General features: G+C 44.5%; 51 protein-coding genes (1 of these 51 running past the window's edge). 34 read left to right on the top strand and 17 right to left on the bottom strand.

Annotation, left to right across the window (positions count from 1 at the left end; all coding sequences use genetic code 11):
- Positions 1–29: 29 nt before the first annotated feature.
- On the bottom strand, positions 30–674 hold the full coding sequence (gene pyrE, locus HF888_RS16270; protein ID WP_007016818.1) for an orotate phosphoribosyltransferase: 645 nt from the start codon (positions 672–674) through the stop codon (positions 30–32).
- 237 nt (positions 675–911) lie between these two features.
- On the opposite strand from pyrE, the gene HF888_RS16265 reads away from it, so the two are divergent.
- Positions 912–1,682 carry an exodeoxyribonuclease III gene (locus tag HF888_RS16265; protein ID WP_007016819.1) on the top strand — a complete coding sequence of 257 codons (771 nt, stop codon included), beginning with the start codon at positions 912–914 and terminating at the stop codon, positions 1,680–1,682.
- Between the two features lie 28 nt (positions 1,683–1,710).
- On the opposite strand, the gene HF888_RS16260 is transcribed toward HF888_RS16265, so the two are convergent.
- Entirely contained in the window at positions 1,711–2,349 is a 639-nt protein-coding gene (locus tag HF888_RS16260) for a TetR/AcrR family transcriptional regulator C-terminal domain-containing protein (RefSeq protein WP_007016820.1), read from the bottom strand.
- Positions 2,350–2,477: 128 nt separating this feature from the next.
- Here HF888_RS16260 and HF888_RS16255 point away from each other — a divergent pair, with 128 nt between their 5' ends.
- Positions 2,478–3,464 carry an NAD(P)-dependent alcohol dehydrogenase gene (locus HF888_RS16255; RefSeq protein ID WP_007016821.1) on the top strand — a complete coding sequence of 329 codons (987 nt, stop codon included), beginning with the start codon at positions 2,478–2,480 and terminating at the stop codon, positions 3,462–3,464.
- A gap of 304 nt (positions 3,465–3,768) precedes the next feature.
- On the opposite strand, the gene HF888_RS16250 is transcribed toward HF888_RS16255, so the two are convergent.
- The 4 genes from HF888_RS16250 to HF888_RS16235 all read right to left on the bottom strand — a co-directional run bounded on the left by HF888_RS16250 (position 3,769) and on the right by HF888_RS16235 (position 9,121).
- Positions 3,769–5,151, bottom strand: coding sequence for an aspartate ammonia-lyase (locus HF888_RS16250; protein ID WP_007016822.1), 1,383 nt, complete (start codon positions 5,149–5,151; stop codon positions 3,769–3,771).
- A 93-nt stretch (positions 5,152–5,244) separates the two neighbouring features.
- Positions 5,245–6,588, bottom strand: a complete 1,344-nt coding sequence (gene astB / locus HF888_RS16245) for an N-succinylarginine dihydrolase (protein WP_007016823.1) — start codon at positions 6,586–6,588, stop codon at positions 5,245–5,247.
- Positions 6,585–8,060 carry a succinylglutamate-semialdehyde dehydrogenase gene (gene astD, locus HF888_RS16240; RefSeq protein ID WP_007016824.1) on the bottom strand — a complete coding sequence of 492 codons (1,476 nt, stop codon included), beginning with the start codon at positions 8,058–8,060 and terminating at the stop codon, positions 6,585–6,587. The genes astB and astD overlap by 4 nt, the downstream gene beginning before the upstream one ends.
- Before the next feature lie 32 nt (positions 8,061–8,092).
- Complete coding sequence (locus HF888_RS16235; RefSeq protein ID WP_007016825.1) at positions 8,093–9,121, bottom strand: arginine N-succinyltransferase; 1,029 nt, start codon at positions 9,119–9,121, stop codon at positions 8,093–8,095.
- Positions 9,122–9,622: 501 nt separating this feature from the next.
- Here HF888_RS16235 and HF888_RS16230 point away from each other — a divergent pair.
- The 7 genes from HF888_RS16230 to HF888_RS16200 all read left to right on the top strand — a co-directional run bounded on the left by HF888_RS16230 (position 9,623) and on the right by HF888_RS16200 (position 20,250).
- Positions 9,623–10,990: an aminotransferase family protein gene (locus tag HF888_RS16230; protein ID WP_007016826.1), complete on the top strand. Its 1,368-nt coding sequence runs from the start codon at positions 9,623–9,625 to the stop codon at positions 10,988–10,990.
- A 643-nt stretch (positions 10,991–11,633) separates the two neighbouring features.
- Positions 11,634–14,651, top strand: a complete 3,018-nt coding sequence (locus HF888_RS16225) for a TonB-dependent receptor domain-containing protein (RefSeq protein WP_007016827.1) — start codon at positions 11,634–11,636, stop codon at positions 14,649–14,651.
- 62 nt (positions 14,652–14,713) lie between these two features.
- Positions 14,714–16,234, top strand: a complete 1,521-nt coding sequence (gene yfcC, locus HF888_RS16220) for a putative basic amino acid antiporter YfcC (RefSeq protein WP_007016828.1) — start codon at positions 14,714–14,716, stop codon at positions 16,232–16,234.
- 6 nt (positions 16,235–16,240) lie between these two features.
- A complete protein-coding gene (iadA, locus tag HF888_RS16215; RefSeq protein WP_168367082.1) occupies positions 16,241–17,413 on the top strand; it encodes a beta-aspartyl-peptidase in 1,173 nt (390 codons plus the stop codon).
- 65 nt (positions 17,414–17,478) lie between these two features.
- Positions 17,479–18,708, top strand: coding sequence for a cyanophycinase (locus HF888_RS16210; protein ID WP_007016830.1), 1,230 nt, complete (start codon positions 17,479–17,481; stop codon positions 18,706–18,708).
- 9 nt (positions 18,709–18,717) lie between these two features.
- Positions 18,718–19,218: an Lrp/AsnC family transcriptional regulator gene (locus tag HF888_RS16205; RefSeq protein ID WP_007016831.1), complete on the top strand. Its 501-nt coding sequence runs from the start codon at positions 18,718–18,720 to the stop codon at positions 19,216–19,218.
- Positions 19,219–19,260: 42 nt separating this feature from the next.
- Entirely contained in the window at positions 19,261–20,250 is a 990-nt protein-coding gene (locus HF888_RS16200) for a cyanophycinase (protein WP_007016832.1), read from the top strand.
- A 51-nt stretch (positions 20,251–20,301) separates the two neighbouring features.
- Here the strand turns inward: HF888_RS16200 and HF888_RS16195 are convergent, their stop codons facing one another.
- Positions 20,302–20,775 (bottom strand): Lrp/AsnC ligand binding domain-containing protein, encoded by a 474-nt coding sequence (locus tag HF888_RS16195; protein WP_007016833.1) that lies wholly within the window; start codon positions 20,773–20,775, stop codon positions 20,302–20,304.
- Positions 20,776–20,929: 154 nt separating this feature from the next.
- On the opposite strand from HF888_RS16195, the gene ald reads away from it, so the two are divergent.
- Positions 20,930–22,069, top strand: coding sequence for an alanine dehydrogenase (ald, locus tag HF888_RS16190; RefSeq protein WP_007016834.1), 1,140 nt, complete (start codon positions 20,930–20,932; stop codon positions 22,067–22,069).
- Positions 22,070–22,279: 210 nt separating this feature from the next.
- Here the strand turns inward: ald and HF888_RS16185 are convergent, their stop codons facing one another.
- Together HF888_RS16185 and HF888_RS16180 are read right to left on the bottom strand one after the other, a co-directional pair.
- A complete protein-coding gene (locus tag HF888_RS16185) occupies positions 22,280–23,785 on the bottom strand; it encodes a YifB family Mg chelatase-like AAA ATPase (protein ID WP_007016835.1) in 1,506 nt (501 codons plus the stop codon).
- A 109-nt stretch (positions 23,786–23,894) separates the two neighbouring features.
- On the bottom strand, positions 23,895–24,128 hold the full coding sequence (locus HF888_RS16180; RefSeq protein WP_168367081.1) for an accessory factor UbiK family protein: 234 nt from the start codon (positions 24,126–24,128) through the stop codon (positions 23,895–23,897).
- A gap of 277 nt (positions 24,129–24,405) precedes the next feature.
- Here HF888_RS16180 and glnK (HF888_RS16175) point away from each other — a divergent pair, with 277 nt between their 5' ends.
- The 17 genes from glnK (HF888_RS16175) to HF888_RS16095 all read left to right on the top strand — a co-directional run bounded on the left by glnK (HF888_RS16175) (position 24,406) and on the right by HF888_RS16095 (position 39,756).
- Entirely contained in the window at positions 24,406–24,744 is a 339-nt protein-coding gene (gene glnK, locus HF888_RS16175) for a P-II family nitrogen regulator (RefSeq protein WP_168367080.1), read from the top strand.
- Positions 24,745–25,044: 300 nt separating this feature from the next.
- On the top strand, positions 25,045–26,331 hold the full coding sequence (urtA, locus tag HF888_RS16170; RefSeq protein ID WP_007016660.1) for an urea ABC transporter substrate-binding protein: 1,287 nt from the start codon (positions 25,045–25,047) through the stop codon (positions 26,329–26,331).
- 107 nt (positions 26,332–26,438) lie between these two features.
- The gene (urtB, locus tag HF888_RS16165) at positions 26,439–28,064 is read left to right on the top strand and encodes an urea ABC transporter permease subunit UrtB (protein WP_007016661.1); all 1,626 of its coding nucleotides are present in this window, start codon (positions 26,439–26,441) and stop codon (positions 28,062–28,064) included.
- A 3-nt stretch (positions 28,065–28,067) separates the two neighbouring features.
- Entirely contained in the window at positions 28,068–29,273 is a 1,206-nt protein-coding gene (gene urtC, locus HF888_RS16160; RefSeq protein WP_007016662.1) for an urea ABC transporter permease subunit UrtC, read from the top strand.
- The gene (gene urtD, locus HF888_RS16155) at positions 29,270–30,034 is read left to right on the top strand and encodes an urea ABC transporter ATP-binding protein UrtD (protein ID WP_007016663.1); all 765 of its coding nucleotides are present in this window, start codon (positions 29,270–29,272) and stop codon (positions 30,032–30,034) included. The genes urtC and urtD overlap by 4 nt, the downstream gene beginning before the upstream one ends.
- Positions 30,035–30,103: 69 nt before the next feature.
- Positions 30,104–30,802, top strand: a complete 699-nt coding sequence (gene urtE / locus HF888_RS16150; protein WP_007016664.1) for an urea ABC transporter ATP-binding subunit UrtE — start codon at positions 30,104–30,106, stop codon at positions 30,800–30,802.
- 215 nt (positions 30,803–31,017) lie between these two features.
- Positions 31,018–31,881 carry an urease accessory protein UreD gene (locus HF888_RS16145; RefSeq protein ID WP_040297463.1) on the top strand — a complete coding sequence of 288 codons (864 nt, stop codon included), beginning with the start codon at positions 31,018–31,020 and terminating at the stop codon, positions 31,879–31,881.
- 18 nt (positions 31,882–31,899) lie between these two features.
- A complete protein-coding gene (gene ureA, locus HF888_RS16140; protein ID WP_007016666.1) occupies positions 31,900–32,202 on the top strand; it encodes an urease subunit gamma in 303 nt (100 codons plus the stop codon).
- A gap of 19 nt (positions 32,203–32,221) precedes the next feature.
- Entirely contained in the window at positions 32,222–32,527 is a 306-nt protein-coding gene (locus HF888_RS16135) for an urease subunit beta (RefSeq protein WP_007016667.1), read from the top strand.
- A complete protein-coding gene (gene ureC / locus HF888_RS16130) occupies positions 32,527–34,242 on the top strand; it encodes an urease subunit alpha (RefSeq protein ID WP_007016668.1) in 1,716 nt (571 codons plus the stop codon). The genes HF888_RS16135 and ureC overlap by 1 nt, the downstream gene beginning before the upstream one ends.
- An 11-nt stretch (positions 34,243–34,253) precedes the next feature.
- Entirely contained in the window at positions 34,254–34,712 is a 459-nt protein-coding gene (gene ureE, locus HF888_RS16125) for an urease accessory protein UreE (RefSeq protein WP_007016669.1), read from the top strand.
- Positions 34,666–35,379 carry an urease accessory protein UreF gene (locus HF888_RS16120; protein ID WP_210436499.1) on the top strand — a complete coding sequence of 238 codons (714 nt, stop codon included), beginning with the start codon at positions 34,666–34,668 and terminating at the stop codon, positions 35,377–35,379. The genes ureE and HF888_RS16120 overlap by 47 nt, the downstream gene beginning before the upstream one ends.
- A gap of 200 nt (positions 35,380–35,579) precedes the next feature.
- Positions 35,580–36,281, top strand: coding sequence for an urease accessory protein UreG (gene ureG / locus HF888_RS16115; protein WP_007016671.1), 702 nt, complete (start codon positions 35,580–35,582; stop codon positions 36,279–36,281).
- A gap of 10 nt (positions 36,282–36,291) precedes the next feature.
- Positions 36,292–36,846, top strand: a complete 555-nt coding sequence (locus tag HF888_RS16110; protein ID WP_007016672.1) for a HupE/UreJ family protein — start codon at positions 36,292–36,294, stop codon at positions 36,844–36,846.
- A 449-nt stretch (positions 36,847–37,295) separates the two neighbouring features.
- Entirely contained in the window at positions 37,296–37,982 is a 687-nt protein-coding gene (locus HF888_RS16105) for a TorF family putative porin (RefSeq protein WP_007016673.1), read from the top strand.
- A gap of 72 nt (positions 37,983–38,054) precedes the next feature.
- A complete protein-coding gene (gene glnK / locus HF888_RS16100; RefSeq protein ID WP_007016674.1) occupies positions 38,055–38,393 on the top strand; it encodes a P-II family nitrogen regulator in 339 nt (112 codons plus the stop codon).
- Positions 38,394–38,493: 100 nt separating this feature from the next.
- Entirely contained in the window at positions 38,494–39,756 is a 1,263-nt protein-coding gene (locus HF888_RS16095; RefSeq protein WP_007016675.1) for an ammonium transporter, read from the top strand.
- A 225-nt stretch (positions 39,757–39,981) separates the two neighbouring features.
- Here HF888_RS16095 and HF888_RS16090 read toward each other — a convergent pair whose 3' ends face one another.
- A complete protein-coding gene (locus HF888_RS16090) occupies positions 39,982–40,872 on the bottom strand; it encodes a haloalkane dehalogenase (protein ID WP_040297458.1) in 891 nt (296 codons plus the stop codon).
- A gap of 247 nt (positions 40,873–41,119) precedes the next feature.
- On the opposite strand from HF888_RS16090, the gene HF888_RS16085 reads away from it, so the two are divergent.
- The 3 genes from HF888_RS16085 (at position 41,120) to HF888_RS16075 (ending at position 43,146) form a co-directional block, all read left to right on the top strand.
- The gene (locus HF888_RS16085) at positions 41,120–41,740 is read left to right on the top strand and encodes a TorF family putative porin (protein ID WP_007016677.1); all 621 of its coding nucleotides are present in this window, start codon (positions 41,120–41,122) and stop codon (positions 41,738–41,740) included.
- A gap of 279 nt (positions 41,741–42,019) precedes the next feature.
- Entirely contained in the window at positions 42,020–42,271 is a 252-nt protein-coding gene (locus HF888_RS16080; protein WP_007016678.1) for a hypothetical protein, read from the top strand.
- A 203-nt stretch (positions 42,272–42,474) separates the two neighbouring features.
- Complete coding sequence (locus tag HF888_RS16075) at positions 42,475–43,146, top strand: DUF3047 domain-containing protein (protein ID WP_007016679.1); 672 nt, start codon at positions 42,475–42,477, stop codon at positions 43,144–43,146.
- Positions 43,147–43,266: 120 nt separating this feature from the next.
- Here HF888_RS16075 and HF888_RS16070 read toward each other — a convergent pair whose 3' ends face one another.
- From HF888_RS16070 to gshB, 7 genes are all read right to left on the bottom strand, one after another.
- On the bottom strand, positions 43,267–44,550 hold the full coding sequence (locus HF888_RS16070; protein ID WP_007016680.1) for an amidohydrolase family protein: 1,284 nt from the start codon (positions 44,548–44,550) through the stop codon (positions 43,267–43,269).
- Between the two features lie 2 nt (positions 44,551–44,552).
- Complete coding sequence (locus HF888_RS16065; protein ID WP_007016681.1) at positions 44,553–45,536, bottom strand: aspartate carbamoyltransferase catalytic subunit; 984 nt, start codon at positions 45,534–45,536, stop codon at positions 44,553–44,555.
- Complete coding sequence (gene pyrR / locus HF888_RS16060) at positions 45,533–46,054, bottom strand: bifunctional pyr operon transcriptional regulator/uracil phosphoribosyltransferase PyrR (RefSeq protein ID WP_007016682.1); 522 nt, start codon at positions 46,052–46,054, stop codon at positions 45,533–45,535. The genes HF888_RS16065 and pyrR overlap by 4 nt, the downstream gene beginning before the upstream one ends.
- Positions 46,055–46,081: 27 nt before the next feature.
- Entirely contained in the window at positions 46,082–46,546 is a 465-nt protein-coding gene (gene ruvX, locus HF888_RS16055; protein ID WP_007016683.1) for a Holliday junction resolvase RuvX, read from the bottom strand.
- Positions 46,539–47,096, bottom strand: a complete 558-nt coding sequence (locus HF888_RS16050; protein WP_007016684.1) for a YqgE/AlgH family protein — start codon at positions 47,094–47,096, stop codon at positions 46,539–46,541. The genes ruvX and HF888_RS16050 overlap by 8 nt, the downstream gene beginning before the upstream one ends.
- Positions 47,097–47,125: 29 nt before the next feature.
- On the bottom strand, positions 47,126–48,001 hold the full coding sequence (locus tag HF888_RS16045; protein WP_007016685.1) for an energy transducer TonB: 876 nt from the start codon (positions 47,999–48,001) through the stop codon (positions 47,126–47,128).
- A gap of 101 nt (positions 48,002–48,102) precedes the next feature.
- On the bottom strand, positions 48,103–49,053 hold the full coding sequence (gene gshB, locus HF888_RS16040) for a glutathione synthase (RefSeq protein ID WP_007016686.1): 951 nt from the start codon (positions 49,051–49,053) through the stop codon (positions 48,103–48,105).
- Positions 49,054–49,255: 202 nt separating this feature from the next.
- On the opposite strand from gshB, the gene pilG reads away from it, so the two are divergent.
- From pilG to HF888_RS16020, 4 genes are all read left to right on the top strand, one after another.
- Entirely contained in the window at positions 49,256–49,636 is a 381-nt protein-coding gene (gene pilG / locus HF888_RS16035; RefSeq protein ID WP_007016687.1) for a twitching motility response regulator PilG, read from the top strand.
- 60 nt (positions 49,637–49,696) lie between these two features.
- On the top strand, positions 49,697–50,065 hold the full coding sequence (gene pilH, locus HF888_RS16030) for a twitching motility response regulator PilH (protein ID WP_007016688.1): 369 nt from the start codon (positions 49,697–49,699) through the stop codon (positions 50,063–50,065).
- A gap of 11 nt (positions 50,066–50,076) precedes the next feature.
- On the top strand, positions 50,077–50,604 hold the full coding sequence (locus HF888_RS16025; protein ID WP_007016689.1) for a chemotaxis protein CheW: 528 nt from the start codon (positions 50,077–50,079) through the stop codon (positions 50,602–50,604).
- A gap of 153 nt (positions 50,605–50,757) precedes the next feature.
- Positions 50,758–52,768 carry the 5' portion of a methyl-accepting chemotaxis protein gene (locus HF888_RS16020; protein WP_007016690.1) on the top strand. The gene runs 23 nt beyond the window's last position, so 2,011 of the gene's 2,034 nt are visible here — the first part of the coding sequence; the start codon lies at positions 50,758–50,760; its stop codon lies off the right edge, out of view.

The raw sequence follows: 52,768 nt of genomic DNA, 5'->3' as shown, positions 1-52,768 counted from the left end.
CCAAGCGGCTTTTTTAATGGATTGATTAACTAAACACCGTATTGATCACGGTAAGCTTGAATCGCTGGCAAGTGCTGTTGGAATTCTTCTTTTTGACTCACGTATTCAATGATTTGCTCGAGCTTTACAATGCTAATCACGGGAATATCGTAGTCTTTTGCCACTTCTTGCGTAGCGCTGAGTTCGCCTTTGCCGCGCTCTTGGCGATCAATAGCGATGATCACGCCCGCCGGTTTCGCATTTGGTTGGGCGTTCATGAGATCGATACTTTCACGGATCGCCGTGCCGGCAGTCATGACATCGTCAATGATAAGGATGTTACCCTCTAATGGCGCACCTACTAAGCTGCCGCCTTCACCATGGTATTTCTTTTCTTTGCGGTTAAAGGTGTAAGGCGTGTCGCGGTTGAATTCTTGAGAGAGGGCCATGGCGGTGGTGGCGGCTAAAGGAATACCTTTATAGGCTGGGCCAAATAAAACATCCATTTCAAGACCCGCGTCGACGATGGCATTGGCATAGCTTTTTGCCAATTGCGCCATGGCTTTACCACTATTGAATAGGCCGGCATTGAAGAAATACGGGCTTTTGCGTCCGCTTTTCAATTCAAATTCGCCGAATTTCAGTACACCCTGTTCAATGGCGAATTCGATAAAGGCCTTTTGGTAATCTTGCATGGTCAACACCCTTTAGATAAAACTTGCCAATTTTTAGCATTGGGACACAATTGGCGCGGATAAACTCGGGTATTTTACCTGCTCATACTATAATTCTCATCACCTACGCTAATAAAGCTAATAAAATCACGCGGGTTTGGCAGAATCCTGAGATCACCAGTTGAAAATCTTTGTTTTAGAGCTGTCCCTCGACAAAAAACTGAGTATCATTGCCGCCTCGCAACATAGGGACCCTGTATGAAGGTTATAAATGTACATGTAGACGGACTTGAAGCCGCCGTTAAAGACGGCTTTTACGACTGGATTGCCCAGCACGACGCCGATATTGTATGCGTACAGAACCTCAAGGCGAAAGAATACCAACTCAGTGATGATGTGCTGTATCCAGAAGGCTACAACGCTTACTTCATAGATGCCGAGCCAGATAACTATGCTGGTGTGGCGGTCATCACTAAAGCCATGCCTAAAGCCATTATGATCGGTATGGCATTTGAAGCCTGTGATCGCTATGGCCGCTATATTCAAGCAGATTTTGATGAAGTGTCCGTAGGTTCGGTGATGTTCCCTATCGAAGACGAACACAATAGCCTTGAAGACAAGTTTGCGTTCCAGCAACAATTTATCGAGCACCTACAAAAAACCAAACGTAAACGCCGTGAATTTATTTTTGCAGGCTTCTTTGGTGTTGCTCATAAGAGCATTGATCTAAGTGATTGGAAGGCCCATCAAGGAGAATCCGGTTTCTTGCCCGAAGAGCAAGCATTTATGGATCAGGTGACTGGGCCGTTGGAATTCGTTGATGCGTTCCGTGAAGCCAACTTTGGTGAAAACCAATTTACTTGGTATGCAGATGAAGAAAGCGCACGCCGTAATCAGAATGGTTGGCGTTTGGACTACCAAATTTGTACGCCCAATCTACGTCAATATGTGGTGGATGCCAAGATTGACCGAGAGCGTTTATGGGGTGGTCAACACGCGGCTACCATCATCGAATACGAATTCGATTAATCCCATCAATTACTCATCACGTCTTTTATTAACGCTGGCTTTCTTGCCAGCGTGTTTGTATCCCATCTAAAACCAGTTTAAATCCCCATTCAAATTCGTTAATTCCCGAGTGGCGTTGCTCCATGACTTCAACGGTCATTTGATGCAAATACGGCAAGCGTTCCTTGGGAATCATATGCACATAGTCCTTTGCGCTTTGCGCATACTCTTCTGGTGCAAAGGGAAAGTTAATGGCTTGCTGTGTATAGCCGTAAATAAAACTGTCCATGGTATTCCACGCATGATCGGCGGTGGCATAGTCGAAACCAGCGTCCACTAGCGCCCCTATTGTATTGTTCACATAAAGTAGGCGTTCATCGCCTGTATTGATACGGCTGACTAAGGGGTGGGCAGCCCATGGATGATTCATAAGCACATCATGGGCTAACTGACCGCGCTGCATCATAGAGTCATACCAGTTGCCTTGATCTTGCCAATGCATCTTAGCCACAACCGCCTCCACCAAGGCATCCACTAAAGCTTCTTTGTTTTGAATATGGTTATACAGCGACATGGCTTTTACGTTCAAAGCATCAGCCAGCTTGCGCATGGATAGCTGATCTAAGCCGTGCTGGTCGGCAAGCTTCAACGCCTTATCCACAATCTTTTGTTTTGTTAATCCTGCCATGACTGGTTCTTTGGTTGAAAAATATACAAAAACTACTTGACGCACTTACAGTGTAAGTTTAACTTACACTGTAAGTCAATCTTCAAAATATTGTTGAATCAGTAGTGTATCTGCACGAGGAGGGGTTTATGAAAGCCGTGATGTGCCCAAAATACGGGGATGCAAGCGTGTTATGTATTGCTGACGTACCTTTGCCTGAAGTTGGTCCACAGCAAATCCGAGTTAAAGTGGTGGCCAGTAGTGTTACCAAAGCCGATACCATGATGCGTCAAGGCACACCTTGGTATGCACGCTTGGCTCTTGGCCTTCGTCGCCCTAAGCATGGGATTACTGGCACGGGCTTTTCAGGTGTAGTGGAAGCTTTGGGCGCGGACGTTAGCAATGTGAACATTGGTGATGTGAAAGTCGGCGATGAAGTATTCGGCGAATCTGGCTTAACCTTTTCCACCAATGCTGAGTACGTCATTGTCGAGCAAGATGCCGTCATTCTGAAAAAGCCAAGCTTCTTATCCCATGAAGAAGCGTGCGTGATGTGTGACGGCCCTCTGACCAGTTTTAATTTCTTGCACAACATTGCAAAGCTAAAACCCAGCCAGCGAATTTTAATTAACGGTGCTTCTGGCAGCTTAGGCAGTGCTGCCGTGCAACTGGCTAAAGCCCATGGCGCTTATGTGATTGCCGTGTGCAGTCAAAGCAATCACGCATGGATGTATGAGTTAGGTGCGGATGAATGCGTGGATTATCGGCAACAAGATCTTGCTTTACTTAATCAGCAAGTGGATGTGATTTACGATACGGTGGGTAACTTAAAGTTTAAGCAAATGCAATCGGTGTTGGCTGACAAAGGGTTATTCATGAGCCCGGTGCTTTCCATGAACTTGCTCTGGCATATGATGCGAACACGATCGTCACAGTCAAAAAGAGCGGCGTTTAGTGCAACTGGAATGATCAGTCCAAGTCAGTTGAAGAAGGACTTAAAAACACTTCTTTCAATCTATGAAGAAAAGACTTTGCAAAACTATATTGATTGTCGCTTTGACTTAAAAGATGCAAGCAAAGCTCATGACTACGTTGATAGCAATCGTAAGAAAGGAAGTGTGGTTCTGCTCAATTAAAAAAGCCCATGTTTGGATCGCAAACATGGGCAAAGCACTTAACGGGAAACTATTAAGCTAAAAGTATTGGAATACTTCTCGCCTTTTGGGCACCACCTAATAATTTCACAACGAATAAATCGTGGGCATTAACACAATTTATCCAATGACTTCTGGTACACAACAAACCAGAAGCGTGAACTCCTTATTCAACCCAACGCGACTACACTCTGCTGATAGGTTGTGTAAAAAGTCCAACACAATAGATCAATATGCGGGAGGTAACTTCAACTCTGGACCTTGCAACCAATAGTTAAAATAACGCTTATTGACCCATCGCGCTTTGCAGCAAAGCATCAACCTGCTCTGCTGGCAAAAGCTGTTTCTCAATCACTAATTTTTTAATGGACTTACCTTCTGCGACGGCTTCTTGAGCAAGTGCCGATGTGACTTCATAACCTAGAATCGGGTTTAATGCGGTTACGATACCTACTGATTTATCCAAATATTCTTCGCATTTCTCACGGTTAGCCGTGATACCTTGAATGCACTTTTCACGTAAAATGCGAGAACCACGGGTAAGCATGCCTAAAGATAAAAAGAGGCAGTTGGCAATAACTGGTTCAAATGCGTTTAGCTGCATTTGTCCGCCTTCAGATGCCATGGAAACAGTAACGTCTTTACCGATAACGTCATAAGCAATTTGATTCATGACTTCAGGAATAACGGGATTCACTTTGCCAGGCATGATGGATGAACCTGGCTGCATTTTAGGTAAGTTGATTTCACCTAAGCCGCATAATGGTCCTGAACTTAACAAACGCAAATCATTGCAAATTTTACTGATCTTGGTGGCATAGCGTTTTAAGGTACCGCTTAATTGAACAAAGTCGCCAGTATCCCAGGTGGCTTCAATTAGGTTTTCCGCTGATCGCACTTGTACACCACTTACTTCACGTAAATGCTCTATCACTTTTGTGCTATAACCTTTAGGCGTATTGATGCCAGTACCGATAGCCGTGGCGCCTAAGTTGGTGTCGAGTAAAAGATGCGCTGTATGTTTTATTTGAACAATGTCTTCTGCAATAGCCGTAGCAAAAGCACCAAATTCCATGCCCAACGTCATAGGCACCGCATCTTGCAACTGGGTGCGACCGATTTTATAAACGTCTTTAAACGCTTCTGCTTTTACACCAAATGCATCAACTAATTCTTCTAGTGCTGAGATTAAATCTTGGGACTTATTATAAAGAGCCAAGCGAAGTGCAGATGGATAAACGTCATTAGTCGATTGAGAGGCATTAACATCATTGTTTGGGTGTAGATGCTGATAGTGACCCTTGCTATAACCCATGATTTCAAGCGCACGGTTGGCGATGACTTCATTGGCGTTCATATTGGCAGAAGTACCTGCACCACCTTGAATGACATCAACAACGAACTCTTGATGGTGCTTACCCGCAATAATTTCATCGCATGCAGCGACGATGGCATCGGTTTTTTCTTTAGGAAGCACCCCAAGATCGCAGTTGGTTAAGGCGCAAGCTTTTTTCACCATGGCCAAAGCAATCACCATTTCCGGATCAATACTGAGTGGAATATCTGTGATCGAAAAATTTTCTACGGCTCTTTGAGTTTGAATACCGTAATAATGATGACTGCCAATCTGTTTTGTACCTAATGAATCGCTTTCAGTGCGTACGTCCATCTCTTTTACTCTCAGGTGCGTTGACTAGACTTTTGGCCTAGTCAACTGTATGTTCACGCTTATAACGATCCCATACTGTTAATGTTATTATTTTTAAGAGCGCTGAAAATCGTAAAATGGTGCAATGCCCATCACTTCCGTCAATGCATTTAATGCTTGCTGACATTCAGTAATGAAGGCGGGATCAAATAGATCTTCAGGGTTTAATTCTTCGCGGTAGTGTTTTTCAACAACGGATTTTAGAGCGTCGATTTTGGCATCATCCAATAGGAAAGCCGGATTCACTTTCGCAATCTCTTCTTCGCTTAGGGCGACACGTAAACGCAAGCAAGCAGGACCACCACCGTTGCTCATGCTCTGGCGAACATCAACAAACTCAACATGGCGGATCGGTTGAGATGTATCTTGAGCCAACTCTTCGAGATAGCGACGCACGTTGTCATTATCGCGACATTCTGTTGGAGCCACTATGCGCAATTCGTTCATGCTACCATCTGGGCTTGCCAATAATTGGCTATTGAAAAGATAGCTAGTAATGGCATCGTCTAGGCTGACTTTCTCGCGCGGTACTTCAATGGCGGTAAAGCCTTCAACCAGTTTGTCGAGTTTGGCAAACGCAGCTTCTTGAGATGGTACTTCGTATGCGTCTTGGTGATAGAACAATACAGGGCCATTACCTACAGCCACAACATCGTTGTGGAAAGCACCGGCATTAATCGCTACGGCACTTTGCTGAAGATAAACGGCACGTTCACCCGGTAGCGTATGCTGGCGCGCAATGCTGGCGCTGGCATCCAATGTTTGGCGTGCAGGGAAACGCAGTTCATTTAAGTCGGTATTGTCATCACGACCATAAACAAATAAGCCCACACCTTGAGACTCATAGTCTTTGCAAAGACGTGTATGGTTGGCAGCACCTTCGTCTGCAAAACGCGTGATAGACGGTAGTGCAGCGTGAACAGTGAATGCATCCTTGTCGTTAAAGATAGCTTCTAAGCAACGTTGAGTTTGCTTATGTTCAATGGCGCGGTGACTGGTCGTTAGCAAGTTCGCGGGCGTAAAATGCACTTTGCCATCGGCACTATCATTGGATGGTGTGACCGTGGCGGCGTTGGCTGCCCACATGCTTGAAGCACTATAAACCATGGATAGTAAATGCGGTGCTTGCTCTGACACAGCCTTTAATATTTGTGCATCATCGCCTTCAAAACCAATCTCACGAAGCACAGACAAGTCAGGTCGTTCTTGCGGCAGCATGAAGCCCTGTTTGTATCCCAATTTTAAAAGCGTACGCATCTTCTCTAAGCCTTGAAGCGCAGCTTGCTTAGGACTAGACGTATTTTTAGCATTGCGGCTGGATGCTAAATTCCCGAAGGCGAGCCCTGAGTAATTATGATTGGGCCCAATTAAGCCGTCGAAATTGACTTCAAAACTCATTTACGTACTCCTCGGGGTAAATCTGTTGGTAATTCTTCGGTGGCAGTACCGCGCATCAACGATTGTGGCCATGCGCAATAGTCTGCTGCATAAAGTGCACTTGCACGGTGGTTACCACTCAACCCAACACCACCAAACGGTAATTCACTAGAAGCCCCTGCAGTGGGTTGGTTTATACTGACCACACCTGCACGAATGGTGTTCAAGAATTGGTTTTGTTGCGTTGCATCATCGCTGATTAATCCGGCACTTAAACCATACTGAGTATCGTTGGCTAACTTCATTGCCATTGAAAAATCGTTTACGCGATAAACTTGCAATAACGGACCAAACCATTCCTCGTCTGGAACATCTTTAGCGTCAGTCATATCGAGAATGGCTGGTGTGAGTAGATTGCTCGTTTCATCTAGCGCGGTCATCTCCAGTAGAGCTTTACCGCCTTTCGCAATCAGATCTTGCTGTGCTTTTAACAGGGCTTGTTTCGTATTTGCGTTGATAACAGGACCCATGAATGGTTCTGGATCGGCATCAGGGTGATCGGCAATCAGTTGAGCAGCTTTTTCTTTAAGCGCAATTAAAAGCTTATCGGTATTAGAACCTTCAATAACAATTAAGCGACGGGCACAGGTACAGCGTTGACCGGCACTTAAGAAAGCACTTTGTAGAATGACGTTTACCGTGTTGTTCACATTGATATTGTCATTAACAATGAGTGGGTTATTGCCACCCATTTCAAGTGCAAGTAATACTTCCGGTTTGCCCGCAAATTGTTTGTGTAAAATTTTTCCTGTGGTGCTAGAGCCAGTAAACAAAAGACCATCGATTTCTGCTTGACCTAGTGCAACACCGACTTCTTTTGCGCCTTGTACTAAATTGATAACGCCTTTTGGCAGTCCAGCTTCTTGCCAAATTTTGATGGATTCTTCTGCGGTTTTAGGTGTTTCTTCACTTGGCTTAAATACGATGGTATTGCCAGCCAATAATGCTGGAACAATATGACCGTTAGGTAAATGACCTGGGAAGTTATAAGGACCATAGACTGCCATTACACCATGGGGGCGGTGTGTGAGATGTAAATTTTTATTGTCGCCAGTGTAGGCATTACCAGTGGATGCGCGTGTATCTTGAGCGGTGATACTAATGGCGACTTTGTTTGCCATAGCGGTCACTTCGGTAAGGGCTTCCCATGTGGGTTTACCGGTTTCGTCACTGATGGTTCGCGCTAATTCAGTTTGGTTTTCTTTTAATAGCGTTGCAAAACGTTGCGTAATTTCAACACGTTTCTCGCGACCTAATAAAGCCCACTCAGTTTGTGCTTGTTTGGCTGCAGCAACCGCCTGCTTAACTTGCTCAATACTGGCACCTTGCTTTTTCCAAACAACGTCGTTGCTTATAGGATTCAGTGAAGTAAATTCAATGCCCTCACCGGTTTGCCATTGGCCATTTATATAAATACTGTTCATGCCACTCATAAGAATGTCTCCTCCCCGTTATTCACAACACATTAGTGAAAACGGGATTTCGAAAATTTAGGTACGTAACGCAATAGAGCGCCTGCGTTTACGTCGAGTGCTTTCAAATGTTCTGCTGCAAGCTTCACTTGCCCAGCGCCTGTGCGTATCATTGGTTGATGAATTACACGGAAGTGTTTGAGCGAACTGGTTGCGATCATAGTTGGACTAGTTAGCATGTGCTCGTCACTAACTGCGGCTAAACCCTGGTCCATCTTTCTAATGGTTTGTAACTGGTCAATGCGCCCACGTAGTATTGGACCAGCATCAAAAATATCGACGACTTTGTCGTAAGTGAAACCCTCCTCTTCGAGTAATTCCATAGCACGACGCCCCGCATCCATGGGTTGACCAATCACGTCTTGCGCTTCTTGCGGGAGTAACTTGGTATAGATGGGATGCTTAGGCATTAATTCGGTTATGAATTGGTTATTGCTTACGCCGCATAACGTATCGGCTTCGTCAAAGTCCATTTCGAAAAAGTGTCGGCCCAAGGCGTCCCAAAAAGGACTACGTCCGGTTTCATCTGACCAACCGCGTAATTCAGCGATCACATAGGGCGCAAAACGCTCAGGGAATTGACCCATGAGTAAGTAACGAGATTTCGCTAACCAATGGCCGTTGCCACGGTATTCGGGATCGAGGAACAAGGTGCCAACTTCGGAGCAATCTGTGTAATCGTTACTTAGCTGTAACATTTCGCTGCGCACTTGGCGATTTAAAGTATGGCTGTAGTGATTTTGACTAATTAAGCGATAGGCATAAAACGCTTGGCGGGTTCCTGTGCGAGCATAAACACCTGAAGTTCCGACCACTTTCTTTCGGTCGAGGTCTTCCATCACTAACCAAAAAAAATCATCGTCATCTGGCTCGCTACGTTTGAAGCTATCAATGGATTTTTGAATTTTTTCTGAGAGCGTATCCGGATCTTCTGGTAAAGAGGTCATGCCTTTACCAGCCTTCACTGCAAGCTCTAATAAGTCTTGCAGGTCGTCTGCTTGTACGGGGCGAATGATTAACATATCTGCGTCCCTTATCGTTATAAATTTTCGTACTCGGCGAAGGCAAACGGTATCAGACGTTTTGCGCAGAGACTTTGCAACAGTATGCGCATTGACGTTAATGCGAACGGTCGAGTACGAAAAATCGGTTTAATTCAACAGTACCGGTGCCATCAGTTGAAGCAGGCATACTACTTACTTCTAAATCGGTGCTGTACTTACAAGTCTGGCTCATTTTCCAGATTTTTAACCGCAGTAGATTTTGAACTTATCTTAATTTAAAGGATTTTATGCTGGCCAAGCATGTACACCCTAATATTAGTAAATATTGGGCCTAAGGGTTATTGAGTGCCATACTAAATCCTAGACGATTACGATCTTAAGGATTTAATTCTTGTGATAATTCATACAATGAATAGATCGAAAAAGCTCGAAATACCCTGCGGATTATTCCAAGTAATCTGATTACAAAGCGATGTTAGGTGTATTTGGAGAGACAATTCACTAATTGGGACGACAACTATGAACGATACCCCAAAAAGTTTGGCGCAAGAAGATAGCCAATACGTATTACATCCTGCGTCATCCATTACTGCGTTATTGGATCAGGGCCCACAGATGATTGTCAGCGCCAAAGGTAGCACCATCACTGATGCGGACGGTAATGAATTATTAGACGCCGTTGGTGGGCTTTGGTGTGTTAATGCTGGCTATGGGCGTCCGGAACTGGCACAAGTCGTCAAAGAAGCCACTGAGCAACTTGCTTACTATCATACGTTTAGTAATGCTTCGAATCCTTGGCAGGTGCAGCTCGCAAAGAAATTGCTGCAATTAGCGCCAAGCAACCTTGGTAAAGTGTATTTCGGTTCCGGCGGCAGTGATGCTAATGATACTTTGGTGAAAATCGCATGGCATTACCATTCATTGCGCGGCAAGTCGACAAAGACGAAGGTGATAGCGCGTGAGCAAGCCTATCATGGTACCTCTATTTCTACAGCAAGTTTGACCGGTTTGGGTGGTTTCCATAAAGAATACCCGCTACCACTGGATTTTGTATTGCACACCGATTGCCCGCACTTTTATACACGCGGTCTTGAGGGCGAAACAGAGCAGCAATTCTGTGATCGCCTAATTGATAATGTAGCTAAGCTTATTGAAAAAGAAGGTGCAGACAATATTGCCGCGTTCTTTGCTGAGCCGATTCATGCCGCTGGCGGTATCATCGAGCCACCTGCTGGCTACTACCCAAAACTCAAAACGCTTTTAAAACAACACGATATCTTGCTTGTAGCTGATGAAGTAGTGTGTGGTTATGGTCGTTTGGGAACCTGGTTTGGTAGCGACCAGTTGGATATTGAGCCGGATATGCTAAGTACGGCTAAAGGTTTGACCAGTGGTTATTTCCCCATGTCGGCAGCGTTTATAACCGATGAAATTTTTGATGTATTGAAAGAAGGCTCTGCCAAGATTGGTGCCTTTAGTCATGGTTATACCTATTCTGGCCACCCTGTTGGTTGTGCCGTTGCTTTAGCCAACTTAAACATTATTGAAAATGAAGGTTTAGTGGAACGAGCGAAAGAGAACGGAGCTTATTTGCATGCTCGTTTGCTTGAAGAATTGGGTGATCATAAAAATGTTGGCGAGATCCGGGGTCGTGGCTTGTTGGCGGGTGTCCAGTTGGTGAAGGATAAAGTTAACAAAGAATTGCCAGATCCGGCGGATAAATGGCCTGCCAAAGTTACTGCGATGATGCGCAAAAACGGAGTGATTGTTCGCCCATTACCTAGCGTAGGTACCCTAGCTATTTCACCACCATTAGTGATAACACGCGACGAAATTGACCGATTAGTCAGTGAAATCAAGGCTGCAATCGACGCCGAAATTGCCTGATTTTCATTGGACAGGTGTTCAATTTTTATATTAATTAGATATATAAAACCCAGCTAAGCGCATAAAAAAGTTAGCTGGGTTTTTTAATATGGAGCCGAATAAAATCCAGAAAACATGGGGTATTAAGGCACATATCCTAGATAAAATTCAGTAAATTGAAACAATCAACCTCGTGCAGAAAAATATAACAAGCAAGCACAAGCCTAATTGACTTAAAAATAGGCCTGAATTAAATTGGCTCGCGATAAAAATTTTTTACATTTCATAAAGCAGCTTGATATGCATTTAACGCAACCACAAGACTGCTCTACCAACTATCAGTTGAGTGAGTGGTTCGACGAATAAAACACCCTACCAGTTTCGCGTAACTGGAAGGGTGGTCGTTGTCTGCTATCCCAAAACAGATCTCACCATCAACGCATTACAAGCGTATTAAACTAAACTCAGGATAAATGGATTTACCGCAAAAATATTTGTGAGTGATTCTTTTTGCCTGAGGTCGTGCCTGTTTGATACGAATGATATCGAGTGCACTCCAGTTGCGTCCAACTCTTGGCAGTTTGCCTGCCAGTACAAACCCAAAACAAAAAATAAAGAAATGGGCCCTTGTTAAACAAGACGCACTTATAAACAGGAGAGAGCAATGAAGATACAACGTAAGCCGTTGAGTCTAGCGATTAAAGTCGCACTCGGTATGGCAGCCGTATCACTACCCTTCTCGGGTTATGCTGAAGAAACAGAGTCAGATGATTCTGTTGTATTAGAAGAAGTAGTCGCTACAGGTTCCCACATCAAAGGTTTGGATTTACAAGGTTCTGTACAAGCGATTCAACTGGATAGAAAAGATATTGAAGAATCTGGGGCAAGTTCATTAGTTGAGTTGTTGCAGAGCCTTTCAGTGACAGGCGGTGGCTCAGGTACTTTCAGCACGACTAATGCGGGCACAGATTCGGGCTCGACACCCGTTGGTTCATCAGCAGTTTCATTGCGTGGATTAGGTACATCGTCCACGCTTACATTAATAAATGGTCGTCGAGCCACTGTAAGTTCTTTTGCCAGTGGTAGTGAATCATTTGTTGATGCTAACGCTATTCCTTTGGCGGCGATTGAACGTGTTGAAATTTTACCAGGTGGTGCTTCAGCTACATACGGAGCCGATGCTGTTGCTGGTGTGGTTAATTACATCCTAAGGGATGATTACGAAGGTTCAGAAATCTCAGTCAAGTATTCTGATACTACGGCCTCGAGCGATGAAGCGAACTACAACGTTAATTTCTTATGGGGTAAGAACACAGAAAACACCAATACAACCTTTATGGTTGATTATTACAAGAAGAATGCATTCTCGTATAACGATCGCAACTATTTGATTGAAGCAGATCCATGGGGGTCATCACGTTCTCCTTTTGTTGATGCTTGGTTTGTTGGTGATTACGGAAATCAAGGCACGGATGAAAACTGCTCCGATGTTCTTGATACAGAGTTTGGTCCCGAGTGTCGTGACAATCCAAACCGTTATCTGAATGTTGATGATGAGTTTGAATCGTTAAGCTCAGTGTTAAAGTTCAACATGTTTTTTGGTGACACGAAGTGGTTCAATGAACTTATGTTCTCGACCAACGAATCTCAAGGTCGGTCTACCCCGTCGACTTGGAAATTGCACACTGCTATAGATAACCCGGGTCTGCAGGAAGATCCAGATCTAATAGCATCAATTCTCGAAGCAAATAAATCATCGCTAGATGCGGATAACAGTGCAGGATTCACCGATGGACTAATTTCGGGTCTTGATAGTCCCGGCGGTATTGATGCGGCAATCGCTGAACTAGATAGTTTCTCTGATGGTTTTATGCGCATTAATGGACGTTTTCCAGATGCCCGAGAATATTCAGTCGAGTCAGATACGATGCGTTTTGTATCTGGGTTGGAAGGGGCATTCGATAAATGGGATTGGGAAACCGCGCTTACTTATGGGCGCAATGAAAACACCCAGGAAGCATCTCAAGGCTATTATGTTCGAGAATTATTGCAGCACGGCTTATTAGGTACATTGTGTTCTGACGGAACAATTCTTGAGGGTAGCGACGGTAGAATCGTAGATATCGGTGATGGCGATACAATAAATATCGATGATGAACCGCCTCTATCGGTTGGCGGACAGTATATTGATACTTCCGTTACTTGTGAAAATTCAGGTCATGGCGAAACCGTTTGGTATAATCCTTTCAATGGCCAAACTGATCCGAACAATGACTTCTTCAAAACCCCTGCCAAACGCTCTGGTGAATCAGAAATCACAGCGTGGGATGCAACTATTTCAACTGCTGACTTATTTGTTCTACCTGCTGGTCCAGTGGCAGCTGCATTTGGTATCGAGGTTCGTAACGAATCTGTTAAAGATACTCCAGCTGGCATTACCATAGCTAACGAAAAAACCAACGACCCCGTTTGGAATTTTGCTGGTACAAGCGCGGACTATGAACGCGACTCACAATCTGCTTATTTCGAGTTGGTTGCGCCGGTTATTCAAGGTATGGAGCTGACGTTCGCTGGTCGTTATGACAATTACAGTGACTTCGGCGATGACTTTAACCCAATGGTTCGTCTTCGCTATCAGCCAATTGACGAGCTAACCTTCCGTGGTAATTGGTCAACCTCTTTCCGTGCCCCTTCTCTTGCACAAGCAGGTCAGGGTACCCGTTTAACCTCTCATAAGTTTAGTTGTGAAAACCTACCAGCAGATTTGCAGCATCCAGAAGCAGGATTTACTGCGGCGAATCTTTGTGACGGCGTTGGTGCAGAGGACGCGGACGACTTTGAAACAGATTCTATGTTTACAGAGGAGCTAGGTTCTTCGGAGTTAGAACCTGAGACAGCTGAAACCATGGGTTTCGGTGTGTTGTTTAACCCAACCTATGACACTGAAATCTCACTTGATTGGTGGCGCATCGATTACGATAACCTTGTATCTAGCTTCACAACAAATGTAGAACAGTCATACATCGAACAGGCTCTGCGTGAAGGTAATTATGTAACAGGTTCTGGCCTGTCAGATTTAGAATCAGGTACGCCTGGTGTACTTATTGATGAAACAACGGGTCAAATTATTGATACACACTTCCAGCTTTTCAATACGGGTTTCCAGAATGTTGAAGGTGTAGACCTTAGCGTTACACAATACTTCGATACCATGTACGGTAGCTTTAAGTTAATGGCTGATGCTTCCTATTTGATCGAATTCGAAGAGAAAGTATGTGAAACATGTCCAGTGGATCAACTGGCTGGTGAGTTTAGTTATCCAGAGTTGAAAGCGAACCTGGGAGCTCGTTGGACCTATAATGCTTACCGTGTCGGCTTATTCGCAAATTATGTTTCTGGCTACGAAGAGGATGGACTAGATGATCGCTTCGGTGGCCCAACAGAAGGTGAGCTAGCTGATATTGGTCTTGATGTTGCCAATCTCGATGATGTTTCTGAGTGGTGGACTTGGGATGCAAGCTTTGGCTACGAAGTTAGTCGCGCTGGCTACGTGTCTGTGAACGTAAGCAACTTGATGGATGCAAAACCACCCCGTACTTATAGCAACTATGATGGTGTAGATTTCTTCAATCATGATGCATATGGACGTACATTTAGCGTTCGTTATACACACGAATTTTAAACGCCATGTTCATTCCCGCCTCTGATGAGGCGGTATCCATTGCACAGTAGTTAGAGGCAAACATGTCCAGTATTCAAGAACAGGATTCGGTAGAAGAATCGAAACAGGTTACGCCTGCTTCAAAGATGCCGGATACCTACTTAATTCTATTTTTCGTCGCTCTATTTGCGTTTGCGTTGACTTATATCGTTACGCCAGGTTCGTTCGAAACTGTTGAGCAGGTTTCAAGCGACGGTAAAGTACGACAAGTCATCGATCCCGATTCTTTTTCTTATGCAGACGAAAAAGAAGCCGGACTACCGTTATTTGCGGCAGGTGGTGAAATGGGTTTTCTCAATTTACCGTTTGAAGGCATGGTATCCGGGAGTAAATGGGGCGCGTCTATTGGTGTGTTTGCCTTTATTCTGATTACCGGTGGTGCCTTTGGCATTATTATGTCAACCGGCGCCATTCACCGCGGCTTAATGCGTTTAATTGCAAAAAGTCAAAAGCTGGAAATTTTAGCGGTGCCAGTACTCTTTTTTGCTTTCTCTCTAGGTGGTGCTGTGTTTGGCATGGGAGAGGAAGTCATTCCTTTTGTATTAATCATTGTCCCCGTCTTTTTGGCCATGGGTTATGACAGTATTACTGCGCTTGTGGTGAGCTATGTTGCGACACAAATCGGGTTTGCATGTTCTTGGATGAACCCGTTTTCAGTCAGTGTGGCGCAAGGTATTGCGGGCCTGCCTTTACTTTCGGGTTCAGGTTTTAGAATGGCATTGTGGGTTGTGTTTACTTTGCTTGGTGCCACCTTTGCAACCATTTATGCCCTGCGTATCAAGCGTAACCCCGAACGGTCATTGACCTTTGCACAGGATCAATCAAACCGGCCGGAGAAAGTGAATCTTGGTGAAGAAGCAAAGCACTTAGGTTTAGGTGATTGGTTCATTTTATTGGTATTGACCGCAGGCATTGGTTGGATGATCTGGGGTGTAACAACACAGGGTTATTACTTACCAGAAATTGCTAGCCAATTTTTCACCATGGGTTTGGCGGCGGCTATCGTTGGCATTATTTTTCGCTTAGATGGCATGACCGCCAACAGTGCTATTGAAGCGTTTCGCCATGGTGCAGGACAACTATTACCCGCTGCGTTAGTCGTGGCGTTTGCAAAAGGTATCGTACTTGTTTTGGGTGGCGACGGCGCTGAAACACCAAGCGTACTTAACACCATTTTGAATAGTGCATCGCAAGCGTTAGCGGGTTTGCCCGAAACCTTGGCCGCCAGTTGTATGTTTTTATTCCAAAGTATTTTTAATTTCTTTGTGACGTCTGGTAGTGGCCAGGCAGCGTTGACAATGCCAATTATGGCACCGCTATCTGATCTTTTAGGTGTTAGCCGACAAGTCGCTGTACTGGCATTTCAATTAGGTGATGGCCTAACCAATATTTTGGTGCCAACGTCCGCTGCACTAATGGGATGTTTGGGGGCAGCGAAAGTTGACTGGGGCACTTGGATTCGATTCATCGCCAAGCCAATGTTAGTTGTTTTTATATTGTCTTTTTTGACCATGGTATTAGCTGTGGTATTGAATTTTAACTAGGTGAACATGTTTACACTAATCAAAAACAGTGAAGTTTATGCACCGCATTACTTGGGTAAGTGCGATGTTTTAATAGCGGATGGACGCATCGCTTATATCGATAGTGAGATAGATTTCGCTATGGGTGAGTTGATTGATGTAGTTGACGCCAACGGAAAAATATTAACACCAGGCTTTGTAGATTCACTTGTGCATATTACCGGTGGCGGTGGTGAGGGTGGCTTTAATACACGTACTCCTGAACTGGATTTCTTCGATGCGGTTAATGCAGGTGTTACGTCAATGGTAGGTGCATTAGGAACAGATGCCACGACACGTACACTTGGAGACTTATTTGGTAAAACCCAAGCGCTAAACGCGGATGGCTTAAACTGCTTTATGTACACCGGGAGTTATGAAATTCCTGTTAAGAACATCAGTGGCAGTCTTCGCGACGATATTATTTTTATTGATCCTGTGATTGGTGTTGGTGAAATAGCGATTGCGGACAAGCGAGGTTCGCAACCGACAACCCACGAACTTGCTCGTATCGCTGCGGACGCTCGAGTTGGGGGTTTATTAAGTGGGAAGTCTGGCATTGTCATGATTCATACCGGTGCTAGCGAAACCTACTTGGACATTTTGCATGAAACCTGTCGCGACTATGATGTGGGTATCAACCAATTTTATCCGACTCATATTAATCGTACCTTGAGTTTATTGCAGGCTGGTGCGGAATTTACCAAGCAAGGTGGCACTATTGATTTAACCGCAAGCACCAATGACCACCTAATTCGTACCGGTGATATTCCAGCGGGTGAAGGATTAGCTAAGTTGTTAAATATGGGTGTATCTCCGGATAAGATTACGTTTAGTTCCGATGCACAAGGTTATTTGCCACACTTCGATGCTAATGGACGATTGGATGGATTAGATATTGGTTCTATCAGCTCGTTGCATTTTGAAATGGTTCGTGCCGTGAAAGACTATGACATCACTTTGGATAAGTCTTTGGCCTGTATTACTCGCAATCCAGCGAAAGTCTTAGGTCTTAAACAAAAAGGGGAAGTTAAAAAGGGTTTCGATGCCGACCTGTGTTTATTAGATCGTGATAGCCTGGCAGTAAATTCCGTTATGAGTCGAGGTAAATGGCTAAAACTGAATAACAAAATCGTCGGTAAAACTGCGTTTTCTCATTAAAGTTACAGTAGATATTTAAATTTAGTTTAAGGCTAAGTTAAAGGTTAAGAGTAAGAGGCAAAGCAATGCGTTTTTTAGTTCTGATTATCAGCTTGTTTTCGCTACAAGCTTGTGCGAGCGAAGCATCAAGCAATGGCAAGCTAGTCATTGCCGGTGGCGCTATCCGTAGTGATAACCAAGCTCTTTATGAAGCGTTGATCAATGCAATGCCAAAGCAGGATGGCAAGGTTGTGATTATTCCAGTGGCATCTGGTAAACCATTAAAAAGTGCAAACGCTTTTTCTAAAGATCTAGTGCGTTACGGCTTGGATGAAAAACAGATATCAATATTCCCACTAGCTGTGACGGACGATAGCACGACCGATTTCGACGAACGCAAATGGAAAGACAATGCATTCGATGAAGAAAAAGTCGCTCAGATTAAAGATGCTTCTGCTATTTGGTTTACCGGTGGAGATCAAATGCGCATTATTGACTCGATTCGCCCAAGCAAAGATGAGCCAAGTCCTCTGTTAAAGGAATTAAAATTGTTGCTGAAACATGGAGCGGTTATTGGTGGAACTTCCGCTGGTGCCGCTATGATGAGCGAGACAATGATTGCGGCCGGTGATAGTTTTTCGGCGATTACCCAGCCCCAGTCAGATCAGTATTACGGCATGGAAACGCAAGAGCAGGGACAACTCTATTTACATCATGGCTTAGGCTTTTTTGAATACGGTATAGTCGATCAACATTTTGATCGTAAAGCTCGCTTGGGACGTTTAGTTAAAACCCTAGCAGATCAAGAAACCAAAATGGGCTATGCCGTAGATGAAGATACGGCTATGGTTGTAGACCTTGAGAAGCAAACCATAAGTGCTGTAGGCGCAGGTAATATCACTATTGTTGATGCTACGTCAGCACAGGTTAATTATGAGCCATTTGATGCGCAGAATATCTATGTATCCTTGTTGTCCTCGGGTGATGAATATGACATTCGAAAACAAGCTCTACTCAATGTAAAAAACTTGACCATAGGGAGCGAATATTTCTCCGAGGCAGCTAAACAAGGTGCGGGTATGGCTGTAGCCAACCACCGTTTGGCTCATCTCCTTGGATACGAATTATTGGATAATAAAGCGAATAGCGAAATTAGGCGGTATAGCTTTAACGAATCAGGAAAAGGGATTCTCTATCGTTTTTCTCAAAGCAAACAAAGTGAGGGGTATTGGCGTACCAATGGCACGCAAGATCAATACTCTATTATTAATGTTCGAATGGATATTGAGCCGGTTTCAATTTCCATAAATCAATAGGTAATAACCATGACTACAGGATTAGAGCTTGATCGTTTAGATCTACGCATATTACAAACCCTGCAAAGCAATGGTCGTATGACCAACAAAGAATTGGCAGACAAGGTGAATCTTTCTACCAGTGCTTGCCACCAACGTCTTCAGCGTTTGATGGATGACGGTTGGATCAAAAACTTTTTGGGTATCGTAGATGTGGAACGTCTATGCGCACCGGTTCAGTGTATCGCGACCATTGCTTTAAAGGATCATGCACCGGAAGCATTTAAAGCTTTAGAAAAAGCGGTAGAAGATATGCCCGAGGCGTTAGAAGCTTATACCGTCAGTGGTGGTTGTGATTTTATTGTACGTTTCGCATGTTCTCATATGAGCCGTTATATGTTGCTGACTAACGAGTTAATTCAGCAGTGTCCTCAGGTTACCAATATAAGCACTCATGTTATTTTGAATCAGAGCAAACAGTTCCGTGGCTATCCGATTCAAGAAATCTTAAATCAACGCCAGTTTTCTTAAGCGAGATGGTAGATCTTGCTTGGAGTAGTAGGTAAAAATAGTATGCGATTAGTAGCGTTATTTTTCATTTTCATCACCCCCCTTTCACATTCCTTCGAATTTGATCGAGTGTGTGGTGATTTCACAACTCCAGCGAAAAATACCTCTGCGGCATTAATGTTAAGTGGCGGTTCTGGTGGTAACAAGCCCGGTGAGAAAGAAGCCACGCGGGAATGGCTGACCCTTTCTGGCGGAGGCGATTTTCTTGTTATTCGCTCAAATGGTGTAGGCTCTCAAGCGAAATGGGCTTGTCGAACGTTTCCGGAGTTTGTAAAAAGTGCTGCAGAAATATCCATTGATAGTATTGAAGACGCTAATCACCCGGCCGTGAATCAACTGATAAAAGAAGCTGAAGTGATTTGGATTGCAGGCGGTGATCAAAATCGATATGAGGACTTTTGGAAAGGGACGAAACTGTCCCAGAGTTTAAACGAACATGTTCAAAGTAAAGCGATTGGCGGAACCAGTGCTGGTATGGCTATTTTAGGTAGTAGTTATTACGCTCCTAGATATAAAAAAGCCGTCATCGGAAGCGAGTTGCTGAATGATCCCTATCATAAAGAATCACAAGATCTGTTTCATGATGATTTAATTCAGCATCCACTTTTGGAAAATACGTTCAATGAAACTCATGTAGATCGAGTCATAGAAGGTGAAACTCGCCATAGCAGGTTGGCAGGATTTCTTGCTAGAGCCCAAGCTGAAAACCCGAAAGAAAAAATGCGTGCTATCGGTTTAAATGAGGCTTCATATATCGTCACTGACGAATTCGGGGTGGGCAAAGTTTACGGACAAAAAGCTTATTTTGTTCAGGCGAATGATCGTCCAAAAACACTTAAAGCCAAGCAACCAATTTCTGATTTTAAAATGCAAGTGTATGTAATTGAGGCTAATCCCAATGGCTATGGTGAAATCAGCCTTATGACATGGCAGGGATTTACAGGAGGACAGTCACAGTCCTGGAAAATTGAGCGTGGCGAGTTAGTCTATTAATAAATAGCGCGTAGTACGTGATGAGTTAATTTTTGAAAATAAAAATAATACTCATAGAATGGCTAGATTAAGGGTCTCTTTTAATTCTTCCATCACTACATAGCTGGTACTTTCTTGCACACCCGGAAGCGTTAAAAGTGTTTTACCTAAAAAAGTCCGATAGGCACCCATATCTGCAACGCGGGCTTTAATTAAATAATCGAAATTTCCAGACACTAAATAGCATTCTTGCACTTCTGCTAGTGCGATGGCTTTTTGTTTAAATTCTTCAAATACATCTTGGCTAGTTCGGCTCAAACGTATTTTCACAAAAACCAGTAGCTTATCCCCTACTTTTTCAGGATCAATTAAAGCTGTATAGCCTTCTATAACCCCTTCTCTTTCTAAGCGTTTTACTCGTTCAAAACAAGGTGTATTGGATAGTCCAACCCGACGCGCTAATTCGGCAAAACTAATTCGTCCATCAAGCTGTAACTCTTGCAGAATTTTCTTGTCGGTTTTGCTTAATTCGATGGTTTGCGCCATTCAGAATGATCTTCGCCAATTTATATATATAGAAGAAGATTAAACCAATATAAGCTTAAATCAATGGAAAATAAGAAAACAATTCTCCCGATCTGAAACTAGAATATTCACTATTGAAGAGGTCTTTTATAAGGCATATCAGAGGAGAATAAAAATGCTAATTGGTGTACCAAAAGAGATTAAAAACCACGAGTATCGTGTCGGTCTTACCCCTGCTGGTGTACGTGAATTGACAAGTGCAGGCCATGACGTAGTAGTTGAAACCAATGCCGGTCTGGCTATCGGTCTTGATAACGCTCAGTACGAGTCTGCCGGTGCAAAAATTTTAGATTCGGCTGAGGCGGTATTCGAGCAAGCAGATATGATCGTTAAAGTAAAAGAGCCGCAACCAAACGAATGCAAAATGCTGCGCGAAGGCCAGTTGCTTTTCACATACTTGCACCTAGCCGCAGACAAACCACAAACCGATCTGCTTATGGCGAGCGGTGCCACTTGTGTCGCTTACGAGACCGTAACCGATGCACATGGTGGCCTTCCATTATTAGCGCCAATGTCTGAAGTAGCTGGTCGTCTTGCTCCGCAAGAAGGTGCGGCGTGCTTGAAAAAAGCCAACGGTGGTAGCGGTGTGTTAATTGGTGGTGTACCTGGTGTGTCTCCAGCACAAGTCAGTGTAATCGGTGGTGGTGTTGTCGGTTTGAATGCAGCACGCATCGCATTGGGTATGGGTGCCAACGTAACGATTTTGGATCGTTCTCTTGCTCGTCTAAAAGAAATTGATGATATGTTTGGCGACAAGTTAAACACGCTGTTCAGTACCGAAGAAGCCATTCGTGAACAAATCAAAATCGCTGATATGGTCATCGGCGCCGTATTAATTCCGGGTGCAGCCGCACCGAAGCTCATCAGCAAAGATATGTTAAGTACCATGAAGCCAGGCTCTGTCTTAGTTGACGTAGCAATCGACCAAGGCGGTTGCTTCGAAACCAGCAAGCCAACTACACACCAAGAGCCAACTTATGAAATCGATGGTGTGATTCATTACTGTGTCGCGAATATGCCAGGCGCCGTTGCACGTACTTCAACTTTCGCACTAACCAATGCGACATTGCCGTATGTTGTACAGCTTGCTAACAAAGGTAAGGATGCATTGGCAGCGAACCCTCACTTGCTAGAAGGCCTAAACGTACACAAAGGTCAATTGACCTGTGAAGCGGTTGCAGAAGCGTTTAACTATGATTTCGTAACGCCTGCAAAAGCATTGGGCCTAAGTGGTAACGTACAAAAGATTGCGTAATAGGTTGTGAGAAGGTTTGGGTCGGTGCGACTAAAGTCTAACCGACCTTTCTCGGCATTGTGTTTATGATAAACCCTCATTGTGACCGTGAGGGTTCTGATAGATCGAACTCTCTTGAGTGCTTTCCAAAAATCCTGGGAGCGGATTTTTGGTCGTTCTTGCCGCCATTAGCGATAATGGCGGCCTTTTTATTTTCTGGCTGTCGCTTTTTTAATTCAATCGACGTTCTAGTTGGCGAAAGCTTAATGCTTCTAGTAAATGGGGTTTTTCAATGGCCGGACTGTGTTGTAGGTCGGCAATGGTCCGTGCTACTTTGATGATGCGATGATAGGCCCGAGCGCTTAAACCTAATTTTTCCATAGCGTTTTCTAAAAGCTGACTAAGCTCTTTACTCAATGGACAAAACTCTTGAATGGCTTTTTGTTCAAGCTTGGCGTTTACACAACCTTGCCGTTGGTATTGAATAGATCGTGCTGTCGTCACTCTTTCTTTCACCTGAGCACTACTTTCCGCTTCCGAATTATCACTTGATAATAATCCTTTCGGTAAAGCAGGCACTTCTAGCTGTAAATCAATGCGATCTAATAATGGGCCAGATACGGCACTTTGATAACGTTGCGCTTTGGCTTCGCTGCAATCTCCACAGCGCTTATTGGGGATATTTAAATAGCCACACGGACATGGGTTCATGGCAGCAATGAGTTGGAATTCTGCTGGGTAAGTAATTTGTGCGGCCGCACGACTGATACTCACATGACCCGTTTCTAAGGGTTCACGCATGACATCTAATACTTTGCGTGAATACTCAGGCACCTCGTCTAAAAACAAAATGCCTTTATGGGCCAAAGAGATTTCCCCAGGTTTGGGATGTGTGCCACCACCGACGAGCGCCACACCAGAACATGTATGGTGTGGCTGTCTAAACGGTCGTGTAGAAAAGTAAGGCCGTGTGGGTTGACGGCTAATGCTATAAAGTGATGCGACTTCGAGTGCTTCTTCCAGAGTAAGCGGTGGCAAAATACCGGGTAAACACTGTGCAAGCATACTCTTACCCGTTCCAGGTGGGCCGCTCATCAATAGGTTGTGACCTCCTGCTGCAGCAATCTCCAAAGCGTGTTTGGCCTGCTGTTGGCCTTTCACCTGTTTTAAGTCTGGTCCATGGTAGGGCTCGTTAACCAAGGGTCGATGTTCCACTCGTGCCAGCTTTCTGTTCCCTTGCAGCATTTCGCATACTTCTAATAAGTGCTCACTGACCAGTAGTTCACCAGGACACAGGCTGGCCTCTTCTGCATTGGCTTGTGGCAGGATAAGCTTTTTACCGGCTTTTCTTGCTGCAAGTGCTGCTGGAATAATGCCTTGCACAGGGCGTATGGCTGCCGTCAGTGCTAGCTCACCAATGCATTCGTAATCCGCTAAGCAACCTTCGGACAATTGTTCACTGGCGGTTAAAATACCAAGGGCAATGGCGAGATCGAAGCGCCCTCCTTCCTTGGGTAAATCTGCTGGGGCAAGATTGACGGTGATACGCATGGCAGGAAATTCAAAGCCCGCATTTAAAATAGCACTGCGCACACGGTCTTTACTTTCCTTTACTGCGGTTTCAGGTAAGCCGACGATAGAAAAACTGGGCAAGCCATTGCTTAAGTGTGTTTCTACTTGGACCAGTGGAGCGTCGATTCCGACTTTTGCGCGGGCATGTACAACAGCGAGAGACATAAGGGTAGCAGCCATCCATGGAGTATGTGACTGCTAGTGTACGAATATCAGCCCAAAGCATCATGAGCCAATGGTATGAAGCTCAATCAATTGAATTGCAATATGAGCTTTATTTTAGTTTTTCTTCCATTTCCGCAACTTGCTTTTCAAGGGCGTCGAGCTTTTCGCGTGTGCGCAGCAATACCGCTTGCTGTGCGTCAAATTCGTCGCGGCTGACCACATCCAACTTGTTTAGCTGACGTGCCAATAGCTGCTGAATATTGTTCTTGAGTTGCTCACTGCTCTCATTGGGTATGAGCTGGCTAATCTGCTGACTTAATTTATCGATGATGGCTTTGTTCATGAGGCGCCCCCTATATATTTACCACAAGCTTACCATAAATCGCATTGGGCAAAGACCGTCAGTTTTTGAGGGAGAACAATTTTTGTACGAGTAAAATGGCAGAACTGTAGCTATTTATGTGGGCAGGCGTCACGGATAACCTGCAGGTCATTGTTCTGTAGTTTGTGTTCATTAAGCTTGCTGACTCATCTATTCTCTATCAAATAAGCTCAATTAGATTTACACTAGCTGGGTGTCCTATGGGATAACCCGGCTTTTTTGTGTCTAAGGAGCAAGCATGAAACTGGTTACTGCTGTAATTAAGCCCTTTAAACTTGATGATGTTCGTGAAGCTTTATCAGAGATTGGCGTTCAAGGTATTACTGTAACAGAGGTGAAAGGTTTTGGTCGTCAGAAGGGCCATACTGAACTGTATCGCGGTGCAGAGTACGTGGTGGACTTCTTACCTAAAGTAAAATTGGAAATCGCCATCGACGAAGCCCAATTGGATAAGGTGATTGAAGCTATTACCGAAGCAGCGAACACAGGTAAAATTGGAGATGGTAAAATTTTCGTCACCAATTTAGAGCAGATTATTCGAATTCGTACTGGTGAGACGGGCGCAGACGCCGTTTAATCATTACGTTTCTACTCTATTATGGGGCGTTCTGCCCCATAATCTTCTCTTGATATTTCTTATCTTATTTTTCCTAACACTTTTTTCTAAACACTTAGCTATCTATTGTGCGTTAAAGGTGCAGAATTTATATCACTGTGGTTTTTTGCCCGTAAATAATCCTTCACGAAAAAAAACGACCCAATAGAGTGCAATTGTGGGTTGCGAGATGCGCGCAAACCCTCATAACTAAATAAAATCCATACTGGCATACTGGTTGCAAAAAGGAGGTAGCTGAAGAAAAGACAAAAGGAAAACACAATGATTAAAACCCTAAGTAAGGTCGCTGGTGTAGCGGCGCTCAGTCTCAGTGCTGCAATGGTGCAAGCGGCTGATACTATCAAGGTAGGTGTATTGCATTCACTGTCCGGCACTATGGCTATTTCTGAGACCACTCTTAAAGACACAGTCTTAATGATGATCGAAGAACAAAATAAGAAAGGTGGTTTACTGGGTAAAAAGTTGGAGCCGGTTGTGGTTGACCCTGCGTCGAACTGGCCCTTGTTTGCAGAAAAAGGTCGCGAGCTTTTAGAGAAAGAAAAAGTTGATGTGATTTTTGGTTGCTGGACGTCTGTTTCTCGTAAATCCGTTTTACCTGTGGTTGAAGAACTAAATGGACTGCTTTTTTACCCTGTACAGTATGAAGGCGAGGAATCTTCTAAAAACGTTTTCTACACAGGTGCTGCGCCAAACCAACAAGCTATTCCTGCAGTAGACTACTTAATGGATCAAGGTGTTAAGCGTTGGGTCTTAGCCGGTACTGACTACGTATATCCGCGCACAACCAATAAAATTTTAGAAAGCTATTTGAAAAGCAAAGGGGTTGATGCAAAAGACATCATGATCAATTACACGCCTTTTGGTCATAGCGATTGGCAAACTATTGTTTCTGATGTGAAAAAATTTGGCTCAGTAGGGAAGAAAACTGCGGTTGTTTCAACCATAAACGGTGACGCAAACGTGCCTTTCTATAAAGAGCTAGCGAACCAAGGTGTAAGCTCTGAAGATATTCCTGTTGTAGCTTTCTCTGTAGGTGAAGAAGAGCTTTCTGGTTTTGATACTGCGCCACTTGTTGGTCATTTGGCGGCATGGAACTACTTCATGAGTGCTGATGCAGATGTCAACTATGAGTTCATCGATAAGTGGGTTGAGTTCACTGGCGATGAGTCTCGTGTAACCAATGATCCAATGGAAGCGACTTACATTGGCTTTAATATGTGGGCAAAAGCGGTAGAAAAAGCGGGTACTACCGACGTCGATACTGTGCGCAGCAAAATGTATGGTCTAGAAGTACCTAACTTAACTGGCGGTACAGCTGTTATGAACGTTAACCATCACTTATCCAAGCCGGTTTTAATTGGTGAAATCCAAGATGATGGTCAGTTCGATATCGTATGGAAAACCGATGGCGAAGTACGTGGTGATGCCTGGACTGATTACCTACCAGAAAGTAAGAACCTTATTTCAGATTGGACTGCACCCATCAGCTGCGGTAACTACAATACTGAATCTAAGACTTGCGGTGGTTCTCAGGTAGCCGCTCAATAATTTCATGCTCCCAAGCCCTGCGCAAGCGGGGTTATCTCCTCCAGTAAGGACGTATGTACACACGGATGTGTATCCCTCAATAAAGTAGTATGAATTAAGGCGGCCCCATGAAAAACATCATAGCTTGCTTAGGGTTCTGGTGTGCTCTCTGTTTAGCCCAATTAACCCAAGCAAATGAAGCAACTTCAGTGCAGGCATTATTAAAAACGTTGCCAGAAGCTAGCTATCAAGAAAAAGAAAACCAGATCAATCAAATCGCGTCATTAAACGATGAACGCGTGCTCCCAATTTTACAGAACTTACTTGAAGGTGAGTTGTATTACCTGCGCGATTCCAAAGCCATTGTTTATAGCGAAAAACTGAGCGGAAGAACCTATAAGGCAACCGATGCGTTTACCAATGAAACTTTAGGTGAATTTAAACGCCGTGATGTTCGGAAAATCAAAATCAATAATAATCTACGTCGCGTATTAAATGGACATATTGCTGAACTACAAATTACATCGAAAAACCCAGATACTCGTCTTTCTGCAGCCAACGAAATGCTAAAGACTGGAGAGTTAGAAAACCTCTCACTTATTCAAAAAGCATTAGAAACAGAGAAAAATATAAACGTCTTGGATGCGTTGCAAACTGCTCAAGCGATTATTCTTTTAAATAGTAGTGATCAAGCACAGCGTTTGACCGCATTAAAAACACTGGATCGATCTTTATATCCAGAATCTCGTATTGCTCTCACGCAATTCTTAAATCGAATTGAGGCAAACCCCAAGCAATACACTGAAGCTGAAAAAGCTATGGCGCTTAAAAACCTCGATAGCATTGATCAATTAATGGAATTGAATAGCATTGCAGAAAATATCTATTTTGGCTTGGCTCTAGGTGCAGTTTTATTATTGGCCGCCATTGGTCTAGCGATTACTTTTGGCGTCATGGGTGTGATCAATATGGCTCATGGCGAAATGATCATGTTGGGAGCCTACACCACGTTTGTTATTCAGCAGTTAATGCCTAACAACATTGGTATGTCTTTGGTAGTTGCCATTCCGGCTGCGTTTTTAGTGTCCGGTCTTGTTGGTGTCATTATAGAGCGTACCGTGATCCGTCATTTGTACGGTCGTCCTTTGGAGACTCTGTTAGCAACATTCGGTATCAGTCTGGTATTGCAGCAAGCCGTACGCAGTATTTTTGGTCCCCTAAACCAAGATGTCATTACACCCGATTGGCTGGCGGGTACATTTATGGTAAACCCAGGTCTAGAGCTTACCTATAACCGTCTGTATATCATTATCTTTAGCCTAATGGTATTAGCTGGTCTTGCTCTTGTGCTTAAGAAAACGTTATTCGGCTTACAGATGCGTGCCGTGACCATGGACCGTCCTATGGCTAGTTCAATGGGGATTAAAACCGGTTGGGTTGATGCACTGACATTTGGTTTAGGTTCTGGTATTGCCGGTATCGCGGGTGTTGCTCTGAGTCAGTTAACCAATGTGGGTCCAAACCTCGGCCAAGCTTATATCATTGATAGCTTTATGGTGGTGGTCTTTGGTGGAGTTGGTAATTTATGGGGCACGCTGGTTGGCGCTATGTCTTTGGGCGTAGCCAACAAAATGTTTGAACCATTGGCCGGCGCCGTTTTAGCAAAAATCATTGTATTAGTAGCCATTATTCTCTTTATTCAAAAAAGACCACGAGGCTTATTTGCTCTCAAAGGTCGAGCGGTGGAGGGCTAACTTATGAATCCATCTACAACTTCAACTGAAAACAACAATCTGAAACTAGGACCAATTACTTCATTACTCGTAAACGATAAAGGTGGGCAGCGATTATTGCTGGCCATCTTGGCACTGATTGTAATTTTTCCGTTTTGTAATTTGGTGTTTGAGCCTGGTTCCGCTTTGCATGTATCCACTTATACATTAACGCTTACTGGTAAATACCTATGCTACGCCTTGCTAGCGTTGGCCGTAGATTTAATCTGGGGCTATTGCGGTATTTTGAGTTTAGGTCATGGTGCATTTTTCGCACTGGGTGGCTACGCCATGGGGATGTACCTCATGCGACAAATTGGAGATCGCGGCGTTTATGGTAATCCTGAATTACCAGACTTTATGGTTTTCCTGAATTGGAATGAGTTACCTTGGTACTGGTTTGGCTTTGATCAATTCTGGTTTGCCATGATCATGGTCTTATTGGTGCCTGGCACCCTTGCTTTTGTTTTTGGTTGGCTAGCCTTTCGTTCTCGAGTGACCGGCGTATACCTTTCTATCATTACTCAAGCGTTGACCTACGCTTTGATGCTCGCGTTTTTCCGAAATGATATGGGCTTCGGTGGTAATAATGGCTTAACCGACTTTAAGGATATTTTAGGTTTTGATTTGCAAAGTGATGGAACCCGCAGCGCTTTGTTTATTGCATCTGGCCTGGCTTTAATTTTTGGTTATCTAATCAGTAAGTTTATTACTAAGAGTAAATTAGGTCGGGTATTGGTCAGCATTCGCGATGCAGAAATGCGTACCCGCTTTTTAGGTTACAAAGTCGAATACTATAAGCTCTTTGTGTTTGTAGTATCTGCGATGCTAGCGGGTATTGCTGGTGCGTTGTATGTACCGCAAGTTGGTATTATTAATCCCGGAGAATTTTCTCCAATTAATTCTATCGAGATCATCATATGGGTAGCTGTAGGCGGTCGCGGAACACTATTCGGTGCAGCTCTTGGCGCCATTGCGGTCAATTATGCAAAAACTTATTTTACTGGCGCTTTTGCTGAGCTTTGGTTGTTCTTACTAGGTGGTTTATTTGTGATGACGACTTTGTATTTACCAAAGGGTATTGTGGGTTGGTTTAAGCAGGTAAAAGAAGGCGACAACAAAATTTCTTACTTGATTAAGCGGTTGCGCACTTCAAAGGAAACCGTTTCAAATGAAGGAGGCGCATCATGAGTCTTATGACAAAGCATATTGAAAACGAATATGCGCTGTATATGGATGGCGTTAGTGTGAGTTTTGATGGCTTTAAGGCGATTAATAATCTTTCTCTTTACATTAAGCCAGGTGAAATGCGCGCTATTATCGGACCCAATGGCGCGGGTAAAACCACCATGATGGATATCATCACAGGTAAGACCCGACCGGATACAGGCAAGGTATTATTTAAGAACGATACGGATTTGACCAAATACGATGAGGCAGAAGTAGCGAATATTGGCGTCGGCCGTAAATTTCAAAAACCCAGTGTGATCGAGAGCCTTTCGGTATTTGAAAATATCGAACTGGCATTGAAAGGCAAGCGTTCTATTTGGCAATCCTTATTTCATGCATTGAGCGACCAAGACCATCAACGTATTCAAGAGATTCTCGAACTTATTGCATTGCAAGATCAGCAAGACGCATTGGCGGCCAATTTGAGTCACGGTCAAAAGCAGTGGCTAGAAATTGGAATGCTCATTAGCCAGGAACCAGAAGTGCTTTTAATTGATGAGCCAGCGGCGGGAATGACAGACGAAGAAACTATGAAAACCGCAGAGCTGTTTAAACGACTGGCCAAAAAACACAGCTTGGTTGTAGTTGAACACGATATGGATTTTATAAAAGCCCTCGATTGTAAAGTGACAGTATTGCATGAAGGTCGAGTACTAGCAGAAGGTTCGTTAGAGACGGTGCAAGCGAATCAAGAAGTAATCGAAGTCTATCTTGGCCGCTAATGAACGATTGGGAATTTTAAGGAGGCAAGCAAGAGTGCAATTGAGAACTCGGACTCTTGCTGCAAGACTATGTTAAAAGTAAGTGAACTTGATGTTTTTTACGGTGCCAGTCAAGCGCTCTATAACGTTTCTATGCAGGCTGACATTGGTAAAGTGACCTGTGTATTAGGTCGTAATGGTGTGGGCAAAACCACTTTGATGAAAGCTTTAGCAGGACACCAATTTGCAAAAAATGGCGACATTATTTGGCAGGGCGACAAAATCAACAAGGTTGCTGCTGATGGCCGAGCGAAACAGGGTATCGCCTACGTGCCGCAAGGCCGACACATCTTTTCTCAATTAACCGTTGAAGAGAATTTGAAAACGGCATTTAGCAGTTTACCTAAATCGCAACGATTTATTGATCCTGAAATTTATGATCTGTTTCCAGTATTGAAGCAAATGCTAGGACGCCGTGGCGGTGACTTAAGTGGTGGTCAGCAACAACAGCTTGCCATCGCTCGCGCTTTATTGCTTAGACCCAAGATGCTGATTCTAGATGAACCAACAGAAGGGATTCAGCCTTCCATCATCAAGGATATTCAAAAGGTTATTGAGCTACTGCGAGATCGCGGCAACATGGCCATTGTTTTAGTGGAGCAGTATTTGGATTTTGCTAAAGCCCTTGCCGATGAGTACATCATATTGGAGCGTGGTCGAGTGGTATCAGCCGGTGACGGAGAAGCTTTGAACACATCAGGAGATGTCGAACGTTTATTGGCTATCTAACCTTTAGGTAAGCTTATGTTTGGTGCGCGATTCTACTGCTGGACTTAAATCGGCGCACCATGCTCGATCATTTGCACCTTCGTGGTGCGTAAAATAGCCCAATAAAACCTGTCGAATAGGTCAAGTCCGCAAGCTTCATGGCCTCTGCGGAGTTGGTCCCAGCTTTGCACTACTGTTGCACATTAGAGTTAAAAGCCAGTGAGTGTCCCAAAAACGTGCACGCATTACTAAAACAACGCCCATCTGTAGAAAACGATAAAGGTTGGAAAGCCTATTTCTATGGCGAATATATCAAGCAAGCTAATGCAACCCGTTTGGGGGTAACTGAACATTATGGTCCATTGCGCGTGCAGCGACCTTTTCATCCAGAAGGATTAGATTGCTTGCATAACTACCTATTACATCCGCCTGGCGGTTTGGTAGGTGGCGATACGCTCACCATTCACTTAAATGCCCATGTTGGTGCCCATGGCTTGATGACAACGCCATCGGCTGGAAAGTTTTACAACAACATTTCGGGTATGAAGCAGCGGCAAGTTAACAAAGTGCATGTGGCCAACGATGCCATTGTGGAATATCTGCCGCAAGAGAACATTATTTTTAATGGTGCCGATGGCGAATTGGAAACCTATGTGGAGTTGGAAGGAAATGGTCTATTCATTGGTTGGGAAATCACTGCGCTTGGCAGGCAAGCCGGAGACTTGCCATTTATAGATGGCCAATTAATTCAGAGCATTCGAATTATGCGAGATGGTAACCCCTTGTTTTTAGATCGCTTAGGTTTTAAAGCTCAAGATTCTATACGTACAAGTCACAGTGGCTTTCAGGACCAAAATGTTTTTGCCTCTTTCATTGTCACGGATAATGTGGATTGGCAGTACGGTGAATGGGTTGATCAAACAAATAGTGAATTGAATTACACGCGAATCGCGATTACGCAAAAGAAAGATGCCTTCATCGTCCGTGCGCTGGGAAACGATGTAGAAGAGCTAAAAGAAACTTTAATTCAGGTTTGGGAACACGTTAGGCCATTAGTAATAAATAAACCTGCGTGTAGACCTAGGATCTGGAATACCTAAAAGATATAAGGAAAAACCATGGAACTCTCTCCTCGTGAAAAAGATAAGTTACTTCTATTTGTCGCTGCTGAATTGGCACAAAAGCGCAAGGATCGAGGCGTAAAGCTTAACTATCCCGAGTGTATAGCATTGATCAGTGCATTCATTATGGAAGGTGCAAGAGATGGTGAAACGGTTGCACATTTAATGAATGCCGGTCGCCAAGTAATTACTCGTGATCAAGTAATGGAAGGCGTACCGGAAATGATTCATGAAGTGCAAGTGGAAGCGACTTTTCCTGATGGCACAAAACTCGTCACTGTGCATAACCCGATTGCTTAACTGATAAAAGGAGTTTCATATGATTCCAGGTGAAATCGAATACGCCGAAGGCGAGATAGAAATTAATGCTGGATTGAAAACCGTATCAGTTACGGTAGCCAATACTGGAGATCGCCCTATTCAGGTGGGCAGTCACTATCATTTTTATGAAGTGAACCCTGCGCTTACATTTGAGCGTGAGGCGGCACGTGGATTTCGTTTGAATATTGCGGCAGGTACAGCAGTGCGTTTCGAACCGGGACAATCGCGCACCGTAGAGTTGGTTGAATATCAAGGCAAAAAAACCGTTTACGGTTTTCGTGGCGACATACAAGGAGCTTTGTAATGGCGAAATTAGATCGAAAAACCTATGTCGATATGTACGGTGCGACTGTTGGTGACAAAGTTCGATTAGGCGATACCGAGCTGTTTATTTCACCGGAAAAAGACTACACGGTCTATGGTGACGAGGTAAAATTTGGTGGCGGTAAAGTAATACGTGATGGCATGGGTCAAAGTCAACTGACTAATGAGGTTGTACCTGACACCGTTATTACGAACGCCCTTATTCTAGACTATTGGGGTATTGTAAAAGCTGATGTGGCAATCAAGGCGGGTCGCATTCACGCAATAGGTAAGGCGGGTAATCCAGATACTCAGCAAGGGGTAACTATTCCTATCGGTCCAGGTACCGAAATTATTGCCGGTGAAGGTCAAATTCTTACGCCGGGTGGCATTGATGCACATATTCATTTCATTTGCCCACAACAAATCGAAGAGGCGTTAATGAGCGGTGTTACTACTATGATTGGTGGTGGCACTGGACCTGCAACGGGAACCAATGCGACAACATGTACACCCGGCCCTTGGCATATTGGTAAGATGTTGCAAAGCATCGATGATCTTCCTATGAACATTGGCTTCTTGGGGAAAGGCAATGCCAGTTTACCTGATGCATTGCACGAACAATTAAACGCCGGTGTTATGGGTTTAAAACTTCATGAAGACTGGGGCACAACACCAGCTTCTATTGATTGCTGCCTAACTGTGGCAGAAGAGCACGATGTTCAAGTCGCGATTCATACCGATACGTTGAACGAATCGGGTTTTGTGGAAGATACCTTGGCTGCATTTAAAGGCCGTGTCATACACACTTATCACACAGAAGGTGCCGGTGGTGGTCACGCTCCCGATATCATTCGTGCAGCTGGTGAAGCGAATGTATTGCCTTCCTCTACAAATCCAACTCGTCCTTATACAGTCAATACAGTGGACGAACACTTAGACATGTTAATGGTATGTCATCACTTAGATCCGAATATTCCTGAAGATGTGGCGTTTGCTGATTCGCGTATTCGCCGGGAGACTATTGCCGCAGAAGACATCCTGCATGACCTTGGTTGTTTCAGCATGATCAGTTCCGACTCGCAAGCCATGGGTCGCGTGGGGGAAGTGATAACCCGCACCTGGCAAACCGCCCATAAAATGAAAGTTCAGCGTGGCTTATTGCCAGAAGATGAAAGTGCGCAAACGCCTGGTACGGACAACTTCCGATGTAAACGCTACATTGCAAAGTATGCCATCAACCCAGCCATTACCATGGGTATTTCCGATGAAGTAGGTTCCATTGAAGTGGGCAAATTAGCCGATTTAGTATTATGGAAGCCAGCGTTTTTTGGTACTAAGCCGTCGCTTATTTTAAAGGGTGGCATGATTGCAGGTGCGCCAATGGGGGATGCAAACGCTTCTATCCCTACTCCGCAGCCTGTTCATTATCGTCCAATGTTCGGCAGTTTTGGTAAAGCCACGCAGCACACCAGTATCAGTTTTGTTTCTAAGGCGTCACTAAGTAACCCAGCTTTACATGAATTAGGGTTAGGCAAGCAGCTGGTAGCAGTAAAAAATACGCGAAATATCAGTAAAGCGGATATGAAACTCAATGACTATCAGCCTAAGTTAGAAGTGGACCCACAAACTTATGTAGTAAAAGCAGATGGTGTTGAATTGTCATGTGAGCCTGCAGAAGTTTTGCCTATGGCCCAACGATATTACTTATTTTAAGAAGTAGCGAAATGAAAATATTTACACAATTAGTTGAGGGTGATTTACCTCAAGGAAAAAGTAGCGAAACGATTAGTTTAAGTTTTGATGATCGTAAACGTGGTCGTTTGAAAATCAAAACTGATTCAGGCATAGATGCGGGGATTCAAATTGAGCGGGGTCATGTGCTGCGACACGGCGCGGTATTAAGTAATGAACACCACGAGTATCTGACCGTACTTGCCAGTGACGAAAAGGTATCAACGGCAAAAGTGGAAGATAAAACCTTGTTTGCGCGCTGTTGTTATCATTTAGGTAATCGTCATGTGCCATTACAAATCGGTGAAGGGTTTTTGCGCTACCAAGAAGACTATGTTTTAGACGACATGTTACATGGTTTAGGTGTGCATGTGATTCACGAGCAAGCGCCGTTTGAACCAGAAAATGGCGCGTATTCGAAAGGCGGACATCATCACCATCATGAGCACTAAGCAGGAATCTTTGTTATCACTATTGCATTTATCCAGCCCTGCGTTACCTGTAGGTGCTTTTGCCTATTCACAAGGGTTGGAATATGCATTGGACATCGGCTGGTTAAAAAAAGCAGATGACGTGCAAGCTTGGATTGAACAAGGGCTCACTACAGGCTTTGGGCAATTAGATTTGCCTGTGTACATGCGTGTTTATGACGCGTGGAAACAAAGTGATTACAAATCTGTGCAGTATTGGAATGATACGTTATTGGCGTTTCGTGAAACCAAAGAGCTTTATCTTGAAGACACTCAAGTTGGCAGTGCGTATCAGCAATGGCATCTGGGAATAGATGCTGAACGTCAAACTCAGCTAGATGAAGTAACACAGCCGACGGTGGTAACCATGAATAGCTTAGCCGCCATTTATGATGACATCGCCATAGACGATGCGTTGTTAGGTTTTACTTGGGCGTGGTGTGAAAACCAAATTGCTTGTGCCAGCAAAGCCATGCCCATGGGTCAAACACAAGGCCAACAAATTTTAAAAGCCTTGATACCCCCCATGGTCCAGGTTTGCGAAAAGGCGCAGAGCATAAAAGACGATGAAATTGGTACAGGGTTATTTTCCTTAGCGATGGCATCGTCACTGCACGAACATCAGTATTCACGATTATTTCGTTCTTAGCGAAAAATCATATGTAATGAATTGGTTAAAGACATTTAACTAAAAGAAAGAAATATACATAAAGGAGCAAAGCGTTAGCGAGGCCGTTGTGACGCGGCAAAAAATGTTTTTGGTGAGGCGCGTAGCAGCGCTACGTAACGAATCAAAAATTATTTTTTAACAAAGACACAACAACGCAGCTAGCTTTGGATACAAATATTATGAAGCAAGTATTACGAGTCGGCATAGGCGGCCCCGTCGGTTCCGGCAAAACCGCCCTTCTTGAGCAGCTCTGCCAAACCATGCGTGACCACTACAATATTGCTGTAGTCACCAATGATATTTACACCAAGGAAGATGCCCAGTTTTTAATGCGCAAAAATGCCTTGGAAGAAGATCGTATTATGGGCGTGGAAACCGGTGGTTGTCCTCATACGGCTATTCGAGAAGATGCCTCCATGAATCTAGCGGCAGTAAAAGATTTACAAGATCGCCACGATGGTTTGGAAATGGTTTTAGTTGAAAGTGGCGGTGATAACTTGTCGGCTACTTTCAGCCCAGAACTGTCTGATTTTACTATTTATGTTATTGATGTGTGTGCGGGCGATAAGATTCCACGTAAAGGTGGTCCAGGCATTACCAAGTCTGACTTACTGATTATTAATAAAGTGGATATTGCCGATCACGTGGGTGCGTCTTTGGCGGTGATGGATCGTGATACACGTAAGATGCGTGGGGATCGCCCTTTTGTTTTGGCCAATGTGGAAACCCAAAAAGGTATTGCCGAAATTGTAAGAATCATAATTGAAGAAGGCATGTTACCCCAGCGTCCTGAAATTGAAGAAAAACTCAGTACTATGCCTAAAGCACATGACGTCAGCGCAGAAGCTGCTCGTCCATCTACCCGTTCGACTATTGATTAAAAAGGATTCCATGATGAAAAAGTTATTGTTAATCAGTTTATCTCTATTTGCAGTGAGTAACGCATTTGCTCATCCCGGACATGAATCCATTAGCGCAAGCCAAGGCTTGCTGGCGGGTGTATTGCATCCTTTAATGGGCTTGGATCATTTATTAGCTCTAATAGCAGTAGGTGTCGTCGCTGGCTTAGCAGGTAAACGCACCAGTTGGAGCCTACCTGTCTGTTACGCCGTGATAATGCTAATCGGCTTTGTGATTGCTGCCATGGGTGTCACTGTGTTCAGTATGCCAGTCGTAGAAACTCTGATTCTAAGTTCGGTTGTTTTGGGCGCTGCACTAATATTGGTAGGCCGTCGCGGCAATGCTTATGCTAAATCAGGTCTTTTATTAGGCTTTGCCCTATTTCATGGCATAGCTCATGGTATTGAGGTCCCTGCTCACGTTTCAGCGAATTTCTTCGCCAGTGGATTTGTTATGGCCTCCCTCGCCATTATGCTGTTGGCGTCTATTGTGGTTCGCTATGCCCCAACTTTGCGCCGCAATGGTGAAAGCCAACCTAACGCATAAGGTTTAAAACAAAGACAAGCCTTTTGAATCCGCTATAAACCCGAGCCTAGCTCGGGTTTTTAGTTATATAAACATCGTTTTTGGCGACAAATCTTTCTTACAAGCTCATCTCAGCCGAATAAACTTTTGCAAGTGTTCTATTTTGGTGCTCCAGCCTATAACGACTACTTATTGTGCACTTTAAATGTGCCCAGAAAGGGAGCGTGCAACAAAATAGAGCTGAGGTAATTAATGAATTTTCATTAGATTGGGTTCCAGGCTGCGTAAACACTGGGTTTTTAAAAGTTGGCATCGCTGTTGCTAATACAGAGTATCGAATCAATAACTGATTTAACGATCGCGCTAAAGCTGAGCCACTCAATAAAGAGTTTTGCGAAGTGGATAAGAGAAGTACCAACTTCCTGCGCAACTTTTAAAAAACTTAAAACACAACGAAGGAAACTTAATCAATGAAAACATTAACAAAAGCCATTGCTATTGCCAGCCTAGTTTCTGCAAGCGCTTTAACTGCACAAGTGGCTAACGCTGAAATGTCTTACTCTGCAGGAATCGCAACTGGTTACCTATGGCGTGGTACTGAGCTAGGTTCTGGTGTACCAGCGTTCTCTGCTTCTGCTGATTACTCTCATGCTTCTGGTGCATATGCTGGTATCTGGGCTTCTTCAGGCGATACTTCTTTGGGTAACGAATACGACCTATACGTTGGTTACGGAACTTCATTTGGTGATTTCTCTGTAGACGTTCAGGCCGTAACGTATGTTTATAGCAGTGGTACAGACAGCGATACTGGTGCTGATACCTATGGCTCTGCTGGTGAAATGTCTGATGCCATTATCTCTCTTGGCTTCATGGATGCGTCTTTTTCTTACTATCAAAGTCTTCAAAGTGACGACGCTACTTATATGACTCTTGGTTATTCAGTAGCAGGCGTTGATCTTACAGTTGGTATTAACGATGACGGTGCTGGTGCTGAGTACACTCACTTGGACGTGTCTTACGGTCTGACTGATGAGTTAGCTATTACTGTTTCTAAAGTTGTTGATACTGGTGATGATGCAGCAGCGCTTTCAGACTGGGGCGTTGATGCAGGTGAAGATGCAATCGTTACTATGTCTTACACATTACCAATCGAATAATTGGTAAAGCGATAAACCTATAAAGCTAAGCATTTTGCTTAGCTTTATTCTCCCACTCACAAGGAGTTTGATATGAAATTGGTTACGGCCGTTATCAAGCCTTTTAAATTAGACGACGTGCGTGAAGCACTATCTGAGATTGGCGTTCAAGGTATCACTGTCACAGAAGTGAAAGGCTTTGGTCGTCAAAAAGGTCATACAGAGTTGTACCGCGGTGCTGAATACGTGGTGGACTTTTTACCGAAAGTAAAACTAGAAATTGCCATTGATGATTCTCTAACTGAGAAAGTAATCGAAGCGGTTTCTAAAGCTGCAAACACTGGCAAGATCGGTGACGGTAAAATCTTCGTTACTTCTCTTGAACAAATCGTACGTATTCGTACAGGCGAAACAGGGGCTGATGCGGTTTAATTTTAACTATTTAGCTGATGCTAGTGCTTAAAATTAAGCTTCTCTGTTTTAAATAGATTAAACGTTTTATTAACGTATTGAAGATAAATGCGGGGGCATTATGGAAAACCAAATTTTCCAACTTCAGTACGCCATGGACACTTTTTACTTCTTAGTTTGTGGCGCACTTGTAATGTGGATGGCGGCTGGTTTCGCCATGCTAGAATCGGGTCTTGTTCGTTCAAAGAATACGACTGAAATCTTAACTAAAAACGTTGCGCTTTTCGCAATCTCTTGCACCATGTACCTGATCTGCGGTTACGAGTTCATGTACGACGGTGGTTTCTTCTTATCTGGTGTTGAAACGGTTTCTACTTTCGATCTTGAAGGTGCTCTAGCCGCTTCTGCTGAAGAAGGTTTTGATGGTGGTGCTGTTTACTCTGGTGCTTCTGACTTCTTCTTCCAGGTTGTATTCGTAGCAACTGCAATGTCTATCGTGTCTGGTGCGGTAGCTGAGCGTATGAAGCTTTGGGCTTTCCTAGCATTTGCTGTTGTTATGACTGGTTTCATCTACCCAATGGAAGGTAGCTGGACTTGGAATGGTGACTCTGTATTCGGTCTATTTGAACTGAGCTACAGTGACTATGCAGGTTCTGGTATCGTTCACATGGCGGGTGCTGCTGCAGCTCTTGCGGGTGTTCTTCTACTAGGTCCACGTAAGGGTAAATACGGTGCTAACGGTCAAGTTAACGCGATCCCTGGTGCTAACCTACCTCTAGCGACTTTAGGTACATTCATCCTATGGATGGGTTGGTTCGGCTTCAACGGCGGTTCTACTCTAAAACTAGGTGGTATGGAAGTAGCGAACGAAGTAGCAAACGTATTCCTAAATACTAACGCTGCTGCTGCTGGTGGTTTGATCGGTGCGTTGATTCTTGCGCGTATCCTATTCAAGAAAGCGGATCTTACAATGGCTCTTAACGGTGCCTTGGCAGGTCTGGTTGCGATCACTGCAGAGCCTGCTGATCCAACTCCTTTCCAAGCAACCATTATCGGTGCGATCGGTGGTCTAATCGTTGTTCTTTCTATCCTTGCGCTAGATAAGATCAAGATTGATGACCCAGTTGGTGCTATCTCTGTTCACGGTGTTGTAGGTCTATTCGGTGTTATGGTTGTTCCATTCACAGATGCAGACGCGACTTTCGGTGGTCAGCTAATGGGTGCTCTAACTATCTTTGTATGGGTATTCGTAACCTCTCTAATCGTTTGGGGCATCATCAAAGCAGTGATGGGTGTTCGTGTAAGCGAAGAAGAAGAGTACGAAGGTGTAGACCTTGCAGAGTGTGGTATGGAAGCATACCCAGAGTTCACTAAAAACAGCTAATCATAGTTTTTAGTTAACGCTCTTAAAGAAAAACCCGCTTCGAGAGAAGCGGGTTTTTTTATGCTTGTTAGTTTATCTACTAACAATGTGGCTTAAACTAATTCAATAGCGTGCTCGCTCGAGCGGCATCTCTTAGCATGGATGCTAAGAGCTGAGCGTACATGGATGTACTTGCAGCGTCCGCGAGAGAGAGGCTGCTATTGAATTGGTTGTGTGCAAGCGGATCTACAATCTCGCTACTAGTTCATTAACGGCCTGCGCCATTTCAAAACCGGCATCTTCTTGTAAAAAATGCCCGCCTTTTAACGTTTGATGAGGTTGACCTTGGCAACCAGGAACGCGCTCACGGATTTTTTTATCCAGTCCACGGGTAATAGGGTCGCCGTTACTGAATAGTGTTAAGAAGGGTTTGTCCCACTTCTCTAAAACCTTCCAGGCGGCTTTGTTTGCCATGGTGGCTGGGTTATCTGGAGTGGTAGGAACTAAGCGTGGAAAAGCACGGGCACCCGCCTTAAACTTTTTATTGGGGAAAGGCGCGTCATAGGCTTTGCGTTCATCTTTGCTCAGTTTTTTAAAGCAACCACTTTCAACAATGCGTGCGATGGGAAACCAAGGACTATAGCGCGCGAAGTTTTGCCAGATTTTAAAAGCTTTTGGTATTTTGCTTTCTTCACCTGTAGGCAGCATACCGTTGCCAATGGCGATGGCGGAAAAACGTGACGCGTTTTCAGCGGCAAGGCGTAATCCTAACAGCGACCCCCAATCCTGACACACAAGGGTGATGTCTTTAAGGTTGAGTTCGTCAATAAAGCTTTGCATCCATTGCATGTGTTGTTGATAGCTATAATCCTCCATCTTTGTAGGTTTGTCGCTTTTACCAAAGCCAATTAGGTCTGGTGCGATCACTCGATGGCCAGCGGCAGCGCAAATCGGAATCATAAAGCGATACAAATACGACCAGCTTGGTTCGCCGTGCATCATTAGGATGACTTTGCCATCTTTAGGGCCTTCATCCACATAATGCATTCGTAGATTGCCCAATTGTACGTAATTGGCTTGGAAGGGGTAATTAGGAAGGCGGTCAAACCTCGATTCTGGTGTTCGTAGAAAATCCATAAATGGCCTTATTTGTTATTATTATGTTGTAAGTCTTCCAATGTACGTGAGGCAGAACAGGCTGACTAGGGGCCTCGTTGGAACGGACTGTCGAAGGCTCATTATGAATTTGGAACCTTTCCTCGATGTATCTGCCTTAACATGGAGAATCCTGCGTTTTAGTGACACATCTTCGTTTTGATTTTCGCTTTGCGGAAAAGGAATGTGTTATAGTGCGCGCCGTTCGTTAATGATAAGAAAAGTCTCCATGTTCAAATATTTATTGGTTTTATCCACAGCGTTTTTTACGTTTGCCGCACAAGCCGAACTGACCAGCAATATTGGTACGGCTACCAAATACATGTTCCGCGGTGTAAAGCAGAGCGATCAAGATATCGTCGTTCATGGTGGTGTGGACTACACCAGTCCATGGGGCATTTATGCGGGTGCTTGGGCCTATACGGGCAGTATTGAGGATTTTGATACGTCAGAGGCCAATGCATACGCTGGTGTGTCTTTTAACCTGTGGAATGTTGCGGTTGGGTTAGGTGCCATCACTTATGAGCGCAGCGAAGATAAACCAGACAATACCGAATATAACCTAAATCTCGCTTGGGATGCTTATCGCTTAAGCACCTATCAAGATGAAGATGAAACCTATCAGTACCATGAGATTGCAGCCAATTACGATTTCTGGGGAAATAGTGGCTTAGTCTTCACCGTCGGTTTATTAGACCCTGAGCAAGAACAGCTAGACGAGACCTATAACTATGGCATTAGTTATGTGCATGCGCTGCCCGGGCGCGTGGATTTTGAAGTGAATGTGACGCGTCATGACGATAAAGGCAACTCACTGGTATTGGGTCTATCTCGCCAATTTGATTGGTAGCCCCCAGTTCTAAAATATTCTTTATAAGGCGCCAGGGGCGCCTTTTTTGTGCCAATAAAGTAGGCAAAAGCCTTTTACTCTCCCTTGTGCCAACCTTTTCCAAAGCTGAAATGTAAACACCAAAATGCTGACTAGTTTTGTCTAATATTCTTTTTGATTTTTTCAAAATCAGTTCTTTAGTGATATTTCGTATAAATAATTATCTGACAGAGCAAAACTCCTGAACTATATATTTATTCGACTTAACTAAACAAAAGGATTCCGGGAGAGGAGAAAGCTATGCCCAAGTCCGAGAAAATCGAAATTCAAGCTCATGAAAACGATGAATACACTCCAGATTTGGAGTATATGGGGAGCCCTGAAGAAGGCGTGCATCGCTCTATAGCCTCTCGTCAAAAGCTACGCGACAAAATGAGTGGTGATGTAGAAGCGTTTTTGGCCCAAGGCGGCAGCATAAATGAAGTGGAGCCGAACGTGATGGCAGATCCGCCGCGTAAGCCACAATCTAACTATGGTTCGCGTCCAATTTAATTGGCAATTTATTCAGTATTTAATATCTACATCCACAACCCAGCTTCGGCTGGGTTTTTTGTTTCTGTTCACATCTGGATTATGAGGTGTGGTCAAGTTCGGACATCTTTTCTGCAGAGACAGGTTTGGCCCTTGTGACTCGACAATCGGAAAGATAGGCTGCTGCGTCTCATTACAATAATCATAATAAGAGTGAGGCAAGGATGAAGCCTAGCATAACCCTATTGTTCGTTTGTGCGACGCTAATACAAGCGATGCAGAGTCACAGCGACCCAATTCTCATCGAAGGTAATCTGAGTAACTGGCAAAATATTAAGTTTGTTGGTGAAACCCAATATCGTCAGATTATGGATATCGAGCAAGGCGTGGTTATTCGCGCTGAAAGCTTGGCATCTGCCTCTGCCCTAGAATACAGTGACAGTATTAACCTCAATAAAACCCCAGTATTGCGCTGGCAATGGACCGTCGACAAGGTGCCGTATCGCACACGTGTGGATGAAAGCGGACTTGCTACCCATGAGCGTAATCAGAACGAAACCAAGCCTGATGGTGACGATTTTGCGTTGCGAGTAATAGTAGGTATCGATCCCGTTTTTGGCGACCCTAAGCAATTGCATTATGTTTGGTCTAGTCGTGAGCCTATTGGCAGCCATTGGCAGTTAGATAAAAACAATCAGGTACTCGTGGTGAGCGGTGAAGATCAGCAACCTATGGAATGGCAAACCTTGCAGCGTCATGTGCAAAAGGATTGGCAGCAAGTATTTGATGAGAGCATCGAAGAGTTAGACTTCATTCGTTTGCAAACCGATAGCGATCACATTCAAGGCCATGCCATTGGTTATTATGGCGATATGGAAACCCTAGCGATTAAGTAAGATTGCAAAATAGGAATTCGCAAGTCGTAAAGTGAAATCAATGTAGCAACTCACTTGAGCGGCATCACTTGGCAGGACGCCAAGTGTTGAGCTTAAACGTATCAATTAAAAGCGAAGTGATTATGCCTGATAAACAATTTTGCCTTGCTTAATCGTACATACCACATCGCCAGAAAGTGGTTTGTTTAACCAAGGGTTATTACGTCCTTGGCTATAAAGCGTTTCGTTTTTATTGGTGGCTTCTAAATCGATAATTGCCAAACTGGCTTCGTGTTCTAAAGCTAACGTACCGCACGCTAATCCTAATTGCTGGGCTGGAATATGCGTCACACTGGCAATGGCACTTTCCAAAGAAAGCTTGCCCTGTTTCACTAAATCTAATAGCACGCTAGTGAAACTATCCAGTGAACTAATGCCCGCTTCGCTTGCTGCAAACGGTGCCATTTTCGCAGCAATTTCATGAGGGCGATGGTTGCTGCATATAGCCAAAACGCCGCGCTCTACACCATCAAGTAGTGCATCACGGTCTTTGTCGCTTCGATATACAGGCTTTACATGCATCAAGCTATCGTAGCCATAACTGTCTTGGTCTGTGAAGACTAGATTACCCAAGGCCACATCAGCGGTAACGCTTATACCATCAGCTTGTGCTGATTCAATCATGCTCAAGGCATTGGCACTCGTGATGCGACTGAAGTGAAGTTGGATACCGGTTTCTTTGGCCAAGATAAGATGAGTTGCGAGTGCGCAGGTTTCGGCGCTTTCTGCTACACCGGCTAAACCCAACTGGCTGCTCGTGGCGCCCTCATGCATATTGCCGCTTTGCGCTAATGCTTGATCTAGTGGCGTGACAATCACAGGAATGTTCATGCCCGCCGCATAGTGGTAACACTGTTTAATCACGTGGCTATCTTTAAACGCGTAATCTAATTGCGCCAATGCGATACAGCCTGCTTCTTTCAAGCTGTTCATATTACTCAACTGTTCGCCTTCTAAACCAGCAGTTAAAGCACCCAAAGGTTTTACTTGGGTGAAACCAGCTTCTTTGGCTTTTTCAACAATCATTTTGCTCACAGCGGCGCTATCTACGACTGGTTTAGTATCTGGCGCGCTGCATAACATCGTAATACCAGAACGAGCAGCCGCTTGTGTTTCTGAGCGAATATTTCCCTTTTGTGCGAATCCGGGTTCCGCTAAAAAAGCAAGACGATCAACTAAGCCCGGAATCACTAACTTACCTTGAGCGTCAATGGTTTCTTCTGCTTTAAAACCTGCAGGGGCTGTTTCAATGGCCACGATGCGATCGTTTTCGATGAAGAGATCGGCGACTTTGTCGAGTTTTTGTTTTGGATCTAGTAAACGTCCGTTTTTAATATGCAAAGTATGCTGATGAGTGACTTTCATGTTTAGCCCTCCTCCTGCGCAAGTTCTTGTGTTTGACCACTCATGGCCATTGCCATGACGGCCATGCGCATGGGGATGCCATTACTCACTTGTTTTAAAATTACGCTTTGCGGGCCGTCTGCCACTGCACTTTCAATCTCTACACCGCGGTTGATCGGCCCCGGATGCATGACGATGGCTTCAGGGTGGGCGTATGCCAGTTTGTCAGTCGTAAGACCAAACAGTTTGTAGTATTCCGATTCACTCGGCAGGAGGGCGTTTTGCATGCGTTCTTTTTGCAGACGCAGCATGATAATGACATCCACCCCTTTCAAACCCTGTTTTAAATTATTGAAGGCGCGTACACCTAAGCTTTCGATGTCATGGGGAAGCAAGGTATTCGGTCCGACCACACGCACTTCTCTCGCGCCCAGTGTTTTTAGTGCGTGAATTTGTGAACGTGCCACTCGGCTATGCAAAATATCACCAACGATAGCCACACTTAAGTCCTTAAAGCTGCCTTTTTCACGGCGAATGGTCAGCATATCGAGCATGGCTTGTGTCGGATGCGCATGGCGGCCATCACCGGCGTTAATAACAGCGACATTCGGAGTAATGTGCTGAGCAATAAAGTGGGCTGCTCCCGAGTCAGCATGACGAACAACAAACATATCACTGTACATGGACTCTAAATTCCACAATGTATCCATTAAGGTTTCACCTTTGCTGGTTGCACTGCGGGCGATATCCAAATTAAGAATGTTAGCGCTAAGACGTTTAGCGGCGAGTTCGAAAGTAGAGCGTGTACGTGTAGAGTTTTCAAAAAATAAATTAACGACGGTTTTGCCGCGCAATAGTGGAACCGTTTTAACACTACGCGCTTGAGTGCCGATAAAACTATCGGCGGTGTCTAGAATCTCGGTGAGAATCTCCTGGCTTAACCCTTCAGTGGTCAAAAAATGCTTTAAACGGCCTTCCTGATTTAGCTGTATTTCACTGGGGTTCATGAGCGTTTCTCTTCAATATTCATGAGGTGTAGTTGCAAGGGATCTGGGCCGCTTAGTTTTACTCGCTGTTTGGCTTGGAGTTCAATTTGAGAGCCAATAATATCCGGTTGAATCGGTAAGTCCCGTTGGCCAACATCGATCAAGCATGCCAGTAGAATTTTTTGCGGACGGCCATAATCAAATAACTCATTCATGGCGGCGCGAATGGTTCGTCCTGACATTACAACGTCGTCAACAAGAATAATGGTTTTGCCCTCTACTTCCGGAAGTTCACTGCTTTTAACTTCTGGGTGTAAGCCTTTTTGTGTGAAATCATCGCGATAAAAACTAATATCTAAAAGACCTAGCTCGGTATTGAGCTTCAATTCTTGATGAAGAGTTTGTGCTACCCAAGCACCACCTGTGTGAATACCAACTATGATAACGTCGTTGCTATTTGTATCCACTTGATTGCGAATGGCGTTTGCCATATCACTGATTAACGCGGTGGGTTGCAGGTTTGATTGGGTTGTGGCCATTTTGGCTCCGTCTAATCTGCGTACTATTTATTGATTTTGTGATTGTTCGCTTAAAGGAAATTCACTTAACCATGTTTCTAAAATAAATTGCGCTGCAAGTTCATCTACAGGGTCTGATTTATAGTGCCCTTTGTGTCCTTGTTGTCTGGCAATGTGTTTGGCTTCAAATGTGGTTAGGCGTTCGTCTATTGTATAGCTGGGTAAGCCATAGCGTCCATGTAAACGCTTACTAAATTTATTGGCGCGACGGGACATGTCGCTTTCGCTGCCGTCCATGTTGAACGGAAGGCCAACGACAAAACCGTCGGGTTGCCATTCTTCTACTAATGCGTCCAATTGTTCCCAGTTAGGTTTCCCATCTTTGGCATTAATGCAGCTAATACCTTGTGCTTGTTGCGTAAGTCTTTGTCCCATGGCGACACCCATGCGCTTGGTGCCAAAATCAAAACCCATCACGCGCTTGATTTTTTCTGTCGGCTTATCGTCAGGCATGGCCAGCTTCACCAGAGATAAGGCTCATGTCTACGCCAATTCTGCTGGCGGCTTTTTCTAGCATTTGATCCATGGGGGTATGGAATAATAATTCTTCGTCAGCAGGAACGGTCAGCCATGCATTCTGTATTAATTCTTGCTCTAGCTGACCGGCTTCCCAGCCGGCGTAGCCAAGGCAAATTCGCACATCATCAGGGCCAGAACCGAGCGCTAACTGACTTAGAATATCTTTCGACGTGGTGAGTCGGATGTCACCATTGATGACCATATTTTGTAATTCTGATTCGCTACCGCGATACAGCACAAAGCCTTGTTCTGGGCTGACGGGTCCGCCTTGTAGGATAGGAAAGTGAATGGGCTTGTCGGTTTCGATGTCTAGTTCAGATAATACGTCTGTTAATTCAATACCCATTGGTTTGTTGAGTACCAAGCCCATGCTGCCTTGTTCATTGTGGTCACATATATAGCAAACACTGTGACCAAAATACGGATCACTGAGACTGGGCATTGCGAGCAAGAGGTGATGCTTTAAATTACTGGTAGAGTCCATTAAGGATCCTCAGATTTTTGACTGGCACGCTAGCTGTTAGTTGAAAACAGAGTTTGTTTAAATTGCCACGTGCGAATAATTTCAAGTACGTCGGTGTTCTTGCGCATTTCATCGCTGAAAGGCGCGAACGGTGCTGCTAGGCGCACAATCTGTTTGGCCGCATTGTCTAAGACGCTATGTCCTGATGATTCGAGAATCTGCATCTCGTGGATAGTACCATCTGCGCGAACCGATACTAATAAGCGTAGGCTGCCGGAGATGTTTTGTCTTTTTGCTTCCACTGGATAATTGAGATTGCCTACAGATTCGATTTTACGTAACCACTGGTTCATATACAAAGCGTCGCTACTCTGACGGGTAGAGGTTGCAGTCAGTCTACGAGTGCGCGGCTTTTTGCTTAACGTTTGGCGTTGGCGATCCAGTTTCGCTTCGAGGCTGGCAATCTCTAAGCTGCGCTCGAGCAGGCTTTTTGTGGGCCCTTGTGGTAAGTCAAAGGCTTCAATTTCTTGTTGTAATCGACGGCTATCAACAAAAAAGTCTGAGTCGATGGAGGTAATGTTGGCGCGATCATGAGGCACGGGTTTTTGTGCGCTGGCCTTTTGCTGTACAGGTTGCGTGCGTTGAATTTCCTCTGCAGCATAATCAGCCAGCTCTGTTGTGGTCATTTCTGCGCGTTCGTTTAACGATCCGCTGCCAACTTGATTGCTTTGGGCGAGAAAATCGGCTTCATCAGGAGCGTCCTGCTGATGGGTTTGCGCCAGTGTGACGTCAAGAGTGGTTGCGCTATTTTGTTTTTCCGGAATAGCAAAGCCAATGCCAAAGATGATGAGCAGGTGCACAATGCCAGCTAGGAAGATAGCAAAGCTGAAGCGATCATAATCGTTGACGGCTGCGGTTTGACTCATGTTGACTCACTCAAAATTTGAGCCATATTTTGCCAAAAGAGCCATAGCAAAGCTACGACTCTTAGCACATATCAACGGATTTATGCTGCGTTATTGGCTATTCACTGCGTTAGGCGCTTCTCGATCGCGTCCATCAACATCATAGAAACATCAAGCCCTGAATCTCTTGATATTTCGCGAACACAGGTGGGGCTGGTGACATTCACTTCCGTTAAATAGTCGCCGATGACGTCCAGGCCAACAAAGACCAGGCCTTTTTCCTTCAAATAAGGCCCCACTTTTTCCGCAATCCAACGATCTCGATCACTCAAGGGTTGTGTTACTCCTTGGCCGCCTGCAGCTAAGTTTCCGCGAGTTTCACCGCTTGATGGAATACGTGCTAAACAATGCTCAACAGGTACTCCATCAATCATAAGAATGCGCTTATCCCCTTTGCTGATTTCGGGCAAATATTTTTGCGCCATAATCATTTCATGGCCAAATTTGGTTAAGGTCTCAATGATGACACTGATGTTTGGATCGTCTTCTTTTAGGCGAAAAATTGAAGAGCCACCCATGCCATCTAGTGGTTTGAAAATGACGTCTTTGTGTTTCTTATGGAAGGCTTTAAGTTGCTCAGCATTGCGTGTTACTAAGCCTTCTGGACAACATTCTGGAAAAGCAGTGGCGTAGACCTTTTCGTTGCAGTCGCGCAGGCTTTGCGGTTTGTTGATGATGAGGCTGCCTTGTTGCTCGGCACGTTCCAGAATGTATGTACTGTAAATGTACTCGTTGTCGAATGGGGGGTCTTTGCGCATCATAACGATATTCATATCGCTTAATGGCCGGTACTCATATTCACCGCGTTCGAACCAATGCTCAGGATCCATAAACACTTTAATTGGTGCCATTCTAGCCATGGCTTGACCTTGCTCAAGAGCAAGGTCACTTTGCTCCATATAATATACCTGCCAGCCTTTACGCTGTGCGGCATCCATTAAAGCAAGTGTGGTGTCTTTTTTGTAACTAATGGACTCAATTGGGTCCATGATGATACCGATTTTAATGCTCATATACTTGCGCCAATCCAATCTTAGTTTTCAGGTATTGTACTTACAGAATGAATAAAAACGAGCATCAGACTGTTTTAAGCACTTCGCAAATGGCCGACAACCCTATAGAATGCGCATCCCGAGTATGGTACAAAGTAGCGTTGTGACTCAATGGCTTGTCACGAACAATAATAAACGAGAATGACCTGCAATAGGCTGATTTATGGCGGATAATTTTGAAAGCATTAAGGTGATGGTAATCGATGATAGTAAAACCATACGCCGCACCGCTGAGACCTTATTAAAGAAAGTCGGATGTAGTGTAATTACCGCCACAGACGGCTTTGATGCTTTGGCAAAGATTGCCGATAACCAACCTAATATCATTTTTGTCGATATCATGATGCCTCGACTCGATGGCTATCAAACCTGTGCTTTGATCAAAAATAATTCTAATTTTAAAGACACGCCAGTGGTTATGTTGTCCAGTAAGGACGGCCTATTTGATAAGGCCAAGGGCCGAATTGTAGGTTCAGATCAGTATCTGACTAAGCCATTCAGTAAAGAAGAGTTATTAGGAGCTATCCGCGACCACGTAAAGTAAGCGGAAGCTAACAGCAAATTATTGCTATTGATTAATTACAGATTAAGTTGAGGTTTATATATGGCGCGCGTGCTGATTGTAGATGATTCGCCTACCGAAATGTTTACTCTAAAATCCATGCTAGAAGCAAAGGGTTTTGAGGTTTTGGAAGCGGATAATGGCGCTGATGGTGTTGCTTTGGCGCGCGAAGAGCTGCCAGATGTGGTGCTAATGGACATTGTTATGCCTGGTTTGAATGGTTTCCAAGCAACGCGTCAATTAACAAAGGATGCGAAAACTGAGCATATCCCAGTGATCATTGTAACGACCAAAGACCAGGAAACAGATAAGGTTTGGGGTCAGCGTCAAGGTGCTAAAGGTTATTTAGTTAAGCCGGTTACAGAAGACCAGCTTGCAGAAACCATTCAAAGCGTCATTGACGGCGAGTAATCGAGGTTTTCATGACGCCATTTGCGCTACTCCAAGATATCGCCCAGCGCTGTCGCTCTCATGCGGCAGACTTACCCTCTCGTACTGAGGCGGTTGAGTATTGGCGTGGCGTTGGTTTTGTCCTGTCGGGGCGTCGATTTGTTGCGCCCATGAATGACATTACGGAAATATTGACAGCTCCTAAGCTAACCCAAGTTCCTGGTGTGAAACATTGGGTTGAAGGTGTGGCTAACGTTCGTGGTCGACTAGTGCCAGTTATGGATCTGGCGACATTTTTAAGTGAGCCTCATGGCACTCAGAGAAACAAGCGAACCTTGATTATAGAAAAAGGCGAATTGCTGAATGGATTGGTGGTAGATGCTGTGCTAGGTATGCAGCATTTCCCAGTTGATTCTATGGAGTCGCCTGATAGAGCAGAATTAACTGAAAAAATAACACCCTTCATAGAAGGTGTTTTTGAGAGAAATGGCGAACAGTGGCCAGTGTTCAGCTTTGAGGCGTTATCAAAGGATGAACACTACATGGATATTGCGGTATAGTCTGGCCTAGCGCGTTAACAAGTCTTTACTATTTGAGTATTGTTTGAGGACGTTCTCGAATAGCTAAAAATAGAAGTCAGTCCCTGTCTACTGGTGGGAGTGACCAATAATAACGAAAACGAGTCGTAGTAAACGGTTGCGGAGATTGAATACATGAAAGCGAGTGCAGGCAGTGCAATCCTGTCCACATTACTGAATAACACTGCACGATTGGGCTTTATTGCTGCCTTCGTAGTCTTCATCTTGGCGTTCTTGGGTATCACCATTTTCGTACAGTATAAGACCGATCAGGATGCCCAATATATTTCCCATTCGGGCGAGTTGCGCGTACTGTCACAGCAGATCGCGAAGAACGCCGTTGAGGCCGCCGCTGGTAAGGAAGAAGCTTTCCGATTATTGCGAAGCGCGCGTAACGGCTTTGAAACGCGTTGGGGTTATCTGAAAAACGGTGACGAGCAAACCGGTCTGCCGCCAACTGATGTAGAAGGTGTTAATGAGCTGAATGCCTTGTGGCTAGATGTAAGTGACTCCGCCGATCGAATTCTAGAAACGCAGGACACCGTACTTTCTCTGCACGAAGTTGCCGCGACGCTATCTGAAACTATCCCTCAGTTACAAGTGGAATACGATGAGGTTGTTGAGATTCTTTTGGACAATGAAGCGCCTGCCGAGCAGGTTGCGGTTGCCCAGCGTCAGTCATGGTTAGCAGAGCGTATCGTTCGTTCGGTAGGTAAAGTATTGTCTGGTGGTGATGACGCTGTAATGGCGGCGGATAGCTTTGGTCGAGATGCCAACTTATTCGGACGCGTTTTGAACGGCATGATCGAAGGTAATGTGGCGATGAATATCAAGCCGGTTACCGACCCCGCGGCAATTGATTCTCTTGCCGAAATTTCTGAGCTGTTTGAATTCGTCGCCGGTTCCGTTGATGAGATTTTGGAAACGTCTCCAGAGCTTTTCCAAGTTCGTGAATCAGCAAATACGATCTTTACCGAATCACAAAACATGTTGAGTCAAACTTCAACACTAACAGAGCGCCACGAAGAACGTTCTGACACTTGGACTGTGCTGCAAACCATTGGTTATTTATTGGCTGTTATTGCACTAATTATGTTGGGTGGTGTGGGTTATGTGTCCTACCAAGATACTCAGAAAAACTTAAAGCAGGAAGAAACCAAGAACGAAGCCAACCAAATGGCGATCTTGCGTCTTCTTGATGAACTAGCTGACCTCGCAGATGGTGACTTAACAACGCAGGCTACGGTAACCGAAGATTTTACAGGTGCCATTGCTGACTCCATCAACTTCGCAATCGACCAGATGCGTGCGCTTGTAACTGCGATTAACGAAACAGCGGTACAGGTAGCATCGGCAGCACAAGAAACTCAGTCTACGGCGATGCACCTTGCAGACGCCGCAGAGCACCAAGCGCAAGAGATTGCCGGAGCTTCCGCAGCTATTAATGAGATGGCGGTGTCCATCGACCAAGTATCTTCCAACGCATCTGAATCAACCTCGGTTGCGGAAAGATCGGTAACCATCGCAAACAAAGGTGCTGAAGTAGTACAGGCAACCATCAACGGCATGGACAACATTCGTGAGCAGATTCAAGAAACCTCTAAGCGTATTAAACGTCTGGGTGAATCTTCTCAAGAGATCGGTGACATCATCTCTCTAATTACCGATATCGCAGACCAAACAAACATTCTTTCTCTTAACGCTGCGATTCAGGCATCCATGGCCGGTGATGCAGGTCGAGGCTTCGCCGTGGTAGCGGATGAGGTACAGCGCCTCGCAGAACGTTCAGCAGCAGCAACTAAGCAGATTGAAGCTCTAGTTAAAACCATCCAGAACGATACGAACGAAGCAGTTATCTCCATGGAACACACAACTGCAGAGGTGGTACGCGGTGCTCGCCTAGCACAGGATGCGGGTGTTGCGCTTGAAGAAATCGAAACCGTATCGAAAAATCTCGCTGATTTGATCCAGAACATCTCAAACGCAGCACGCCAGCAGTCGTCCTCGGCGGGTCACATTTCCAATACGATGAACGTAATTCAGGAAATCACGTCGCAAACATCATCAGGTACCACAGCAACGGCTAAATCCATCGGTAACCTTGCAGAGATGGCGACGAAGTTGCGTGAATCGGTAGCTGGTTTCA

Origin of the sequence: Bermanella marisrubri (assembly GCF_012295615.1) — a bacterium.
GTDB classification, from domain to species: domain Bacteria; phylum Pseudomonadota; class Gammaproteobacteria; order Pseudomonadales; family Oceanobacteraceae; genus Bermanella; species Bermanella marisrubri.
The sequence above is the reverse complement of the archived record's forward strand: the minus strand, read 5'-3'. Positions and strand labels throughout refer to the sequence as shown.

Excerpts from the sequence above, each read along its gene's own strand:
- urtE (WP_007016664.1), top strand. The coding sequence starts at position 30,104 with ATGTTAAAAGTAAGTGAACTTGATGTTTTTTACGGTGCCAGTCAAGCG.
- iadA (WP_168367082.1), top strand. The coding sequence starts at position 16,241 with ATGTTTACACTAATCAAAAACAGTGAAGTTTATGCACCGCATTACTTG.
- HF888_RS16135 (WP_007016667.1), top strand. The coding sequence starts at position 32,222 with ATGATTCCAGGTGAAATCGAATACGCCGAAGGCGAGATAGAAATTAAT.
- glnK (WP_168367080.1), top strand. The coding sequence starts at position 24,406 with ATGAAACTGGTTACTGCTGTAATTAAGCCCTTTAAACTTGATGATGTT.
- urtA (WP_007016660.1), top strand. The coding sequence starts at position 25,045 with ATGATTAAAACCCTAAGTAAGGTCGCTGGTGTAGCGGCGCTCAGTCTC.
- HF888_RS16110 (WP_007016672.1), top strand. The coding sequence starts at position 36,292 with ATGATGAAAAAGTTATTGTTAATCAGTTTATCTCTATTTGCAGTGAGT.
- urtD (WP_007016663.1), top strand. The coding sequence starts at position 29,270 with ATGAGTCTTATGACAAAGCATATTGAAAACGAATATGCGCTGTATATG.
- HF888_RS16235 (WP_007016825.1), bottom strand. The coding sequence starts at position 9,121 with ATGTTAATCATTCGCCCCGTACAAGCAGACGACCTGCAAGACTTATTA.
- ureC (WP_007016668.1), top strand. The coding sequence starts at position 32,527 with ATGGCGAAATTAGATCGAAAAACCTATGTCGATATGTACGGTGCGACT.
- HF888_RS16095 (WP_007016675.1), top strand. The coding sequence starts at position 38,494 with ATGGAAAACCAAATTTTCCAACTTCAGTACGCCATGGACACTTTTTAC.
- HF888_RS16105 (WP_007016673.1), top strand. The coding sequence starts at position 37,296 with ATGAAAACATTAACAAAAGCCATTGCTATTGCCAGCCTAGTTTCTGCA.
- HF888_RS16200 (WP_007016832.1), top strand. The coding sequence starts at position 19,261 with ATGCGATTAGTAGCGTTATTTTTCATTTTCATCACCCCCCTTTCACAT.
- HF888_RS16045 (WP_007016685.1), bottom strand. The coding sequence starts at position 48,001 with ATGAGTCAAACCGCAGCCGTCAACGATTATGATCGCTTCAGCTTTGCT.
- HF888_RS16250 (WP_007016822.1), bottom strand. The coding sequence starts at position 5,151 with ATGGACGTACGCACTGAAAGCGATTCATTAGGTACAAAACAGATTGGC.
- HF888_RS16205 (WP_007016831.1), top strand. The coding sequence starts at position 18,718 with ATGACTACAGGATTAGAGCTTGATCGTTTAGATCTACGCATATTACAA.
- HF888_RS16065 (WP_007016681.1), bottom strand. The coding sequence starts at position 45,536 with ATGAACCCCAGTGAAATACAGCTAAATCAGGAAGGCCGTTTAAAGCAT.
- astD (WP_007016824.1), bottom strand. The coding sequence starts at position 8,060 with ATGAGTGGCATGAACAGTATTTATATAAATGGCCAATGGCAAACCGGT.
- HF888_RS16050 (WP_007016684.1), bottom strand. The coding sequence starts at position 47,096 with ATGGACTCTACCAGTAATTTAAAGCATCACCTCTTGCTCGCAATGCCC.
- pilG (WP_007016687.1), top strand. The coding sequence starts at position 49,256 with ATGGCGGATAATTTTGAAAGCATTAAGGTGATGGTAATCGATGATAGT.
- HF888_RS16185 (WP_007016835.1), bottom strand. The coding sequence starts at position 23,785 with ATGTCTCTCGCTGTTGTACATGCCCGCGCAAAAGTCGGAATCGACGCT.
- HF888_RS16090 (WP_040297458.1), bottom strand. The coding sequence starts at position 40,872 with ATGGATTTTCTACGAACACCAGAATCGAGGTTTGACCGCCTTCCTAAT.
- HF888_RS16120 (WP_210436499.1), top strand. The coding sequence starts at position 34,666 with ATGGCGCGTATTCGAAAGGCGGACATCATCACCATCATGAGCACTAAG.
- HF888_RS16210 (WP_007016830.1), top strand. The coding sequence starts at position 17,479 with ATGCGTTTTTTAGTTCTGATTATCAGCTTGTTTTCGCTACAAGCTTGT.
- ureE (WP_007016669.1), top strand. The coding sequence starts at position 34,254 with ATGAAAATATTTACACAATTAGTTGAGGGTGATTTACCTCAAGGAAAA.
- HF888_RS16260 (WP_007016820.1), bottom strand. The coding sequence starts at position 2,349 with ATGGCAGGATTAACAAAACAAAAGATTGTGGATAAGGCGTTGAAGCTT.
- urtC (WP_007016662.1), top strand. The coding sequence starts at position 28,068 with ATGAATCCATCTACAACTTCAACTGAAAACAACAATCTGAAACTAGGA.
- ald (WP_007016834.1), top strand. The coding sequence starts at position 20,930 with ATGCTAATTGGTGTACCAAAAGAGATTAAAAACCACGAGTATCGTGTC.
- ruvX (WP_007016683.1), bottom strand. The coding sequence starts at position 46,546 with ATGCCTGACGATAAGCCGACAGAAAAAATCAAGCGCGTGATGGGTTTT.
- HF888_RS16085 (WP_007016677.1), top strand. The coding sequence starts at position 41,120 with ATGTTCAAATATTTATTGGTTTTATCCACAGCGTTTTTTACGTTTGCC.
- glnK (WP_007016674.1), top strand. The coding sequence starts at position 38,055 with ATGAAATTGGTTACGGCCGTTATCAAGCCTTTTAAATTAGACGACGTG.
- HF888_RS16230 (WP_007016826.1), top strand. The coding sequence starts at position 9,623 with ATGAACGATACCCCAAAAAGTTTGGCGCAAGAAGATAGCCAATACGTA.
- HF888_RS16225 (WP_007016827.1), top strand. The coding sequence starts at position 11,634 with ATGAAGATACAACGTAAGCCGTTGAGTCTAGCGATTAAAGTCGCACTC.
- HF888_RS16025 (WP_007016689.1), top strand. The coding sequence starts at position 50,077 with ATGACGCCATTTGCGCTACTCCAAGATATCGCCCAGCGCTGTCGCTCT.
- ureA (WP_007016666.1), top strand. The coding sequence starts at position 31,900 with ATGGAACTCTCTCCTCGTGAAAAAGATAAGTTACTTCTATTTGTCGCT.
- pilH (WP_007016688.1), top strand. The coding sequence starts at position 49,697 with ATGGCGCGCGTGCTGATTGTAGATGATTCGCCTACCGAAATGTTTACT.
- HF888_RS16195 (WP_007016833.1), bottom strand. The coding sequence starts at position 20,775 with ATGGCGCAAACCATCGAATTAAGCAAAACCGACAAGAAAATTCTGCAA.
- pyrE (WP_007016818.1), bottom strand. The coding sequence starts at position 674 with ATGCAAGATTACCAAAAGGCCTTTATCGAATTCGCCATTGAACAGGGT.
- ureG (WP_007016671.1), top strand. The coding sequence starts at position 35,580 with ATGAAGCAAGTATTACGAGTCGGCATAGGCGGCCCCGTCGGTTCCGGC.
- HF888_RS16255 (WP_007016821.1), top strand. The coding sequence starts at position 2,478 with ATGAAAGCCGTGATGTGCCCAAAATACGGGGATGCAAGCGTGTTATGT.
- gshB (WP_007016686.1), bottom strand. The coding sequence starts at position 49,053 with ATGAGCATTAAAATCGGTATCATCATGGACCCAATTGAGTCCATTAGT.
- HF888_RS16080 (WP_007016678.1), top strand. The coding sequence starts at position 42,020 with ATGCCCAAGTCCGAGAAAATCGAAATTCAAGCTCATGAAAACGATGAA.
- pyrR (WP_007016682.1), bottom strand. The coding sequence starts at position 46,054 with ATGGCCACAACCCAATCAAACCTGCAACCCACCGCGTTAATCAGTGAT.
- HF888_RS16180 (WP_168367081.1), bottom strand. The coding sequence starts at position 24,128 with ATGAACAAAGCCATCATCGATAAATTAAGTCAGCAGATTAGCCAGCTC.
- astB (WP_007016823.1), bottom strand. The coding sequence starts at position 6,588 with ATGAGTTTTGAAGTCAATTTCGACGGCTTAATTGGGCCCAATCATAAT.
- HF888_RS16265 (WP_007016819.1), top strand. The coding sequence starts at position 912 with ATGAAGGTTATAAATGTACATGTAGACGGACTTGAAGCCGCCGTTAAA.
- HF888_RS16070 (WP_007016680.1), bottom strand. The coding sequence starts at position 44,550 with ATGAAAGTCACTCATCAGCATACTTTGCATATTAAAAACGGACGTTTA.
- urtB (WP_007016661.1), top strand. The coding sequence starts at position 26,439 with ATGAAAAACATCATAGCTTGCTTAGGGTTCTGGTGTGCTCTCTGTTTA.
- yfcC (WP_007016828.1), top strand. The coding sequence starts at position 14,714 with ATGTCCAGTATTCAAGAACAGGATTCGGTAGAAGAATCGAAACAGGTT.
- HF888_RS16075 (WP_007016679.1), top strand. The coding sequence starts at position 42,475 with ATGAAGCCTAGCATAACCCTATTGTTCGTTTGTGCGACGCTAATACAA.